This window comes from Actinomadura meyerae, assembly GCF_900188445.1.
Classification (GTDB): Bacteria; Actinomycetota; Actinomycetes; order Streptosporangiales; family Streptosporangiaceae; genus Spirillospora; species Spirillospora meyerae.
Window position 1 is genome coordinate 230687 of record NZ_FZOR01000004.1, and the last position, 57671, is coordinate 288357.

The 57671-nt window shown below is 75.8% G+C and carries 42 protein-coding genes (2 of these 42 running past the window's edge); 19 read left to right on the forward strand and 23 right to left on the reverse strand.

Annotation, left to right across the window (positions count from 1 at the left end; genetic code table 11):
• A protein-coding gene (locus tag CHF16_RS06800; protein WP_089325102.1) for an aldo/keto reductase crosses the window boundary here: on the forward strand, nucleotides 1-369 show its 3' end. Its footprint begins 423 nt before the window's first position; only the last 369 of its 792 coding nucleotides appear in the window; its start codon lies beyond the left edge, outside the window; the stop codon is at nucleotides 367-369.
• A gap of 53 nt (nucleotides 370-422) precedes the next feature.
• Here CHF16_RS06800 and CHF16_RS06805 read toward each other — a convergent pair whose 3' ends face one another.
• Complete coding sequence (locus tag CHF16_RS06805; RefSeq protein ID WP_218826551.1) at nucleotides 423-1226, reverse strand: SAM-dependent methyltransferase; 804 nt, start codon at nucleotides 1224-1226, stop codon at nucleotides 423-425.
• A gap of 93 nt (nucleotides 1227-1319) precedes the next feature.
• Between CHF16_RS06805 and CHF16_RS06810 the strand changes: the two genes are divergently transcribed.
• A complete protein-coding gene (locus CHF16_RS06810; protein ID WP_089325043.1) occupies nucleotides 1320-1538 on the forward strand; it encodes a hypothetical protein in 219 nt (72 codons plus the stop codon).
• Between the two features lie 45 nt (nucleotides 1539-1583).
• Nucleotides 1584-2489 carry a ribokinase gene (locus CHF16_RS06815; RefSeq protein WP_089325044.1) on the forward strand — a complete coding sequence of 302 codons (906 nt, stop codon included), beginning with the start codon at nucleotides 1584-1586 and terminating at the stop codon, nucleotides 2487-2489.
• Between the two features lie 10 nt (nucleotides 2490-2499).
• Here CHF16_RS06815 and CHF16_RS06820 read toward each other — a convergent pair whose 3' ends face one another.
• On the reverse strand, nucleotides 2500-2928 hold the full coding sequence (locus CHF16_RS06820; protein ID WP_089325045.1) for a PH domain-containing protein: 429 nt from the start codon (nucleotides 2926-2928) through the stop codon (nucleotides 2500-2502).
• A gap of 63 nt (nucleotides 2929-2991) precedes the next feature.
• Between CHF16_RS06820 and CHF16_RS06825 the strand changes: the two genes are divergently transcribed.
• Nucleotides 2992-3921, forward strand: coding sequence for a Ppx/GppA family phosphatase (locus CHF16_RS06825; RefSeq protein ID WP_089325046.1), 930 nt, complete (start codon nucleotides 2992-2994; stop codon nucleotides 3919-3921).
• A gap of 9 nt (nucleotides 3922-3930) precedes the next feature.
• Here the strand turns inward: CHF16_RS06825 and CHF16_RS06830 are convergent, their stop codons facing one another.
• From CHF16_RS06830 to CHF16_RS06845, 4 genes are all read right to left on the reverse strand, one after another.
• On the reverse strand, nucleotides 3931-6006 hold the full coding sequence (locus tag CHF16_RS06830) for a protein kinase domain-containing protein (RefSeq protein ID WP_089325047.1): 2076 nt from the start codon (nucleotides 6004-6006) through the stop codon (nucleotides 3931-3933).
• Between the two features lie 123 nt (nucleotides 6007-6129).
• Nucleotides 6130-9408 carry an error-prone DNA polymerase gene (locus CHF16_RS06835; protein WP_089325048.1) on the reverse strand — a complete coding sequence of 1093 codons (3279 nt, stop codon included), beginning with the start codon at nucleotides 9406-9408 and terminating at the stop codon, nucleotides 6130-6132.
• A gap of 24 nt (nucleotides 9409-9432) precedes the next feature.
• Nucleotides 9433-10944, reverse strand: coding sequence for a DNA polymerase Y family protein (locus CHF16_RS06840; RefSeq protein ID WP_089325049.1), 1512 nt, complete (start codon nucleotides 10942-10944; stop codon nucleotides 9433-9435).
• Nucleotides 10941-11795, reverse strand: coding sequence for a hypothetical protein (locus CHF16_RS06845; RefSeq protein ID WP_245868266.1), 855 nt, complete (start codon nucleotides 11793-11795; stop codon nucleotides 10941-10943). Before CHF16_RS06845 ends, CHF16_RS06840 begins: the two co-directional genes overlap by 4 nt.
• A gap of 148 nt (nucleotides 11796-11943) precedes the next feature.
• Here CHF16_RS06845 and mtnA point away from each other — a divergent pair, with 148 nt between their 5' ends.
• Both mtnA and recD2 read left to right on the forward strand, forming a co-directional pair.
• Nucleotides 11944-12972 carry an S-methyl-5-thioribose-1-phosphate isomerase gene (gene mtnA, locus CHF16_RS06850; protein WP_089325050.1) on the forward strand — a complete coding sequence of 343 codons (1029 nt, stop codon included), beginning with the start codon at nucleotides 11944-11946 and terminating at the stop codon, nucleotides 12970-12972.
• Between the two features lie 95 nt (nucleotides 12973-13067).
• The gene (gene recD2, locus CHF16_RS06855; RefSeq protein WP_245868267.1) at nucleotides 13068-15305 is read left to right on the forward strand and encodes an SF1B family DNA helicase RecD2; all 2238 of its coding nucleotides are present in this window, start codon (nucleotides 13068-13070) and stop codon (nucleotides 15303-15305) included.
• A 21-nt stretch (nucleotides 15306-15326) separates the two neighbouring features.
• On the opposite strand, the gene CHF16_RS06860 is transcribed toward recD2, so the two are convergent.
• Both CHF16_RS06860 and CHF16_RS06865 read right to left on the reverse strand, forming a co-directional pair.
• Nucleotides 15327-16112, reverse strand: a complete 786-nt coding sequence (locus CHF16_RS06860; RefSeq protein ID WP_089325052.1) for an MBL fold metallo-hydrolase — start codon at nucleotides 16110-16112, stop codon at nucleotides 15327-15329.
• 8 nt (nucleotides 16113-16120) lie between these two features.
• Complete coding sequence (locus CHF16_RS06865; protein ID WP_089325104.1) at nucleotides 16121-16684, reverse strand: TetR/AcrR family transcriptional regulator; 564 nt, start codon at nucleotides 16682-16684, stop codon at nucleotides 16121-16123.
• Nucleotides 16685-16885: 201 nt separating this feature from the next.
• Between CHF16_RS06865 and CHF16_RS06870 the strand changes: the two genes are divergently transcribed.
• A complete protein-coding gene (locus CHF16_RS06870) occupies nucleotides 16886-17944 on the forward strand; it encodes a polysaccharide deacetylase family protein (protein ID WP_089325053.1) in 1059 nt (352 codons plus the stop codon).
• Between the two features lie 64 nt (nucleotides 17945-18008).
• On the opposite strand, the gene CHF16_RS06875 is transcribed toward CHF16_RS06870, so the two are convergent.
• Both CHF16_RS06875 and CHF16_RS06880 read right to left on the reverse strand, forming a co-directional pair.
• The gene (locus CHF16_RS06875; protein ID WP_089325054.1) at nucleotides 18009-19034 is read right to left on the reverse strand and encodes a LacI family DNA-binding transcriptional regulator; all 1026 of its coding nucleotides are present in this window, start codon (nucleotides 19032-19034) and stop codon (nucleotides 18009-18011) included.
• A gap of 61 nt (nucleotides 19035-19095) precedes the next feature.
• Entirely contained in the window at nucleotides 19096-19665 is a 570-nt protein-coding gene (locus CHF16_RS06880; RefSeq protein ID WP_089325055.1) for a TetR/AcrR family transcriptional regulator, read from the reverse strand.
• A gap of 66 nt (nucleotides 19666-19731) precedes the next feature.
• Here CHF16_RS06880 and CHF16_RS06885 point away from each other — a divergent pair, with 66 nt between their 5' ends.
• Nucleotides 19732-21138 (forward strand): MFS transporter, encoded by a 1407-nt coding sequence (locus CHF16_RS06885; protein WP_089325056.1) that lies wholly within the window; start codon nucleotides 19732-19734, stop codon nucleotides 21136-21138.
• Here CHF16_RS06885 and CHF16_RS06890 read toward each other — a convergent pair.
• Nucleotides 21054-22580 carry a peptide ABC transporter substrate-binding protein gene (locus tag CHF16_RS06890; RefSeq protein WP_089325057.1) on the reverse strand — a complete coding sequence of 509 codons (1527 nt, stop codon included), beginning with the start codon at nucleotides 22578-22580 and terminating at the stop codon, nucleotides 21054-21056. The genes CHF16_RS06885 and CHF16_RS06890 overlap by 85 nt on opposite strands.
• A gap of 167 nt (nucleotides 22581-22747) precedes the next feature.
• On the opposite strand from CHF16_RS06890, the gene CHF16_RS06895 reads away from it, so the two are divergent.
• Entirely contained in the window at nucleotides 22748-24190 is a 1443-nt protein-coding gene (locus tag CHF16_RS06895; RefSeq protein WP_143227898.1) for an LVIVD repeat-containing protein, read from the forward strand.
• 93 nt (nucleotides 24191-24283) lie between these two features.
• On the opposite strand, the gene CHF16_RS06900 is transcribed toward CHF16_RS06895, so the two are convergent.
• Both CHF16_RS06900 and CHF16_RS06905 read right to left on the reverse strand, forming a co-directional pair.
• Nucleotides 24284-25681: an FUSC family protein gene (locus tag CHF16_RS06900; RefSeq protein ID WP_089325059.1), complete on the reverse strand. Its 1398-nt coding sequence runs from the start codon at nucleotides 25679-25681 to the stop codon at nucleotides 24284-24286.
• A 60-nt stretch (nucleotides 25682-25741) separates the two neighbouring features.
• Nucleotides 25742-26275: a CGNR zinc finger domain-containing protein gene (locus CHF16_RS06905; protein ID WP_089325060.1), complete on the reverse strand. Its 534-nt coding sequence runs from the start codon at nucleotides 26273-26275 to the stop codon at nucleotides 25742-25744.
• A gap of 125 nt (nucleotides 26276-26400) precedes the next feature.
• On the opposite strand from CHF16_RS06905, the gene CHF16_RS06910 reads away from it, so the two are divergent.
• The gene (locus tag CHF16_RS06910; protein ID WP_179271417.1) at nucleotides 26401-26547 is read left to right on the forward strand and encodes a hypothetical protein; all 147 of its coding nucleotides are present in this window, start codon (nucleotides 26401-26403) and stop codon (nucleotides 26545-26547) included.
• Nucleotides 26548-26596: 49 nt separating this feature from the next.
• Here the strand turns inward: CHF16_RS06910 and CHF16_RS06915 are convergent, their stop codons facing one another.
• Nucleotides 26597-28042 (reverse strand): type I glutamate--ammonia ligase, encoded by a 1446-nt coding sequence (locus tag CHF16_RS06915; RefSeq protein ID WP_218826552.1) that lies wholly within the window; start codon nucleotides 28040-28042, stop codon nucleotides 26597-26599.
• A 101-nt stretch (nucleotides 28043-28143) separates the two neighbouring features.
• On the opposite strand from CHF16_RS06915, the gene CHF16_RS06920 reads away from it, so the two are divergent.
• The 4 genes from CHF16_RS06920 to CHF16_RS06935 all read left to right on the forward strand — a co-directional run bounded on the left by CHF16_RS06920 (nucleotide 28144) and on the right by CHF16_RS06935 (nucleotide 36366).
• Nucleotides 28144-29274 (forward strand): amidohydrolase family protein, encoded by a 1131-nt coding sequence (locus CHF16_RS06920; protein WP_089325062.1) that lies wholly within the window; start codon nucleotides 28144-28146, stop codon nucleotides 29272-29274.
• A gap of 28 nt (nucleotides 29275-29302) precedes the next feature.
• On the forward strand, nucleotides 29303-30691 hold the full coding sequence (locus CHF16_RS06925) for an FAD-dependent oxidoreductase (protein ID WP_089325063.1): 1389 nt from the start codon (nucleotides 29303-29305) through the stop codon (nucleotides 30689-30691).
• Between the two features lie 48 nt (nucleotides 30692-30739).
• On the forward strand, nucleotides 30740-34144 hold the full coding sequence (locus CHF16_RS06930; protein ID WP_089325064.1) for a DUF4132 domain-containing protein: 3405 nt from the start codon (nucleotides 30740-30742) through the stop codon (nucleotides 34142-34144).
• Between the two features lie 62 nt (nucleotides 34145-34206).
• Nucleotides 34207-36366 carry a DUF4132 domain-containing protein gene (locus CHF16_RS06935; protein ID WP_089325065.1) on the forward strand — a complete coding sequence of 720 codons (2160 nt, stop codon included), beginning with the start codon at nucleotides 34207-34209 and terminating at the stop codon, nucleotides 36364-36366.
• 25 nt (nucleotides 36367-36391) lie between these two features.
• Here CHF16_RS06935 and CHF16_RS06940 read toward each other — a convergent pair whose 3' ends face one another.
• The 4 genes from CHF16_RS06940 to CHF16_RS06955 all read right to left on the reverse strand — a co-directional run bounded on the left by CHF16_RS06940 (nucleotide 36392) and on the right by CHF16_RS06955 (nucleotide 43269).
• On the reverse strand, nucleotides 36392-37657 hold the full coding sequence (locus CHF16_RS06940) for a tetratricopeptide repeat protein (protein ID WP_089325066.1): 1266 nt from the start codon (nucleotides 37655-37657) through the stop codon (nucleotides 36392-36394).
• Nucleotides 37658-37691: 34 nt separating this feature from the next.
• Nucleotides 37692-38795 carry a cystathionine gamma-lyase gene (locus tag CHF16_RS06945; RefSeq protein ID WP_089325106.1) on the reverse strand — a complete coding sequence of 368 codons (1104 nt, stop codon included), beginning with the start codon at nucleotides 38793-38795 and terminating at the stop codon, nucleotides 37692-37694.
• 104 nt (nucleotides 38796-38899) lie between these two features.
• Nucleotides 38900-39799, reverse strand: coding sequence for a tetratricopeptide repeat protein (locus CHF16_RS06950; RefSeq protein ID WP_089325067.1), 900 nt, complete (start codon nucleotides 39797-39799; stop codon nucleotides 38900-38902).
• Nucleotides 39796-43269 carry a WD40 domain-containing protein gene (locus CHF16_RS06955; RefSeq protein WP_179271418.1) on the reverse strand — a complete coding sequence of 1158 codons (3474 nt, stop codon included), beginning with the start codon at nucleotides 43267-43269 and terminating at the stop codon, nucleotides 39796-39798. Before CHF16_RS06955 ends, CHF16_RS06950 begins: the two co-directional genes overlap by 4 nt.
• A gap of 49 nt (nucleotides 43270-43318) precedes the next feature.
• Here CHF16_RS06955 and CHF16_RS06960 point away from each other — a divergent pair, with 49 nt between their 5' ends.
• From CHF16_RS06960 to CHF16_RS06980, 5 genes are read left to right on the forward strand one after another with little or no spacing between them, the layout of a single operon-like run.
• Entirely contained in the window at nucleotides 43319-46675 is a 3357-nt protein-coding gene (locus tag CHF16_RS06960) for a DUF4132 domain-containing protein (protein WP_089325069.1), read from the forward strand.
• Complete coding sequence (locus tag CHF16_RS06965; protein ID WP_089325070.1) at nucleotides 46672-47766, forward strand: ATP-binding protein; 1095 nt, start codon at nucleotides 46672-46674, stop codon at nucleotides 47764-47766. The genes CHF16_RS06960 and CHF16_RS06965 overlap by 4 nt, the downstream gene beginning before the upstream one ends.
• Nucleotides 47766-50093 (forward strand): DUF5682 family protein, encoded by a 2328-nt coding sequence (locus CHF16_RS06970; RefSeq protein ID WP_089325071.1) that lies wholly within the window; start codon nucleotides 47766-47768, stop codon nucleotides 50091-50093. Before CHF16_RS06965 ends, CHF16_RS06970 begins: the two co-directional genes overlap by 1 nt.
• Entirely contained in the window at nucleotides 50090-51244 is a 1155-nt protein-coding gene (locus CHF16_RS06975; RefSeq protein ID WP_089325072.1) for a VWA domain-containing protein, read from the forward strand. The genes CHF16_RS06970 and CHF16_RS06975 overlap by 4 nt, the downstream gene beginning before the upstream one ends.
• Nucleotides 51241-53292, forward strand: coding sequence for a hypothetical protein (locus tag CHF16_RS06980; protein ID WP_218826553.1), 2052 nt, complete (start codon nucleotides 51241-51243; stop codon nucleotides 53290-53292). The genes CHF16_RS06975 and CHF16_RS06980 overlap by 4 nt, the downstream gene beginning before the upstream one ends.
• A gap of 33 nt (nucleotides 53293-53325) precedes the next feature.
• Here CHF16_RS06980 and CHF16_RS06985 read toward each other — a convergent pair whose 3' ends face one another.
• The 5 genes from CHF16_RS06985 to CHF16_RS07005 all read right to left on the reverse strand — a co-directional run.
• Nucleotides 53326-54264, reverse strand: a complete 939-nt coding sequence (locus tag CHF16_RS06985) for an MBL fold metallo-hydrolase (RefSeq protein ID WP_089325074.1) — start codon at nucleotides 54262-54264, stop codon at nucleotides 53326-53328.
• Between the two features lie 70 nt (nucleotides 54265-54334).
• Nucleotides 54335-55393 (reverse strand): rod shape-determining protein, encoded by a 1059-nt coding sequence (locus tag CHF16_RS06990; protein WP_089325075.1) that lies wholly within the window; start codon nucleotides 55391-55393, stop codon nucleotides 54335-54337.
• 197 nt (nucleotides 55394-55590) lie between these two features.
• Nucleotides 55591-56484, reverse strand: coding sequence for a metal ABC transporter permease (locus tag CHF16_RS06995; RefSeq protein ID WP_089325076.1), 894 nt, complete (start codon nucleotides 56482-56484; stop codon nucleotides 55591-55593).
• Nucleotides 56481-57107, reverse strand: a complete 627-nt coding sequence (locus CHF16_RS07000) for a metal ABC transporter ATP-binding protein (RefSeq protein ID WP_089325107.1) — start codon at nucleotides 57105-57107, stop codon at nucleotides 56481-56483. Before CHF16_RS07000 ends, CHF16_RS06995 begins: the two co-directional genes overlap by 4 nt.
• A 5-nt stretch (nucleotides 57108-57112) precedes the next feature.
• Nucleotides 57113-57671 carry the 3' portion of a metal ABC transporter solute-binding protein, Zn/Mn family gene (locus CHF16_RS07005; protein WP_089325077.1) on the reverse strand. The gene runs 365 nt beyond the window's last position, so the window shows 559 of its 924 coding nt (coding positions 366-924); the start codon falls outside the window, past its right edge; its stop codon occupies nucleotides 57113-57115.

Genomic DNA, 57671 nt, shown 5'->3' on the forward strand with positions numbered 1-57671 from the left:
GTGGTCCCGGTGGTCAACCAGATCGAGCTGCACCCCTACTTCCAGCAGGACGGGCTGCGCGCGTTCCACCGCGACCACGGCATCCACACCGAGGCGTGGGCGCCGCTCGGGCAGGGACACGGCCTGCTGGACGACCCGGCCCTCGCCCGGATCGCCGAGGCCCACGGCCGCACCCCGGCGCAGGTCGTCCTCCGCTGGCACCTGGACATCGGCAACATCGTTATCCCGAAGTCGGTGACGCCGTCCAGGATCGCCGAGAACATCGACGTGTTCGGTTTCCAGCTCACTCCGGACGACCTGCGGACGATCGGGGAGATGGACAAGGGCATCCGCGTCGGCCCCGACCCCGCCGTCTTCGAGTCGGACTAGCAGCCGTGTCGGACTGACAGAGCGAGCCGGACCGGTAGGGCAGGTCCGGCGGGTCAGCCGCGCAGCTCGCCCGTGCCGACCAGGCCGGCGAAGCGCTCGCCCTCCGGGTCGGTGTCGCCGAGCCACTCGCGGGGGCCGGTGAGGCCCGGCGGCAGCAGCGCGAACCCGTCGAAGAACCGCCGGATCTCGGCGCTCGGGCGGGCGCCGAGCCGCGCGCTGGCCCCCTCGTACACCTGCTCGGCCTGCGCCATCCGCTCCGGGAATGCGTCGCTCGCCAGGTGCGACAGGATCAGCCGGCTGCCGGGCGCCAGCGCGTCCCGGTAGCGGGCGACCAGCGCGTGCGGGTCGTCCTCGTCGGCCACGAAGTGCAGTACCGACACCAGCAGCAGCGCGACCGGCTCGGACGGGTCGAGCAGGTCGCGGACGGCGGGATGGCCGAGCACCTCGTCCGGGCGGCGCAGGTCCGCCTCGGCGAAGCCCACGTTCGACGTCCCGGCGAGGAGCGCCCGGCCGTGCGCGCAGACCACCGGGTCGTAGTCGACGTAGACGGTCCGCGCGTCCGGGACGGCGGCCGCCGCGGCCTCGTGCACGTTCTCCCGCGTCGGCAGCCCCGACCCGAGATCGAGGAACTGGCGGACGCCCGCCTCCGCCGCGGCCCGCACCGCGCCGCGCAGGAAGGCCCGGTTGAGGCGGACGCCGCGCACCACCCGGCCCTCCGAGATGTCCACGACGCGCTGGGCGGCCTCCCGGTCGGCGGCGAAGTTGTCCTTGCCGCCGAGCCAGTAGTCGTACATCCGCGCCACGTTGGGGGAGCCGGTGTCCAGGCCGGCGGCGGTCCCGTCCGAGAAGTCGGTCACCGGGTCATGATCGTCCCATCGGGGACCGGGCGGCAACACGAACCCCGAACCCCGCTTGCGTCACGGAACGTCACCGAGCGTAACGTTCCGTGCATGGGGGACGATCGGGGGAGCTGGACGGGTCCCGGCGGGCTGCGCGTCACGGCGGTGCCGCTGACGGGCGCGCACCGGGTGCTGGCGGAGTACGCGGGCGTGCGCGGGGACAGCGCGTTCCTGGTGACGCGCGACGGGGCGCTGGTCGGTCGCGGCTACTACCCGTCGGTCGACGAGCTCGCCGAGGTGGTCGACCTGGCCGAGCTGCGCCCCCGGTGACCGCGGGTTGCGCGGGGCGCCGCCGCGCGTGTAGGGCATTGTCCCGTGGATGAGCGCTGGGACGTCGTCGTCGTCGGATCGGTCAACGCGGACCTGGTGGTCGGCGTCGACCGGCGGCCCGCGCCGGGGGAGACCGTCCTCGGCTCCGACCTCGCCGTCCATCCGGGCGGCAAGGGCGCCAACCAGGCGGTGGCGGCGGCTCGGCTCGGCGGACGGGCCGCGCTCGTCGGGCGGGTCGGCGACGACGGGCACGGCGCGCTGCTGCGCGAGGCGCTCGCCGCGGACGGCGTCGGCCTGGACCACCTCGCGACGACGCCCGGGGTGCCGACCGGCGTCGCGCTGATCACCGTCGGGCCGGACGGCGACAACAGCATCATCGTCTCGCCCGGCGCCAACGCCCGGCTGGGCCCGGACGACGTCGCCGCCGCCCGCGGCCTGATCGCCGCGGCGTCCGTCGTGTCGTTCCAGCTGGAGGTGCCGCCGCCCGCCGTGGCGGCCGCCGCCCGCGTCGCCGCCGGCGCCGGCGGGCGCGTCGTGCTCAACCTGTCGCCGCCCGCGCCCGTCCCCGCCGAGCTGCTCGCCCGGTGCGACCCGCTCGTCGTCAACGAGCACGAGGCCGCGTTCCTCCTCGGCGGTGAGCGCGGCGACCCCCGGGACACCGCCGCGGCGCTCGCCCGGTCCGGCCCGCGCTCGGCCGTCGTGACGCTCGGCGCGGACGGCGCCGTGGTCGCCGGCGGCGACCGCGTCACCGCGATCCCGGCGCCGCGAGCCGACGCCGTCGACACCACCGGTGCCGGCGACGCCTTCACCGCCGCGCTCTGCCTGCGCCTCGCGCGCGGCGACACGCTGGAGGACGCCGCGCGGTACGCGGTCCGCGCGGGCGCCGCCGCCGTCCGCCGCCGCGGCGCCCAGAGCTCCTTCCCGACCCCGACGGAGCTGCCCGCGCCCTAGCCGGGCGTGCTCAGCGGCCGGTGCGGGCCCGCACCCGGTACAGCTCGTCGGCTACGTCGTGGACGTCGGCGCCGAGGTCGAAGGCGCTGAGCAGGTGCAGGTCGTCGCCGGTCTCGATCTCCAGCATCCGGGTGCGCAGCGACAGCCGGCGCCGCTCGTCGACCCGGATCGCGGTGACCTCGTCCCACCGGAGGCGGCGGTGCCCGGCGTAGCCCGCCACGACGGTGAGGCCGTCCTCGTCGGCGGCGAGCCGGACCGGCGCGACCAGGTCGCGCAGCGCGAGCGCGTTCAGCCCGATCGCCGCGGCCGCCGCGAGGAACAGGAACTGCGGGTCGTGGCTGTAGAGGACGATGAGCGCCGTGACGGCCGCCGCCGCGGCGCACTTCACCGTCACGTGACCGGGAGGTACCCGCCAGCTGCGCCGAGATCCCGCTTCCATGCCCGCCACCGTAGCCGCTCCCGGCCCCGGACCGGCCGGGGCGCGTCCGGTAGCGTCGCAGGCATGCGACTCGGCGTGCTGGACGTGGGCTCGAACACCGTGCACCTGCTGGTGGTCGACGCCCACCGGGGGGCGCGGCCCCTGCCCGCGTACTCCCACAAGGCCGAACTGCGGCTCGCCGCCCACCTGGACGAGGCGGACCGCCTGTCGGAGGAGGGCGAGGCGCTGCTGCGCGACTTCGTCGACGAGGCGCTGCGCGTCGCCGAGGACAAGGGCGTCGAGGACCTGGTCGCCTTCGCCACCTCCGCCGTCCGCGACGCCGCCAACGGCGAGGAGGTGCTGGCCCGCGTCCGGGCCGGCCGGGAGATCGACATCCGCGCGCTGTCCGGCGAGGAGGAGGCGCGGCTGACGTTCCTCGCCGTCCGGCGCTGGTTCGGCTGGTCGTCCGGGCGGCTGCTGGTGGTCGACATCGGCGGCGGCTCGCTGGAGATCGCCTCCGGCATCGACGAGGAGCCGGACGTGGCGATCTCGCTGCCGCTCGGCGCGGGCCGGCTCACCCGGGACCGGTTCACCGCCGATCCGCCGCCCGCCGAGGAGATCCGCGAGCTGCGCCGGCACGTGCGGGCGGAGATCGCCCGGCGGGTCGGCGACGTCGCCCGCTACGGGCCCGCCGACCACGCGGTGGCCACGTCCAAGACGTTCAAGCAGCTCGCCCGGATCGCCGGGGCCGCGCCGTCCGCCGAGGGGCCCTACCAGCGCCGCGCCCTGTCCGACGCCGACGTGACCGACTGGGCGGAGAAGCTCGCGCCGATGCCGGCCGCCGAGCGCGCCGAGCTGCCCGGCGTGTCGGAGAGCCGCGCCGAGCAGCTGCTCGCGGGCGCCATCGTCGCCGACGCCGCGATGGACCTGTTCGGCCTGGCCGAGCTGGAGATCTGCCCGTGGGCGCTGCGCGAGGGCGTGATCCTGCGCCGGCTCGACATGATCACCGGCTGACCGGGGCCGCTACCAGTTCGGATGGCCGAGGACCCGGCCCGCGGGGGTGAGGACGCGGTCGCCGGTCCCGTCCGCGCGGACCGCGTGGATCACCGGGTCGGTGACGACGCCGCGCACGTAGCAGAGCCAGCTCCCGTCGCGCGACCACACCGGGTCCATGTCGCGCACGGTCCCGGACGTCAGCGCGTGCGCGCCCGACCCGTCGGCGTTCATCACCCAGATGTCGCTCTGCAGCACCGGCCCCCGCACGTAGGCGATCTTGGAGCCGTCCGGGGACCACTCGGGGTCCACGGCGCGCACCCCGTCCGCGGTCAGCCGCGTCCAGCGGCCGCCGGGACGGCCGGCGTCCAGGCTGTAGACCTGCTCGGCGCCGCCGTCGCGCCTGCTCCAGAACACGATCCGGTTCGTGGACGACCACATCGGGTCGTCCTTGGCCGAGTCGTCGCGGGTCAGCTGGCTGACCGCGCCGCCCCGCAGCGCGACCGCGAAGATCTGCCGGACGCCGTCCCGCTCGGCCATGTAGGCGAGGCGGGTGCCGTCGGGCGACCACGTCACCCGGGTGCCGCGCGCGATGGTGGCCACCCGGCGGGCACCGGACCCGTCGGCGTTCATCACCCACGCCTCGCCGCCGCGGGCGTCCATCCTCGTGAACGCCACCTGCTTCCCGTCCGGTGACCGCTCGGGCAGGAGCTCGCAGGCCGGACTCTGGACGAGCGTCCGCACCGACCCGTCGCCGGGCGTGAAGAGCCCGATGTCGCCGTGGCACGTCTTCGGCCAGCCGGGCGCGGTGTCGATGCGCACCAGCATCTGGCCTTTCGGGAAGGCCGCCGCCTCCGGGGCGCCGTCCGTGCCGCCGGACGGCCGGGTCAGGTAGTAGACGCCCGCCACCGCCGCGGCGAGCACGACGCCCGCCGTGGCGGAGGCGATGAGCACGGGCCGCCTGGAGCGCCCGCGGCCGCCGCCCGGCGCCGCGGTCGTGGGCAGTACCGGCGGCGGCACCTCGTACTCTCGCGCGGTGCGCGGCTCCGGAGCGGGCCCCTCCGGAGCGGGCCCCTCCGGGACCGGGCGTTCCGGGACGGGCTGCTCCTGAGCCGGCTGCGGCTGGGACTGCTCCGGGACGGGCTGCCGCGGCACGGGCGGTGGTGCCGGGGGCCCCGGGGCGGGAGCCGGTGCCGGGGAAGGAGCCGGTGCCGGGGAAGGAGCCGGCGCCGGGGGCGTCCACGACTCGCCCAGTTCGGTCGTCACCGCGGCCTCGCCGGCGCCGCCGACCAGCGCGAGCAGCAGGTCGCGGGCCGTCGGCCGGGCGGCCGGGTCCTTGCGCAGCGCGGCCCGGACGAGCCCGGCGAGCGGCGGCGGCAGGTCGCCGACCTCGGGGTCGGCGTGCACGGCGCGGGCCGCGAGGAGCTGGAACGAGCCCTGCCCGAACGGGTTGCGGCCGCTCGCCGCGTAGGCGACGAGGCAGCCCCACGCGAACACGTCCACCGCCGGGGTGACCTGCTGCGTCGTGATCTGCTCGGGCGCGATCCAGCCGGGCGTGCCGACGACCTGCCCGGTGCGGGTGTGCGCGGAGGCCATGTCCAGCGCGCGGGCGATGCCGAAGTCGATCACGCGGGGGCCGGAGATGGACAGCAGCACGTTGCTCGGCTTCAGGTCGCGGTGCACCAGCCCCGCGCTGTGGATCGCGACGAGCGCGGCGGCGACGCCGACCGCGACGCCGTGCAGCATCCCCGGCGACAGCGCGCCCTTGGCGGTGACGTGCTCCAGCAGCGACGGCCCGTCGATGTACTCGGTGACCAGGTAGGCGAGGCCGAGGTCCTCGCCGTGTTCGAGGACCTGGGCGGTGCAGAACGAGGCGACCCGCTGGGCGTTGGCGGCCTCGTCGTGGAAGCGGGCGAGGAACGTCCGGTCGCCGGCCAGCTCCGCGCGCACCACCTTGACCGCGACGGCGCGGCCCGCCTCGTCGCGGCCGAGGTACACGGCGCCCATCCCGCCCTCGCCGATCTTGGCCTCGATGCGGTACCGGCCGATCCGGGTGGGGTCGTCCGGCCGCAGCTCGCGCAGGGAGGGCGCCGTCGGCCCGTCCATGTCGATCACCTTTTCCCCGCGAGCCGCGTCTTGGCGGCCGCCCCACGGCGGCACGCGGCCCCGACGCTTCCTTACGATGACAGAGCACGGCCCCAGGTTCTAGCGTCCGCCGACCGCCGCGGCTCAGTGGAAGTTCCGCGCCTTGACCCGGCCCGGCACCGGCAGCCGCCGCAGCCGCGTCGCGCGGACGTTCACGACCCCGTCGGCGCGCTCCAGCCGCCCGCCGACCAGCAGCGCCTGCGCGTCGACCGCGAGGCCCCGGTACCGCTCGAACACCGGCGGCGGGCACACCACGTTGATGATGCCGGTCTCGTCCTCCAGCGTCATGAACACGATGCCGCCCGCGGTCGGCGGGCGCTGCCGGTGCGTGACGAGCCCGGCCACGACGACGTTGGTCTCGCCGGGCGTCCCCGCCAGCCGCGCCGCCGGGAGCGCGCCGAGCTCGTCCAGGGCCTCGCGGACGTGCGCGACGGGGTGGACGCGGGACACCCCGGTCGCCCACAGGTCGGCGAGGGTCTCCTCGATCGGCGTCATCGCGGGCAGCGCGGGCGCCGCCGCGCCCGGCGTCACGCCCTCCAGCTGCCCGGGTCCGGATCCGGCCAGCGCCCCCGCGGCCCACAGCGCCTCCCGCCGCGACAGGCCGAGCCCGTCGAACGCGCCCGCGGTGGCGAGCGCCTCCAGCGCCCCGGCCGACAGCGGCACCCGCCGGGCGAGGTCCTCCATGCTCGCGTAGGGGCGTCCGGCCGCGATGGCCTCCGCCGCGTCCTCGCCCAGGTTCCGGACCCCGGACAGGCCGAGCCGGATCGCCGGCTGCGGCTCGCTCGGCGCGTGCGGGTGATCGGACTCGACCTCGACGGGCTCCTCCAGCGTCGGGTGCACGGCGCTGGCGTTGACGTCGACGCCCCGGACCACGACCCCGTGGTGCCTGGCGTCGGCGATGAGGCTCTGCGGGCTGTAGAACCCCATCGGCTGGTTGCGCACCAGCGCGGCGGTGAACGCCGCCGGGTGGTGCCGCTTCAGCCAGGCGCTCGCGTACACCAGGTGCGCGAAGCTCTGCGCGTGCGACTCGGGGAACCCGAACCCGGTGAAGCCGAGGATCTTCTCGTAGACGCTCTCGGCGATCTCGGCCGGGATGCCGCGCTCGGCCATCCCGTCCAGGAGCCGGCGCCGCAGCCGCTCCACGCGCTCGGGGGCGCGCTTGGCGCCCATCGCCTGCCGGAGCTGGTCGGACTCGGCCGGGGTGAACCCGGCGCAGTCGACGGCGAGCTGCATCATCTGCTCCTGGAACAGCGGCACGCCGAGCGTCCGGCCGAGGGCCGGCTCCATCAGCGGGTGTGGGCACTCGGCGGGCTCCAGCCCCTTGCGGCGCCGCAGGTACGGGTGGACGGACCCGCCCTGGATCGGCCCCGGCCGGATGAGCGCGACCTCCACGACCAGGTCGTAGAACTTCCGGGGCCGCAGGCGCGGCAGCGTCGCCATCTGCGCCCGCGACTCCACCTGGAACACCCCGACCGTGTCGGCGTCGCACAGCATGTCGTAGACGAGGGGGTCCTCCGGCGGGACGGACTGGAGGTCGTAGCGGCGCCCGTGGTGCTCGGCCACCAGGTCGAAGCAGTCGTGCAGCGCGGCGAGCATCCCGAGGCCGAGCAGGTCGAACTTGACCAGTCCGGCCGCCGCGCAGTCGTCCTTGTCCCACTGCAGGACGCTGCGGCCCTCCATCGCCGCCCACTCGATGGGGCAGATCTCCCCGACCGGCCGGTCCGCGATGACCATGCCGCCGGAGTGGATGCCGAGGTGGCGAGGGAGCGCCAGCATCCGGCCCGCCAGCTCCATGACCGGCGCCGGGACGTCGTTCTCGGAGCCCACCGGGTCGCGCGGGTCGATGCCCTTGGACCACGCGTCCTGCTGGCCGGGGGAGTGGCCGAGCGCGCGCGCCGCGTCCCGCACGGCCATGCGCGGCCGGTAGCTGATGACGTTCGCGACCTGGGCGGTGCATTCGCGGCCGTACTTGCCGTAGACGTACTGGATGGCCTCCTCGCGGCGGCGGTGCTCGATGTCCAGGTCGATGTCGGGCGGGCCGCCGCGCCCGGGGGACAGGAACCGCTCGAACAGCAGGCCGTGCCGGACGGCGTCCACGCCGGTGATGCCGAGCGCGTAGCAGACCGCGGAGTTCGCGGCCGATCCGCGCCCCTGGCACAGGATGCCCCTGCTCCGGCAGAACTCCACGATGTCGTGCACGATCAGGAAGTAACCGGGGAAGCCGAGCTGCTCGATGACGTCCAGCTCCTTGGCGATCTGCGCGTAGGCGCCCGGCTGCCGCTCCCGCTCGGGCGGCCCGTACCGCCGCTGGGCGCCCTCCGCCACCAGGTGCCGCAGCCAGCTCGCCTCGGTGTGCCCGTCCGGGACGGGCCAGTCGGGCAGCCGGGGCGCCATCACCTCGAAGCCGAACCGGCACTCGCGGGCGAGCGCGACCGTCCGCTCCCGCACGCCGGGGAACCGCGCGAGCCGCCGTGCCATCTCCGCGCCGGACCGCAAATGCGCGGTGCCCGCCGCGGGCAGCCACCCGGCCATGTCGTCCAGGCTGCGGCGGGCCCGGACGGCGGCGAGCGCCTGCGCGAGCCGGGCGTCCGCCCCCGGTGCGGCGAAGTGCACGTTGTTGGACGCGACGACGTCCACGCCGACGCGGCCCGCCAGCGCGAGCAGCGCGTCGTTGCGGAGGTCGTCGTCGGGCTGGTCGTGGTCGATCAGCTCGACGAACACGTTCTCGCGGCCGAACATGCCGGTGAGGTTCCGCAGCTCCCGCTCCGCCGCGCCGGGGCCGCCCGCCTCCAGCGCCGCCGGGACCGGCCCCTTGCGGCACCCGGTCAGCACCGCCCAGTGGCCGTCGTGCGCGCCCGCGAGGGCGTCCAGGTCGTACACGGGACGGCCCTTGCGGCCGCCCGCGAGCTGCGCCGACGTGATCGCCGAGCAGAGCCGCGCGTACCCCTCGGCGCCGCGCGCGAGGACGAGGAGGTGCCGGCCGGCCGGGTCGGGCTCGCCGGTCCGCGGCCCCGGCAGGCCGAGGCTCAGTTCCGCGCCGTACACCGTGCCGATCCCCGCGTCCTGCGCGGCCTGCGCGAACTGGACGGCCCCGTACATGCCGTCGTGGTCGGTGACCGCCATCGCCTCCACGCCGAGCCGCGCCGCCTCCGCGACGAGCGAGGCGGGGTCGCTGGCGCCGTCCAGGAAGCTGAACGACGAGTGCACGTGCAGTTCCGCCCACGGCACCTCCGCCTCGGCGCGCCGCGGGACCTCGGGAGCCGGCGCCGGTTCCCCGGCCGGACGCTCCGCCGCGCCGGGACGCCAGGACAGGCGCTCCTCGAACTCCCTCCAGGGGATCGCCGGGTTGTGCCAGCCGGTCATGTGCACCGCCGGGTACTGGACGCCCTAGTCATAGACGGCCTCGATGTGCCATCGCCCGCCCTCGACCGCCAGCAGGTACGCGGCGCCGTCGTCGGTGGTGACCTGGAACCTGGCGCGGCGGCGGGCGGCGGCCGGGTCCCACCAGTGCTCGTCGGCCGGCCACGGGCCCGTCCAGCCGGTCACGGCGGAGCGGCGCCCCCGGAACACCAGTGCCGCCGGAGGCGCGGAGACCTCGCACCGCGCCGACACCACCACCGGGCCGCCGGACGCGTCGAGCAGCTCGACCGCCGGCGGCGCGGCGGGCACGACCGCGGGCGCGGGGCCGGTGACGCGGCCCGGCCACGGGCCGTCAGGCCGGCCCTCCGGGGGCAGGTCGCCGACCGGGACCCGCACGACCCGCTCGCCCGGCCCCCGGCCGCCCGCGAGCACCGGCCGGGTGATCCCCCGGTGGCCGAGCAGCGCCTGGACGCGGTCGGCGGCCCGCGCGATCCGCTCGGTGACGGCCGCCCGGCCCCACAGCGACTCCTGGCGGCCCTCGTCCGGGACGAGCTGGTCGGGCGCCAGCTCCACCCATGCCACGCCGCCCCACACGGCGTCGGCCGAGGCGCCCTGCCAGGCCGAGAGCTGCCACCGCACCCGCTCGGCCACGGCCAGCGCCGACAGCCCCTCGTGCCGCCACAGCCGCCGCTGCACGTTCCCGTCGGCGAACCCGACCGCGACCTCCAGCCGGACGCACGCCAGCCCGGCCGCCGCGAGCCCGGCGTGCAGGTCGCCCGCGAGCCGCTTGGCCGCGAACACCACCTGCTCCGCGCGCTCGGCGGGCGGGTCGAAGCCCGCCCGGACCGACAGGTCGGCCGCCGCGCGGACCGGTGCCACCGGGCGCGGTTCCTCGCCGCGCGCCAGCCGGTGCGCGAGCGCCCCGTCCGCCCCGAACCGGCCCGCGACGTGCCCGGACGGCAGCGCCGCGAAGTCGCCGAGCGTCCGGACGCCGAGCCGGCGCAGCAAGTCGGCCAGCTCGGGCCGGTCGAGCACCGACAGCGGGTACGGGGCGAGGAACGCCGCCGCGCCGCCCTCCGGGACCACGACGCCGCCCTCCCCGGCGCGCGCCGCCAACTCCGCCGCGAACAGCCCGTCCGCGACACCGGACCCGCAGTCGTGTCCGGCCTCGACGACCGCGTCCTGCACGAGGACGCGCAGCGCCTCCTCGCCGCCGTAGAACCGCGCCGGGCCCCGGGCCGCGATCGCGCACAGCCCGGGGCGCACCACCTCCACGCGCGGCGCCAGCTCCGCGACCGCCGCCACGACCTCCTCGAACCGCCGTCCCTCGGCGTCGGTGTCGCGGTCGCGGACGACCAGGTCGGGGCAGCGGCGCTGCGCGTCCCGGAGCCGCTGCCCGCGCCGCACCCCCTCGGCGCGCGCCGCCGCCGAGCACGCGGCCACGCGCCCCTGGACCACGACCGCCCCCGCGGTGGCCGCGTCGATCCCGACCGCGGTGAGCGGCCAGTCGGGGCACCACACCACCAGCACCCGGGTCACGCGGCCCCCTCTCCGGGGCCGGGCGCCGACGCGCTCGCGCGCACGGGCTCCCGCGCGTCGCGGCGGGCCGCCGCCAGCGGCGGGCGCGGTGCCGCCGGCCGCGCCGTGTGGACGGGCGCGCCCGCCGCGACGGCGCCGGGGACGAGTTCGAGCGGCGGCCGGGCGGTCTCGTCCGGCGCCACCGTGCCGTCGGCGGCGGGGAGCCAGAGGCGGGCGCTGCGGCCGGCGCCCGGCGCGTCGCGTCCCTCGGCGGTCACCCGGACGCGGCGGCCCGCCAGCCGGCCGTGGCCGTCGCCGAGCCCCTCCCAGACCGCCTCGTCCAGCCGGAGGCGGAGCCGGACGCCCGCCCACTCGCCGGCGAACGGGCCGGTCAGCGCCAGCACGCAGCCGTGCTTGCGGGCCAGCGCCGACAGCCGCCGCACGGCGGCGGCGCCCGGCCGCTCGGGCGGGCGCAGCAGCACCAGGTCGACGGCCTCGGCCAGCGCCGCGACCACGTCGGGCCACCGCTCGCCCGGGTCGTCGGCGAGCAGCAGCCGCTCGGGTGCGGCGCCCATCCCGGCGGCGGCGAGGACGCCGAAGTCGGGGACGCCGACGACGCCGCACCAGCCGCCGGCGCCGTCCGCACCGCCGTGCCGGGAGACGCCCGCGACGAGCGCGAGGCCGAGCGAGGCGGATCCGGACCCGCCGAGCCCGACGACCGAGCCGGGCCGCAGGCCCCCGCCCGGCAGCACCGGCCGCAGCGCGGGCAGCACGGGCACCGTCGCGCCGCCGTCCCAGGAGGGGCTGTGCCCGGCGGAACCGGGCGCCGCGTCCAGAAGCGCCGACAGGTCCCGCAGTGCGGCCTCCGCCACCGTCGCCCTCCTCTCCGAGTCCCCCCGCACAATTTCGAACACAGGTTCGACTTCTGTCAAGTTGTCGCAGGTCACGCGGTGGAGTAGCGGAGGGTGGAAAGCCCGGTGGCGTCGGGGTTCACGGTATTTTGCAGGCATTATGAGCGGCATGACGAACGACGTGCGAACCCTGGAGTGGACGGGCGACGGGCTGTGCCTGCTGGACCAGACGCTCCTGCCCGGGCGGGTCGAGTACGTCGTGGCCCGCGACGTCGCGACGCTGGTGGACGCGATCCGCCGGCTGGTCGTGCGCGGCGCGCCCGCGCTGGGCGTCGCGGGCGCGTTCGGCGTCGCCGTCGCCGTCCGCCAGGCCGCCCGCGAGGGATGGGACGAGGCCGCCCGCGACGCCGCGATCGCCGAGGTCCGGGAGGCCCGCCCGACGGCGGTCAACCTGGCGGCGGGCGTCGACCGCGTCCTGCCGTTCGTCGCCAAGGGCGCCGACGCGGTGGTGGACGAGGCCCAGGCGCTGCTCGACGAGGACGTGCGCGGCAACCGCGCGATCGGCGCGTTCGGCGCCGACTGGATCCTGCGCCGCGTGGGCGACCGGCCCCTGCGCGTCCTGACGCACTGCAACGCGGGAGCGCTGGCCACCGCGGGGTGGGGGACGGCGCTCGGCGTGATCCGGAACCTGCACGAGCGCGGCCGGGTGGAGCTCGTCTACGCCGACGAGACCCGCCCGCTGCTCCAGGGCGCGCGGCTCACCGCGTGGGAGCTCGCCCAGGCCGGCATCCCCTGCGCCGTCCAGGCGGACGGGGCCGCGCCGAGCACGATCCTGCGCGGCCTGGTCGACGTCGCCGTCATCGGCGCCGACCGGATCGCGGCCAACGGCGACACCGCCAACAAGATCGGCTCGGTGGGGGTGGCGCTGGCCTGCGCGGCGGCGGGGATCCCGCTCGTCGTCGCCGCGCCGTGGAGCACCGTCGACCCGGCCCTGCCGGACGGCGCCGGGATCCCGATCGAGGAGCGCGCGGCCGAGGAGGTGCTGGCCTGGGGCGGCGCCCGCACCGCCCCCGAGGGCGTGGACGCCTTCAACCCCGCGTTCGACGTCACTCCCGCCCGCCTGGTGACCGCGCTGGTCACCGAGACGGGCGTCCTGGAGGTGTCGGCGGGGGAGACCCCCGGCCGGGCGCGGGCCTGATCGCCCGTCCCGATCGCCCGTCCGGGTGGACCGGAGACCCGGCGCACCTGGCGGATCCGGCCATCCCGCCGTCCGGATCGTCCATCATGGTGAGCGTGCCGACCTCCCCCAGCCCCGACCCCGGCGCCGCGCCGCGTCCGGCGCAGCTCGACGCGGTCCTGGAACGGATCACCTACGCCAACGAGGACACCGGGTACACCGTCGCGCGCGTCGCGACGGCCAAGAGCGGAAGCGACCTGCTCACCGTGGTCGGCGCGCTGCTCGGCGCGCAGGTGGGGGAGAGCCTGCGGCTGACCGGCCGGTGGCGCTCGCACCCCAAGTACGGCAGGCAGTTCGAGGTCGACTCGTACACGACCGTGCTGCCCGCGACGATCCAGGGCATCCGCCGCTACCTCGGCTCCGGCATGATCAAGGGGATCGGGCCGGTGATGGCCGACCGGATGGTCGAGCACTTCGGCACCGACATCCTCCGCGTCATCGAGGAGGAGCCGGAGCGGCTCGTCGAGGTCCGCGGGCTCGGCCCGAAGCGCAGCAAGCGGATCGGGGACGCGTGGGAGGAGCAGAAGGCCATCAAGGAGGTGATGGTCTTCCTGCAGGGCGTCGGCGTCTCGACCTCGCTCGCCGTCCGCATCTACAAGCAGTACGGCGACCGGTCGATCGACACCGTCCGCGCGCGGCCGTACCAGCTCGCCTCCGACGTGTGGGGCATCGGGTTCAAGACGGCCGACACGATCGCGCAGGCCGTCGGCATCCCGCACGACAGCCCCGAGCGGATCAAGGCCGGGCTCCAGTACACGCTCTCGGAGGCCGCCGACGACGGGCACTGCTTCCTGCCCGAGCCGAACCTCGTCACCGCGGCGGAGAAGATCCTCGGCGTGCCGAAGGAGCTGATCGTCCCGGCGCTGGACGAGCTGGCCCGCGACGAGGGCGTCGTCCGGGAGCAGATCCCGGGCGAGGGCGAGGACGCCGCCGTCATCCCCGCCGTCTACCTCGTGCCGTTCCACCGCGCCGAACGCTCGCTCGCCCGCGGCCTCCTCGACCTGCTGGACGCCCCCACCGACCGGCTCAAGGCGTTCGCCGACGTCGACTGGGACAGGGCGCTGCCGTGGCTGAAGAAGCGCACCGGCCAGGCGCTCGCCGCCGAGCAGGAGGAGGCGGTCAAGCTCGCGCTGACGTCCAAGGTGTCGGTGCTGACCGGCGGGCCCGGCTGCGGCAAGAGCTTCACCGTCCGCTCGGTGGTGGAGCTGGCCGCCGCCAAGAAGGCCAAGATCGTCCTGGTCGCGCCGACCGGGCGGGCCGCCAAGCGGCTCGCCGAGCTGACCGGGCACGAGGCCGCGACCGTGCACCGGCTGCTCCAGCTCCAGCCGGGCGGCGACCCCAAGTACGACCAGGACGAGCCGCTCGACGCCGACCTCGTGGTGGTCGACGAGAGCTCCATGGTCGACCTGGTCCTCGCGAACAAGCTGGTGAAGGCGATCCCGCGCGGCGCGCACCTGCTGCTCGTCGGGGACGTCGACCAGCTCCCGTCCGTCGGCGCGGGCGAGGTCCTCGCCGACCTGCTCGGCGCCGAGGTGATCCCGCGCGTCCGGCTCACGAAGATCTTCCGGCAGGCGCAGGAGTCCGGCATCGTCGTCAACGCGCACCGCGTCAACGCCGGCGACCACCCGCACACCCGCGGCTACCCCGACTTCTTCCTGTTCCCCTGCGAGGAGCAGGAGGAGGCCGCCGCGCTGACCGTGGACGTCGTCGCCAACCGCATCCCGCGCAGGTTCGGGCTCGACCCGCGCCGCGACGTCCAGGTGCTGGCGCCGATGCACCGGGGCGCGGCCGGCGCGGGCGGGCTGAACGCGCTGCTGCAGGAGGCGCTGACCCCGCACGACGACGCCCGCCCCGAACGCCGCTACGGCGGCCGCGTCTTCCGCGTCGGCGACAAGGTCACCCAGCTCCGCAACAACTACGACAAGGGCGAGGCGGGCGTCTTCAACGGCACCGTCGGCGTCGTCACGAAGGTCGACCCGGAGGAGCAGTCGCTCACCGTCCTCACCGACGAGGACGAGAGCATCGGCTACGCCTTCGACGAGCTGGACGAACTGGCCCACGCCTACGCGATCACGATCCACCGCTCGCAGGGCAGCGAGTACCCGGCCGTCGTCATCCCGCTCACCACCGGCGCGTGGATGATGCTGCGCCGCAACCTGCTCTACACCGGCATCACCCGCGCGAAGAAGCTGGTCGTGCTGGTCGGGTCGCGGCGGGCGCTCGCCGCCGCCGTCCGCACCGCCGGCGCGGGCCGCCGCCACACGGCCCTCGCGCACCGGCTGTCCCAGCGGTAGGGCCCCGAAGGCAGGCGGGGCTCAGCGGTAGCGGGCCAGCTCCCACGGGTCGTGCGCGCAGAACACCTCGACGTCGCCGCCGCGCGCGAGCTCCCGCAGCCGCGCGACGTTCGCGAGCCGCAGTTCACGGTCCACCTCGCCGCCCGCCTGGACGAGCTCCATCAGCGGGTGCGTCACCGGCTCGGGGCGGTCGACCTCGCCGTGGTACATGTACGCGTCCCCGGCGTGCAGGAGCCAGCGGTCCCCGTCGCGAACCGCGACCCCCGCGTGCCCCGGCGTGTGCCCGCCGATCGGGACGAGCAGGATCTCCTCGGCCACACCCTCCAGGGCCCGGACGCCTTCGAACCCGTGCCAGGTCTCGCCACCGCCGTCCGGGTAGACCACCCAGCGCGGGCCGTGGGCGAGCTGCGCGGGGGTCTTGCCGCCGTCCTCCCGCTCAGCCGCGAAGACGTGCACCGCGGCGTCCGGGAAGTCGCTCAGCCCGCCCGCGTGGTCGCGGTGCAGGTGCGTCGGGACGATGTGCCGGACGTCGGCGGGGGAGTACCCGAGCGCCTCGACCTGCCGGACGGCGGTCGCGGCCGGGTCCAGGGTCGGCCCGGCCATCTCCACCCAGTCGTCGAGCAGCCGCTCGGACGGGCGCTCGATGTCGCCGAGGCCGATCCCGGCGTCCACGAGGAGCAGCCCGGACGAATCCGTCTCGACCAGCAGGACGTGGCCGGTGGCCCGCGCCGGCCGCAGCGGGCTCTCCGGGCCGTCGGCGGGTTCGATCTCCCGCATGGGGGCGCAGTCGAGGTGGTGGACGCGCATATGACTCCTCACAGATGGTCGGCGAGCTGGTGGGTGACCTGGTGGATGACGGCCACGTCCCGCTGGACGCGGGCGAGCATGACGGCGCCCTGCAGGGACGACAGGACCAGCGCGGCCAGCGGCCCGACGCGCTCCTCGGGCACGCCCCAGCCGCGCAGCGCGGCGCGGAGGCCGTCCAGCCACTCCGCGTAGGCGGCGTCGCAGGCGGCGCGGAGGGCCTCGCTCGCGCCCGCCGTCTCCAGGGCCACGGTCGCGATGGGGCAGCCCTTGGCGAAGTCCGACTCCAGGAGGCTCCGGGCGAAGTGCTCGCCGAGGGCAGTGAGCCCGGCCCGCCCGTCCGGCGCGGCGAGCACGGCCCCGGCGAGCGCCTCGGCGACCGTCCGGCCGGCCAGCGCCACCGACTCGGCCGCGAGCTGCTCCTTGCCCTCGGGGAAGTGGAAGTACAGCGAGCCCTTCGGCGCGCCGCTCTCCGCGAGCACCTGGTTCACCCCGGTGCCGTGGTAACCCTGCCGCTGGAACAGGTCCGCGGCCGTCCGCAGGACCCGCTCTCTCGTCTCTCCGCGCGGTGCCATGCCCACAGACTAGACAGACCGGTCTACAAATTCCAAGCCATGATCCATGGCTATCGAAATGTTTCGGCAGGAAAGGCCCATGTCATCGGCACTGATAAGAGCTGAGAATGAAAGATGCCAGCGAAAAGAGTTTTCGATCTATTGACACCTTTCGAGGGCGTTCCCACAATGAGGTTCCCCCGCCCCCTGGAGGAACACGGAATGACTCAGCACGCTCCCCCGCCCGGCGCGTCCGGGCCGAGCCCCTTAGGCGCCCGCCGCCCGCTGCTCCTCGCCGCCGTCCTGACGCTGGCGGCGGCCTTGCTGGTAGGCCTGCCGGCCGCCGCCGGCCTCGCGGCCCAGCGCGCCCGCGCCGCCGCGACGCCCGCCGCGGCCGACTGCAGCGCGGGCTACGTCGGCCTCACCTACGACGACGGGCCCTCCGGATTCACGTCGGCTCTGCTGACCACCCTGCAGCAGAACGGCGTCCGCGCCACCCTGTTCAACATCGGGCAGAACGCCCAGAACAACCCGTCGCTGGTCAGCGCGGAGAAGAACGCCGGCATGTGGATCGCCAACCACAGCTGGACGCATCCCCACCTCACCCAGATGTCCCAGTCGCAGATGCTCTCGGAGCTCCAGCGGACGCAGCAGGTGATCCAGCAGCAGACCGGCACCGCGCCCCGGCTGTTCCGGCCTCCCTACGGGGAGACGAACTCCACGTTGCGGGCGGTCGAGCAGCAGCTCGGCCTGACCGAGGTCATCTGGGACGTCGACTCGCAGGACTGGAACGGCGCGTCCACCGCCCAGATCGTGCAGCGCGCGAGCCAGCTCCAGAACGGCCAGGTCATCCTCATGCACGACGGGTACAGCACGACGATCCAGGCCATTCCGCAGATCGTCGCGAACCTGAAGAGCCGCAACCTGTGCCCCGGCATCATCTCGCCGTCCACCGGCCGGGCCGTCGCGCCCGACGGCGGCGGAGGCACCCCTCCGCCCGGCGAAGGCGGCGGCACCTGCACCGCACAGATCTCTCAGGGGCAGGTGTGGGGCGACCGGTTCAACCTCTCGGTCACCGTCTCCGGGGCGAGCGACTGGATCGCGACCGTGACCGTGCACAGCCCGCAGCGGATCATCGCGACCTGGAACGGCTCGCCGACCTGGGACGCGAGCGGGAACGTCATGACCATGCGGCCGAACGGCAGCGGTGACACCTTCGGCTTCACCGTCCAGCACAACGGCAACTGGACCTGGCCCGACGTCTCCTGCCGGACCGGCTGAACCGGCCCCGCCGCGTGCGCCTTCCCGCGGACCCCGCCCCAGGCCGCGGGAAGGCGCTCCGCCGTCAGCCGCCTTCGGGAGGCGGGGGCGCGGTGCTCTTGCGGACCACGAGGCTGGTGGACAGCTCCAGCCGCGTCGCGACCGCCTCCCCGTTGCGGATGCCGAGGATGATCTGCGCGGCCGACTCGGCCATCTGCCGCAGCGGCTGGTGCACGGTCGTGAGCGCGGGGCTGGCCCAGGGCGCCACCGCGACGTCGTCGTACCCGACCACCGACAGGTCGTCCGGGACGCGCAGCCCGTGCACCCGTGCCGCCTCCAGCACCCCGAGCGCCTGCAGGTCGCTCCCGGCGAAGATCGCGGTCGGCCGGTCGGGGCGGCCGAGCAGCTCCATCGCCCGCTCGAAGCCGCCGTCCACGTGGAAGTCGCCGTAGGACACATACGACGGATCGACGTCCAGGCCGGCCATGCTCATCGCGGAGCGGAAGCCGTCGAGCCGCGCGACGGAGCACAGCATGTCCGCCGGGCCGGTGATGATCGCGATGCGCCGGTGCCCCTGGTCGATGAGGTGCCGGGTCGCCGCGAGGCCGCCGGACCAGTTGGCCGAGCCCACCGACGGGACGTCGGGCTCGGGGTCCCCGGCGGGGTCGATGATGACGAACGGGATCGAGCGGGACCGCAGCCGCTTCTTGTACTCCGGCGGCATGCTGGAGAACAGCAGCACGACGCCGAGCGGGCGGCGGCGCAGCACGCCGCTGATCCACTCGGGGCCGGGGGAGTGCCGGGTGCCGCTCTCGGTCAGCACCAGGCTCGCGCCGTTGGCCTTGGCGACGCTCTCCACCCCCCGGATCAGCTCCATGGTCCAGAGGCTCTCGATCTCGTGGAGGACGATCTCGATGAGCGGCGCGTCCGGGCCCGACCGGGAGCCGCGCCGGTAGCCGTGGTGCTCCAGGAGGCGCTCCACGCGGAGGCGGGTCTTGCGGGCGACGTCCTCGCGGCCGTTCAGCACCTTCGAAACTGTCGAAATGGACACTCCGGCCTGATCCGCCACCTGGGCCAGGGTCACCCGGCCGGGTTCGTCCTCCTGCTGCATTCTGGAAGCATAAGGATCTCGGCGGCGACTCCGAAACCCGGTAGGCGCGCGGAGACGCGGATCACTCCCGCGCGTAGCGCTCGACGGCCGCGAGCAGCAGCTCCTCCGCGAGGTCGTAGACGCGGTCGACGTCCTCGGGAGTGCCGGTGAACCGCCCGCCGGCCTCGGACGCGGCGAGCCCGAGCCCGATGGTGTCCAGCAGCCGCTGCAGCGGCGGGACGATGTCCTCCGGAACCCCGGCGCTCCGCAGGATCGCCTGCACCGCGTGGCGCGCCCGCCGCGCCTCCTCGGTGACGGTCGGCCGCGTGAACAGCAGCAGGAACACCGCCGGGTGGCGCCGGGCGACCTCCCGCACCCCGGCGCCGATCGCGCGCAGCCGGTCCTGCCAGGGCAGCGCGGGGTCGTCGTCGGGCAGTTCCCGGATGAGGCGCTCGACCAGGCCGTCCAGCAGGCCCTGCTTGTCGCCGACGTACCGGTAGAGCGCCATCGGCGTCACGCCGAGCCGGTCGGCGACGCCGCGCATGCTCACCGCGTCGAGGCCGCGCTCCTCGGCGAGGTCGAGGGTCGCGTCCAGCACCTCCTCGCGGGTGAGCCCGCGGGTTCCGCGACCGCGCTGCGCCGGGGTCTTCATGGACGCCAGTCTAGTGGTTAATATACGGCGTATATCTACACCGTATATTTCCGGGAGGCCGGAGCCATGCCCCCTCGCCGCCGTCCCGCCTGGACCCTCGCGGTCGCCTCGGCCGCCGGGTACCTGCTCGTCCTCGACCTCGTCGGGGTGAACATCGCGCTCCCCGACATGCGGCGCGGCCTCGGCGCGGGCCTGGCGGAGGTGCAGTGGGCCGTCGACGCCTACGCGCTCGCCCTCGCCGGGCTGCTGCTCACCGCGGGCGCGCTCGCCGACCGGCTGGGCCGCCGCCGCATGCTGCTCGGCGGGCTCGCCGCCTTCACGGGCGCGTCCCTGGCCTGCGGCCTCGCGCCGTCGGCGCCCGTGCTGGACGTGTTCCGCGCCGTCCAGGGGTGCGGCGCGGCCGTCCTCTACGGGACGGCGTCGCCGCTGCTCGCGGCGGCGTACCCGGCGGGACGGTCCCGCAACCGGGCGCTCGGGGTGTACGCCGCCGCGTCCGGCGCCGCCATCGCCACCGGCCCGCTGGTCGGCGGCGCGCTCACCGGGCTGCTCGGCTGGCGGGCGATCTTCTTCCTCAACGTGCCGGTCGGCCTCGCCGCGCTCGCCGTCGCCGCCGCGGCCGTGCCGGAGTCGCGGGACCCGCGGCCGCGCCCGCTCGACCCGGCCGCCGCCCTGCTCCTGACGGCGGGGCTCGCGGGGCCGCTGTGGGCGCTCATCGAGATCCCCCGGCTGGGGTGGGCGGCGCCGGGCGTCCTGCTCCCGGCGCTGGCGGGCGCCTCCGCGATCGCCTGGCTGGTGCGCCGCCGCGTCCCCGAACCCATGCTCGACCTGTCGCTGCTGCGGGGCCGACTGTACGCGGCGAACGCGTCCGCCGCGCTGTTCTCGCACGCCGCCGGCGCCGGGTCGCTGGCGTACTTCTCCCTCTACGTGCAGGGGCCGATGGGCACCCCGCCTGCGCAGGCCGGCCTCTGGTTCCTCACCTACAGCGCCCCGGCGCTGGCGGCGCCGCTGCTCCTCGCGCGGGTCGCGCACCGCGCGCCGCCCGCCGCGCTCGTGGCGGCCGGGCCGCTGCTGACCGTGCTGTCCACGCTGCTGCTCGCCGCGACGTACCGGACGGGCTCCTGGCCCGCGATGGTGCCGGGGTTCGCCCTCGGCGGGCTCGCGGCGATCGGCAACCTCGTGTCCAGCCAGGTCGCCCTGGAGGCGGCCCCGGCCGAGCGCGCGGGCGTCGCCGCCGGGATCACCAACACCGCCAAGCAGCTGGGCATCGCGGTGGGCGTCGCCGTCCTCGGCGTCCCCTACGGCCTCACCGGAGTCGGCGGGATGCTCCTCACCGCCGCGGCCCTGGCCCTGGCCGGTGCGCTACCCGCGCTCTGCCTCTGCGGCGGGCGCTACTCGAGCTTCAGGCGGTCGAGGCGCAGTCCGGTGAAGGCGCCGGCGGTCACCCCGCGCACCCGCTCCGACCAGACCAGGTGATCGTGCGCGGACCACAGCGGCATCGCGGGCATGTCCCGCAGCATCGCGCTCTCGGCGAGGCGCGCGGGGATCACCCCGTCGCCGGGCGTCGCGGCCTTCTCGGCGTCGGCGACCAGACCGGTCGCGTACGCGTCGTCGAACCCGGTCCCGGCTTCGAGCAGCGGGGTGAGCGCCGCGACGGGCGCGGGGTAGGCGGCCGTGGTGTGAACGACGAACGGCCCGTCCACCACGCGGTCGGCCAGTGCCTTCCGCAGTCCGGTGACCGGTCGGGGCCGCGCATCGAGCTTCAGTTCCCCGCGGAGCTGCTCGGCGACCGCCTTCACCCACGCGTCGTCGCCCCGGCCCGCCTCGTACCAGAGGTTCAACGGCCCGGTCAGCCCGCCCGCGTCGGACAGCGCGGCCACGGCCGCCTTCGAGTCGTGCACGCACAGCCGGCACTGCCCCTCGCGGTGGCCGAAGCGGATGCCCGGCGCCACGAGCGAGTCGGCGGGGGAGTACTGGTGGCCGAGCGCCCCCTCGGTCACCGCGGACCGGTCGATCGCCATCGACAGCGCCGACCGGACGGTCGGGGACGCCAGCCGATCCACCCATGCCGGGAACGCCAGATACGTCACGTCCCGGCCGGGGACGGCGCGGTGCCGGTCCCCGAAGTCGGCCTCCATCGACTCGTGCCGACCGGGCGGAACCCGCGTCGCGACGTCCAGCTCGCCCTTGGCCGCGGCGCTGTACTGCGCCTTCGCGTCCGGCATCACCTTGACGGCCACCGAGCGGCCCTTGCCCGACCTCGGGCGCAGGACGATCTCCCGGGCGCTCCGCGACGCCACCTCGAACGGGCCGTTCCCGACCGGTCTCCGCGCGTAGGACGACCAGTCCCGCGAGGTGAGGACGCCGTCCGGGAGCGGGAAGAACGCCGGGTCGCCGAGCAGGGCGGGGAACCCGCCCAGCGGGCGGTCGAGCGTCACCTCGAAGGTCAGGTCGTCCTTCACCTTGAGCCCGGCCATGCCCGGCGCGCCCTGCCGGGCGCCCTTGACGCGGGCGACGCCGGTGAACAGGTGCGCTCCCGCCCAGCCCTCGCGCACGGTGGCCGTCCAGGCGCCGGTGAACGAGGTGGAGGTGACGGGGGAGCCGTCCTGGAACGTCGCGCCGGGCCGCAACCGGACCGTCCACACCCGCCGGTCCGGGCTGGTGACCGACGCGGCGGCGGCGTTCACGGTCGCGCCGGTCGCCGGGTCGTGGGAGACCAGGCCGGTCCACACCGCGTTGGCGATCACGCGCCCGGCCTGGTCGCGGACGTCGCCGGGCAGCAGCGCCGCCGGGGCGGCCGCGCCCACCGTGATCCGCGGATCGGCGGGCTCGCTCCAGGCCCGCAGGGCCGCGACGGGCGCCAGCAGCACCACCACCGCCCCGGTGACCAGGGCCGCGGTGCGCGTGGAACTCTTCATGCCTCTCCTGGGAGCCGGAGGCGGCCGACGCCGCGAGCGTAGAGCAGCCGGTCAGGTCCCACCAGTCCTTACGGTGCTGAGTCCATTTCGTGACCGCCGCCCTGTTGATCAAGTATGCGGCCGGGGTCACACTGGCGCTTGCGATGATCCTCTTCCGTGGAGGCGCGATGCTCCCCCGCACATCCATCCCCGCCGGACGCCTGATCCAGGGCGGCGTGGCGGTCGCGGCGTCCGTGGCGCTGCTGGCCGGCAGCGCCTGGGCGTGCCCGCCCGAACCGGAGAACCAGACGAAACAGGCCGCGGACCAGGCCGCCGGGACCGAGGGCACCGGCGGGCACGCCGGGCACGCCCACCGGGCGGACGCCGCGGCGACCGCGAAGTCCGAGGCGGTCAAGGGCGTGCGGCGCGTCGGCGGCGTGACCGACGCCAAGGGCGCCATCTCCCTGATGTTCCTGGACTACGGCCACGGCCGGCACAAGCGCACGATCATGTACGTGACCGGCGACTTCGGGCTGAAGGCCTACGACATCACCGCCGACCCCAAGGTCCCCAGACTGGTCGGGCAGCTGAACATGCCCGGCATGTGGGAGACCGAGGACACCGACGTCGACCCCAAGCGCAAGATCATCTACCTGTCCCGGGACCCGCGCGCCTTCGGCGGCAGCACCGCGACGGGCGAGTCGGGCATCTACGTCGTGGACGCGTCCAAGCCGGAGAGCCTGCGCCAGATCACCTACGTGAAGGTCCCGGCCGGACACACCACGACCTGCGTGAACGACTGCAAGTACCTGTGGACGGGCGGACCCGCCAAGGCCGACTGGATGCCCGCCGACTGGGGCGGCCGGCCGGTCTGGGTGACCGACGTCCGGAACCCGGCCAAGCCGAAGGTCCACAGGGACCCGATCGACACCGGCCGCAACGACGGCAAGACCGACTACACCCACGACATCCAGGTCGACTCCGACGGGGTCGCGTGGGCGTCCGGGCGCGGCGGCGTGCGCGGCTACTACACGACCGGCCGCCACTACGACCCGGTCGCGAAGAAGTGGCGGAAGGCCACCGCCGTCGACCCCGTCCCGTACGCGGGCGGCGGCCTCGACGAGGCGACGACCAACTCCACCTTCATGCACAACAGCTACCGGGCGGTCGGCGGGACGCGGAACCAGGCCGCGGACCCGCGCAGGTGGGGCGACGGCAAGCTGCTGTACGTCACCGAGGAGACGTTCAACGACGGCTGCGCCAACGACGGCCTGCTCGTCATCGCGTCGCTGGAGGGCTCCTACGGCGGTGAGGGCTGGCGGTCCACGCCGGAGAACAAGTTCCGCCTGCACACGGTCGGGACGTGGGGCGTCGCCGGCAAGGAGGGCAGCGACCCGAACAGCACCGACTGCTCCGCGCACTACTTCGACGTCCGCGACGGCGTGATCGTCCAGTCGTTCTACTCGCAGGGCACGCGGTTCCTGGACGTCCGCGACCCGACGAACCCGCGGCAGCTCGCCTACTACCGGCCGGCGGACGCCGCGTCTTGGCAGCCCTACTGGCACGGCAAGTACGTCTACGTCGCCGACAACACGCGCGGCGTCGACGTCCTGGAGCCGACCTTCCGCTGACACCGGCGGCACAGAGAGGCCCGCCCCGTCCGAGGGGCGGGCCTCTCCGTTTCAGCGCGGCCGTTTCAGCGCGGCCGTTTCAGCGCGGCCGTTTCAGCGCCGGTCACCGTTCGAGCGACGGTCGTCCGGACGGTGGTCGTCGGAGCGCCGGTCGCCGTTCGAGCGCCGGTCGCCGGGGTGGCGGGCGGTGCGCTCGGCGGCCTGGACGGCCGACCCGGCGGCCCGGCGCAGCTGGTGCCCGGCCTGCTGGACGACCTGGACCGGGCGCTCCGGCAGGTGCCGGGCCGCGCCGCGGTGCCGCCGCCAGTGCTCGCGGGCGCGGGCCCGGTGCTCGACCCGCAGGTTCTCGATGAGCCGGTCGACGTCCATGGACACCTCCCCGTACAGCGGCCACAGGTCCCCGGCCGCGGCCCGGCCGTGCAGCTCCCGGCGGAGCCGGGCGCGGCGCTCGCGGGCCACGTCCACCCGCACCTCCAGATCCTGCTCGGCGTGGAACGGGCGGGCGTCCCGGGCGAGGTCGGAGCGGGCGAGGCGGCCGTAGGCGGCGATGCTCGCGGCGATCCCGGCGAGGGCGTCACCGAGCTCGCGGCGCAGCTTCGGGTCGGTCATCAGCCGGCCGCGCTCGCCGAACCGCTCGTCGTCGGCGAGCGACCGGGTCAGGCCGCGCAGCGAGAGCATGCAGTGCTCCATGGTCTCCATCGCGTTGCGCAGCGCGACGCCGGCGTCCACGATCCGGCGCGCGCGGGGGTTGAGCCGGACGCTCTCCTCGGCGGCGACGAGGTCCCGGTCGGTCTGGCCGATCTCGCGGGCGAGCCGCTCGGCTTCCTCCTGCCAGCGCGCGGCCTCGCCCGGGGTGCGCTCGCCGCGCAGCCCTTCGGCGATCTCCTCGATGAGCGTCCGCAGCTTCTCGGCGATGTCCTGGACGGCCTCCTCCGCGGGCCGGACCCGCACCGAGGGGAACAGCAGCGTCGCGGCCAGGCCGGTGGCGGCGCCGATCAGCGTCTCCAGTACCCGCTCGGCCGCGCCGGCCTCGCTGGCCGCCCCCAGCGCGAAGATCAGCATCGCGGAGATCGGCACCTCCAGGACGTGCTCGCCCAGCCGCAGGACGTGCCCGATGACCAGCGCGGCGAGGATGGTGAGGCCGAGCGTCCACCAGGAGAACCCGACGGTGACCGAGGCCATCACCGCGACGAGCACCCCGGAGGTGACCGCGGCGACCCGCAGGATGCTCGCCCTGATCGTCCCGACGACGGAGAACTGCACGACGAGCAGCGCGGTCAGCGGGGACAGCAGCGGCTGCGGCCCGCCTCGCGGCAGCAGGGCCGTCGCCAGCACGAACGCCAGCACGGCCGTGAGCGTCAGCCGGGCGATCTTGTAGACGGTGGACTGCACCTCCGTGGTCACGCGGAGCGGCGGGCGGCGGCCGCGGCGGCCGCCGCCGGACGCGCGGCCGCCCGCGCGGGAGCGGCGGCGCAGGAACGGAAGCGACATGCGTGGAGTCCTTCCCGCGCCCCGGCAATATTGCGGCAAAGCCGCGGAATGCGGGTCAGATCACGTCCGCCGGCGGGCGCGGAACGCGGCGACGTTCGTCCGGTTCGCGCACGCCTCCGAGCAGAACCGGCGCCGCCCGGCCCGGGAGGTGTCGGCGTACACCCGGTCGCAGCCCCCGGCGGCGCAGACCCCGGTGCGGCCGAGCCCGTGCTCGACGATCAGCTCGGCGAGGTTCATCAGCGTGGTCGCCCGGAACCGGTGGGGGAGCCGGGACGAGGGCGGCGCGTAGTGCATGTGCAGGCCGTGCGGCTCGTGGTCGGACAGGTGCGGATGCATCGGGACCTCCAGCATCAGCCGGTTGAGCAGCGCCATCGCGTCCTCCAGCCGCTCGGCCTCGAAGAACGGCCGCAGGATGCGGCCCCAGGCGCGGAAGTCCTCGGCGTCGGCGTCCTCGAACTCCTGCCAGAAGAACTCGTTCTCGCGCAGGATGCGGCGCAGCGCGTCCGCCGAGGCGTCCCCGCCGGCACTGGTCACGGCGTTGACCAGCGCGGCGGCCGCCGATACCCCGTGGCTCTTGTAGCCCGTGATGCGCATTACCCCTGCCTCCGGTCCACCCCGACACCTGTAAATGATATCTTGAATACAACCCTTACAGACGTCCCTGGGGATGCGCCGTGGAATGCCCGCGCTGTGGCTGGCCCGAGTCCGATGTGTACGAGGTGCTGTCGCGGCACCTGACCTCCGAGGGCGTGGTGACCTACACCCGCTGCGCGTGCGGCAGGCTCCAGATGCGCGTGCAGCGCTTCGAGGCGGGCGCCGTCGTGGCCGCCGGGCGGCGCGACGCCGCCGCACCCGACCGCCCCTGACCCGACCGCCGCCGACCCGACCCGACGCGCCGATCGCACCGCGGCCCCCTCAGTGGCGCCAGCGGGTGGCGGCCGCGATCTCCTCCGGGGTCGCGCCGTCCAGCAGCTCGATCTCCCCGCGCCGCACGGTCGCGACCGTGTCGACGACCGCCTCGCCGAGCGCGTCCCGCAGCGCGGCGTCCGCCTCGAACGCGGCGACCGCCGCGGCGAGCGAGGCCGGCAGCGGCACGATGCCCCGGGCCGCGCGCTCGCTCTCCGGCAGGCCCGCCGGGTCGGTCCCGACCGGTTCCGGCAGCCGCCGGTCGGCGCCGAGGCCGTCCCGGCCCGCCGCGAGCAGCGCCGCCATCAGCAGGTACGGGTTCGCGGCGGCGTCCACGCACTTGACCTCCAGGTTCGCCGCGGCCGCCCGCTCGCCGTCGGCGCCGGTGACGAACCGCAGCGCCGCCTCCCGGTTCTCCAGCCCCCAGCACGCGAACGCGCCCGCCCAGTGCGACGGGATCAGCCGCAGGTAGCTCGCCACCGTCGGCGCGCCGATCGCGAGCAGCGCCGGGAGCCGGTGCAGGATCCCCGCCGCGAACGACTCCCCGGCGCCCGTCATCCCGTACGGGCCGGAGCCGCCCGCCATCGCGTTCGCGGGCTCGCCGGCCCCGTCCCGCCGCCACAGGCTGAGGTGGACGTGGCAGCCGCTGCCGACCGAGTCGGCGTCGACCTTCGGGGAGAACGACGCGGCCAGGCCGTGCTCCACCGTGACGGCCCGGATCGTCTCCCGGACGAGCACGGCGGTGTCGGCCGCGCCGAGCGGGTCCTCCGGCATCACCGACACCTCGTACTGCCCGCCCGCGTACTCGGGGTGGAGCTGCACGACGGAGACGCCGGTCTCCTTCAGCGCGTGCAGGACGTCCCGCAGGTACCCGGCCAGCTCGGTGACCCGCGCCATGCCGTAGGCGGGGCCCGCCGAGGCGGGGACGAAGGCGTGCCCCCCGCCCTTCGACACGGCCCATTCGATCTCGAACGCCGCCCTGACCGACCAGCCCCGCGCGGCGAGCCGGTCGGTCTCGCGGCGCAGCAGGGCCCGCGCGTCCAGCGGGTGCGGGGTGCCGTCCTGGGCGTACCGGAGCGCGGGGGCGTGCGCCCAGCCGGGCAGCGCCGCCATCGGCACGAGCCGCTCCAGGACGGGGTGCAGCCGCAGGTCGCCGGCGGGCCCGCCGATGTACCGGCCGGAGACGATCGAGTCGTCCAGCAGGAACACGTCGAAGACCGGCGACATCCCGACGCCCCACGCGGCGGCCTGCTCCAGCCGGTCCACCGGGACGGTCTTGGCGCGGGTGATGCCGGCGACGTCCACCCAGGTCAGCGCGACCGCCGCGATGCCCTGCCCGGACAGGCGGCGGGCGGCCTCGGCGGCCCGCCCGCCGAGCCGCGCCCGTTCCCGCCCGTCGAGCGCGTAGGCGCCTGGGCGCGGTTCGCCGGACGCGGTCTCGGAGGTCTGTTCCACGGTGCTGGCTCCCGGTCGGAGTGGCGGCGGAGGAGGCGGGCACGGCCAGTAACGGCCCGTAAGGGCATCGTAGGGAGAACGACGGCCTGTTTCAGGGAGGCGTGCGCGTGCTGGAGTACCTGGAGTCGCTGCCGCTGGTGGACCACCACTGCCACGGCGTCCTCGGCCGCGACCTCGACCGGACGGAGTTCGAGGAGTCGCTCACCGAGGCGGAGACGTCCGGCCCGCCCGGCGTGAGCATGTTCGACACGCAGGTGGGGTTCGCGCTGCGGCGCTGGTGCCCGCCCGTCCTGGACCTGGACCCGCACGCCGAGCCGGGCGAGTACCTCGCCCGCCGGGCCGAGCTGGGCGCCGCCGAGGTCAACCGGCGGTTCCTCGCCGCGGCCGGCCTGGACGCGCTGTACGTCGACACCGGCTACAGCCCGGAGGCGATCCTCGACCCGCCGGAGCTCGGCCGGCTCGCCGGGGCGCCCGCGCACGAGATCGTCCGGCTGGAGGCCATCGCGGAGGGGGTCGCGGCGGACGGGGTGGAGGCCGCGCGCTTCGCCGACGAGGTGCGGGCCCGGCTCGACGACCGCATCGACGCCGGCGGCGCCGCCGGCGCGAAGTCGATCGCCGCCTACCGGGCCGGGCTGGAGCTGGCGGGGGAGCGGCCGCCGGACGCGGAGGCGGCGCGGGCGGCCGGGCGGCTGATGCGCGCGGCGGAGGAGTCCGGGACGGCGCCGCGCGTGTGCGACGAGGTCCTGCACCGGTTCCTCGTCTGGTGCGCGGTCGACGCCGGGCTGCCCGTCCAGTTCCATGTCGGGTACGGGGACGCGGACGCCGACCTGCGCCGCGGCGACCCGCTGCTGCTGACCGGGCTGCTGCGCGCCATGGACCCCGTCCCCGCGATGCTGCTGCACAACTACCCGTTCCACCGGCACGCCGGGTACCTCGCCCAGGTGCTCCCGAACGTGTACGTCGACGCGGGGCTCGCGACCAACGGCCTCGGGCACCGCTCGCCGGCGCTGATCGCCGAGCTGCTGGAGCTGGCGCCGTTCGGGAAGGTGCTGTACTCCTCGGACGCCTACGGGCTCGCCGAGCTGTACCACCTGGGCGCGCTGCTGTTCCGGCGCGGCCTCGCCGGGTTCCTCGCGGGCGGGGTGGAGGACGGCGCGTGGACGGCCGCGGACGCCGAGCGCGTCGCGGGGCTCGTCGCGTCGGGCAACGCCCGCCGCGTCTATGGTCGGTGAGGAACGCGATCTTCTGGGAGGAACCGGTATGGCCGCACGTGACCGCCTGCTCGTGATCGGGGGCGACGCCGCCGGGATGAGCGCCGCGTCCCAGGCCCGCCGGCGGCGCGGCCCGGACGAGCTGGAGATCGTCGCCGTCGAGCGGGGGCACCACGCGTCCTACTCGGCGTGCGGGATCCCGTACTTCGTCGGCGGCGTGGTCGGCGACCTGGACGCGCTCATCGCCCGCACCCCGGCGGAGTTCGCCGACCGCGGCATCGACCTGCGGATCCGCACCGAGGCGGTCGAGATCGACCTGGACGGCGGCCGGGTCAGGCTCCGCGAGGCCGACCGCGGCGGCGAGCGCTGGGAGCACTACGACGACCTGGTCATCGCCACGGGGGCCGCGCCCATCCGGCCGCCGCTGCCGGGCGTGGACGCGGAGGGCGTGCACGGCGTCCAGATCCTCGACGACGGGGTGGCGATCGTCCGCGCCCTCGAAGAGCGCGAGGCCCGCCGCGCCGTCGTGGTCGGCGGCGGCTACGTCGGCCTGGAGATGGCCGAGGCGATGGTGATGCGCGGCCTGGAGGTGTCCCTGGTGGACGCCTCGGAGCAGCCGATGCGGACGCTCGACCCGGACATGGGGGCGACCGTCGCGGACGCGATGCGCGGCCTCGGCGTGCGGCTGTACCTGGGCGAGCCGGTCGAGGGCTTCGACACCGGCCCGGACGGGCACGTCACCGCCGTGCGGACCGGGAGCCGCACGCTCCCGGCGGACCTGGTCGTCCTCGGCCTCGGCGTGCGGCCGGAGACGCGGCTCGCGCGGGCGGCGGGGATCGAGACCGGCCCGACCGGCGGCATCGTCACCGACCGGCGGATGCGGACCCGGACCGAGCGGGTGTGGGCGGCGGGCGACTGCGTCGAGAGCCGCCACCTGGTGTCCGGCGGCCCGGCCGCGATCCCGCTCGGCACGCACGCCAACAAGCAGGGGCGGGTGGCCGGCATCAACCTCGGCGGCGGCTACGCCACCTTCCCCGGGGTCCTCGGCACCGCCGTGTCCAAGATCTGCGACTGGGAGGTGGCGCGGACCGGGCTGAACGAGCGGGAGGCGGCCGCCGCCGGGTTCGCGGCGGTGACCGCGGCCGTCGACTCGACCACCCGCGCCGGCTACCACCCGGGCGCCACCGAGATGAAGACGAAGCTGATCGCCGAGCGCCGCTCCGGACGGCTGCTCGGCGCGCAGATCGTCGGCCGGGAGAACGCCGCCAAGCGCATCGACGGCCTCGCCATCGCGCTGTGGAACCGGATGACGGTCGAGGAGATGACCGGGCTCGACCTCGGCTACGCGCCGCCGTTCGCGCCCGTCTGGGACCCGGTGCTGGTCGCCGCCCGCAAGGCCGCCGAGGCCGTGGAGGCCGACATGCGCGCCGGTTCTTGATCGATTCACCGGCCCCTTTGTCGGTGATCTCCCTTACCGTGTGGCGGCATGGACATGACGGGGCCGGAAACGACGGCCGCTGACGACACCGTGGGGAACGATCGCGCGGGGGAGGGCGAGAGCGCGTGGGAGGTGCCGGCCGCGTGGCGGGCACTGATCCATCCGCGCCGCGACCGGTCCGCGCGCCCGGCGGTCCGGACCGACGCCGACGCGCCGCACCGGATGCGGGCACTGCTGGACGGCGTGCGCGGCCGCGTCGAGGAGGTGCTGGCCCTGCCCGGCACGACGCCCGCGCCGGCCGAGCACGCCCGCGCCTACCTCGGCGGCGCGCCCGACCCGCTCGGCGCGGCGGTGGTCGCCGACGTCGCCGTCGCCGTGGGCGGGCTGGCCCAGATCGGCGGCGAGCCTCCGTTCCTCGACGCGTGGGCCGCCGAGCACGGCCTGCCGTTCGCGGCCTGCGCCTACGCGGAGGAGCCGACGATCAGGGTCGACTACCTCCAGGCCGGACGGCAGCGGACGTGGAAGGGCGTCCGAGAGTGGGATCCCATCGACGCCATCGGGGGCTGGTGGACGAACGAGAAGGAGGCCCGTCACCTGCGCGCGCTGCTCGCCACCGCCGCCGACGACGTCTACGCCGAGGCGGTCGAGCGGCTGGCGTCCCACCGGCGGACGCCCCCGCAGCGGCTCGTCGCCTCCTACCTGGCGCCGACCCGGCGGGACTGGGTGGACGAGCTGTGCGCCGACCCCGAGATCGAGGCCATGCCCCCCGAGGCCGAGCCGCGCTGGATGCTGTTCTGCTCACTCGGCGACCCGGGCCAGGTCGACGCCGGCCGCTTCCCTCTCGGCTACCGCGACCGTGCGCAGAGCGTCCTCGCGACCCTCGTCGAGGGCGTCGGGCCCGCGGGTGCGGCGCCGCTGATCGCCGGGGCGCTCGACGGGCGGTACCTCTCGGCCGATGCCAAGCGGACCATCCTGCGGGTCCTCGCCGCGCTGCCCGCCGATGGGGCGTTCCAGGCGCTCATCGACCGGATCGGCGACCGCCTCGTCCCGCCCGTCCTGCAGACCGCCGCCCAGTCCTTCCCCGCGCGCGCGTTGCGGCTGCTGGCCGCGTCGGCCGCCGAGCCGGGGGTCGAGCCGGTCCTGCGGCGGCTCGTCCTCACCCATCCCGAGCTGCTGGAGGAGATGCTGCCGGGGTTGCCGGAGGAGTCCCGAGCGGTGATCGAGCAACTCCGCGGCACCGGCTCCCGCGTCCCGGAGGCTCCGCCGGAGGCGCTGCCTCCGCTGCTCACCGCCCCGCCGTGGACCCGGCCCCGGTCGAAGTCCAAGCCCGCCGTCGTCAAGGACGTGCCCGCGCCCGGCATCCGCTCGATCGCCTGGGAGCCGGGGGAGCGCGATGCCTGGCGGTCCGGCGGGCGGCGGACCGACCGGAGGTACTGGGAGGCCGAGGCCGAGAAGTTCCGCACGCAGCAACTGGCGCCCTATCAGCAGATCGCGCTCTTCGTGGAGGCGCCCGAGGAACTGGTGCGCCCGCTGCTCGCCGGCTGGAAGCCGCAGGTGTCGTGGGGGATGGAGAGGGTCGGCCCCGCCATCGCGGCCCGGTTCGAGCTCGACGCGCTCGGGGTCGTCACCGAGCTGGCGCGGCTGGATCCCACGAACTGCGGCCGGGTCCTGCTGCCCTACCTGAGCGACGAGGTCGCGCTGCTCATGGCCGACTGGCTGGCCCGTCTCAAGCAGGCGGGGAAGACGGCGCGCGCCTGGTTCGGCCGGCACGGTCTCGCCGCCGTCCCGGCCCTGCTGCCGGACGCGCTCGGCAAGGCCGGCGCGGCCCGCCGCGCCGCCGAGAACGCGCTGCGCCTCATCGCCGAGCGGCACGGGGCCGAGGCCGTCGCGGCGGCGGCCCGCGCCCACGACGAGCGGGCCGCCGCGCCGGTCGAGGCGCTGCTGTCCGCCGACCAGCTCGACGTCCTGCCCGCGAAGATCCCGGCCACCGCGGGCTGGGCCGACGCGCGCCTGCTCCCGCAGCTCCTGCTCCGCGACCGCGCGCACGCCCTCCCGGCCGCCGCCGCGCAGCACGTGGTCACGATCCTCGCGATGTCCAAGCCCGGCGAGGAGTACGCGGGGACGGGCGTCGTCCGCGAGCTGTGCGACCCCGGCTCGCTCGCCCGGTTCGGCTGGGCGCTGTTCCGCGCGTGGGAGGAGCAGGGCGCGCCGTCCAAGGAGGGGTGGGCGCTGACGCAGCTCGGCCTGACCGGCGACGACGGCACGGTCCGCGACCTGACCCCGCTGATCCGGGCCTGGCCCGGCGCCGGCGGCCACGCCAAGGCCGTCACCGGCCTCGACGTGCTCGCCGCCATCGGCACCGACGTCGCTCTCATGCACCTGCACGGCATCGCGCAGCGCGTGAAGTTCAAGGGGCTGAAGGGCAGGGCGCAGGAGAAGATCGAGGAGGTCGCCGCCGGGCTCGGCCTGACGTCCGAGCAGCTCGCCGACCGCCTCGTCCCCGACTTCGGGCTGGACGCCGACGGCGGCATGGTGCTCGACTACGGGCCGCGCCGCTTCAGGGTCGGTTTCGACGAGCAGCTCAAGCCGTTCGTGATGGACGAGGACGGCAAGCGCCGCAAGGCCCTCCCCAAACCGGGCGCCAAGGACGATCCCGAGCTCGCGCCCGCCGCCTACAAGGCGTTCGCCGGCCTCAAGAAGGACGTGCGGACCGCCGCCGCCGACCAGATCCGCCGCCTGGAGGCGTGCATGGTGGCGCGCCGCCGCTGGCCGGCGGGCGAGTTCACCGAGCTGCTGGCCGGGCATCCGCTCGTCCGGCACATCGTCCGGCGCCTGGTCTGGCTCGCCATCGATGGTGAGACCGACGGTGAGAGCGACGGCGAGCCCGGCGGCGGCAAGGTGACCGCGTTCCGCGTCGCCGAGGACGGCACGTTCGCCGACGTGGACGACGACGTCCTCACCATCCCCGACTCGGCGGCCGTCGGCATCGCGCATCCCATCGACCTCGGTTCCGCCGTCGGCGACTGGGCGGGCGTCTTCGCCGACTACGAGATCCTGCAGCCGTTCCCGCAGCTCGGCCGGCCCGTCCACCGCCTGACCGGCGAGCAGCGCGCGTCCGGCCGGCTGGCCGAGCTCGAGGGGCGGACGGTTCCGTTCGGCAAGCTCCTCGGGCTCACGTCGCGCGGCTGGCGGCGCGGCGAGCCGATGGACGCCGGGGTCGAGTGCTGGATCTCCCGGAGCCTGCCCGGCGGCCGGTACCTCGTGATCTCCCTCGACCCCGGCATCCCGGTGGGGATCCCCAGCGACTTCTCCGACCAGACGCTGGAGAAGGTCGGCCTGGCCTCGCGTCCCGACCAGTTCTGGATGGGCCGCGGGGAGCCGACCGGGACGTTCGCCGACCTCGACCCGGTGACCGCGTCGGAGATCCTCGCCGACCTCGCGACCCTGACCTGAGGGCGACCCCGACCTGAGGAAGGCCCCGACCTGAGGAAGACCACGAGTTGAGAGAGAGCAGCATGGAAGTGCCGAAGGCGCTGCTGGAACCGCCGTGGGCGCGCAAGCCCGCCGCGCCCCGGTCCGGCGGCGAGCCGGTCCTCGTACCGGGCCTCGAAGCGCCGGGCGGCCGCGAGCTCCGCTGGGCTCCGGGTGAGCGCGAGGAATGGGCCGCGGGACGGGTCTACGAATCCTGGCCGGACGACGGATGGGACGAGGCCGCCGCGGAGTTCCGGGACGGCCGGATGAGCTACGAGCCCACCCGCGCCGGGTTTCTCGCGCGGGCGCCCGAGCACCTCGCCCGTCCGCTGCTGGCCGGGTGGCAGCCGAAGGTGACGTGGGACTTCGCCCACTCGCTGCGGCCGATCGTCGCCCGCTTCGAGACCGATGCCTGGGACGTGGCGTTCCGGCTCGCCAAGCAGAACCCGCACGGGACGGGCCCGGTGCTGATGCCGTTCCTGTCCGCCGACGTCGCCCGGCTGGTGGCGGACTGGCTGTACCGGCTCAAGTCGGCGCAGCGCCTCGCCGCGGCCTGGTTCGACCGGCACGGCCTCGCGGCCGTCCCGTACCTGGTGCCGGACGCGCTCGGCAAGCGCGTCGGCCCCCGCCGCAACGCGGTCAAGGCGCTGCTGACCATCGAGGGCGACGTCGCCGGGGCCGCCCGCGTCCACGGGGACGAGGCCGCCGCCGCGGTCGCCGCCCTGCTCGCCGAAGCTCCGGCCTCGGCCGCGCCCGCCCAGCCCCCGTACAAGCCGCCGCCCCTCCCCGCGTGGCTGGACGTGGGCGCGCTGCCCCCGCCGAAGCTGAAGGGCGGCGGGGAACTGCCGCCCGAGGCGATCCGGACGCTGCTGCTCGCGCTGACGGTGCCGGACGGCCGCGGCATCGACGTCGCCTCGATCGTGGACGCCGCCGCCGGCGCGTGCGAGCCGGAGTCGCTCACCGCGCTGTCGTGGGCGCTGTTCGAGGCGTGGGAGGCGGCGCGCCTCCCCGGCCGCAGCGGGTTCGTGCTGTCCATGCTCGGACGGTTCGGCGACGACGAGACCGCGCGCCGCCTCACCCCGCACATCAAGAGCTGGCCCGGCATGCCCGGCGGGCACGGCCGCGCCGTGCACGGGCTCGGCGTCCTCGTCCAGATCGGCGGCGACACCGCCCTCGCGCAGCTCGACGGCATCGCGCGGAAGGCGAAGTACAAGGGGCTGAAGGCCGAGGCGGCCCGCAGGCTGGCGTTCGCGGCGAAGCGCCGCGGCCTCACCACCGAGCAGCTCGCCGACCGCCTCGTCCCGGACTTCGGCCTGGACTCCGCCGGCGCGCTCGTCCTCGACTACGGTCCGCGCCGGTTCACCGTCGGCTTCGACGAGCAGCTCAAGCCGACCGTCGCGGACGAGAGCGGCAAGGCCCGCACGTCGCTCCCCAAGCCGGGCGCGAAGGACGACCCCGAGCTGGCGCCCGCCGCCCACCGGCGGTTCGCGGAGCTGAAGAAGGAACTGCGCGCCGTGGCGTCCGTGCAGGTCGCCCGGCTGGAGTCGGCCATGGTCACGGGCCGGGAGTGGACCGCCGCCGAGTTCGCCGACTTCGTCGTCGGCCATCCGCTGATGAGACATCTCGCGCGGCGCCTGGTCTGGCTGAGCGGCGACCGGTCCTTCCGCGTCGCCGAGGACCTGACGTTCGCCGGCGTGGACGACGAAGCGGTGAAGCCCCCCGAGGCGGCGGTACGGGTCGCCCACCCGCTGCACCTCGGCGCAACCGTGGACGCGTGGGTCGAGGTGTTCGCCGACTACGAGATCCTGCAGCCGTTCCCGCAGCTCGGGCGGCCCGTCCACACCCTCGCCGGGGGCGAGGGCGCGAACGGCAGGCTGGCCCGCTTCGAGGGCCTGACCGTCCCGACAGGGAGGCTCCTCGGCCTCACCCGGTCGGGCTGGAGGCGGGGCGCGCCGCAGGACAACGGGATCGAGCGCTGGATGTCCTGGACGCTCGCCCCGGGCGCGACCGTCGTGCTCGACCTGAACCCCGGGATCGCCGTCGGGTACACCGACCTGCATCCCGAGCAGACGATCGAGCACGTCTGGATCGGCACGTCGGCGGGCGACTACGCGCCGTCCCTCGTCGTCGAGAACGGCTTCGCGGACCTCGACCCGGTCCTCGTCTCCGAACTCCTCGCCGACCTGACGTCCCTGAGCCCCTAGACCCCGATCGTCCGGACCCGACCGGCTAGACGAAGCGGCTGCTCGGCACCGGGCCGGGGGAGTGCACCGCGTCCCTCGGCCCGGTCCGCCAGTGATCGCGCACGCGGCTCACCATCCCCGCGAGCACCTCGTCGGGGTCCGGCGGCGCGCCCTCGTCCTCGGCCGCCTCGGGCGCCGCCCGGACGATCTCGGCGGCCAGCTCCTCCACGGGGCGGTCGTCCGGCGGCACGGTCTCCGTCCCGCCCTCGGGCGCCATCCGCAGCCGCTCGCCCCACGGCGACTTCACGACCTGGTGCAGGAACCCGGTCACGTCGGCGCTCGCCACCGGCGGGTCGGTCCAGCAGGACGCGTGCTCGAACAGCACCTGGCCCTCGGCCCGCTCCCACAGGCCCCGGGCACGGGCCTCGTCCAGCTCGGTCTCGTTCAGGTCGTAGGCGACGACGAGCACATCGGGGCGGCCGGGCGCGAACGGCTCGGCGGTCAGCCCGAACAGCCGCGCCGCCGCCAGCCCGAGGATCGTGCTCGACCGGTCGGGGAGCAGCCCGACCGACGCCGGCCGCAGCCCGGCGGCGTCCAGGACGAGGCGCAGCCGGTCGAGGCTCCGCCGGCACATCCCGAAATCATCGGACATGTAGGCGAACCGCCCTGTCATGCCGTCCTCGAACCCGTACGGCGAGATCGTGGCGAGGAAGCCCCCGGTGAGCGCGAAGTGCCAGCCGCGCAGGTCCCGCGCGTCCAGCGGGGAGACGGCCCGCACCGCCCCGGCCCGCGCGATCATCCGGGCGAGCCGGTCGCGGGCGGGCAGCCACCGCTCGTCCTCGGGTGCCGGGAGCTCCGCCGCCTCCCGTTCCGCCCGCTCGGCGTCCCCGGAGAACAGCGCGTTGTAGGCGAGCAGGTACCGCGCGGGCCACGGATCGAGCGCGCCGGCCCGCGGTTCGAGGACGGCGACCGCCTCGGCGTGCCGGTTCTCCCGCTCCAGCGCGGAGACGAACTCCATGACGAGCACGGGCTCGTCCGGCATCAGTTCCACTGCCCGCCGCAGCGCGGGGATGGCGAGGAACGGGATGCCGCGCTCGATGCACGCGTAGCCGAAGTCGTAGAGCTGCTGCGGTCCCTGCTCGCGGGCCATCGCCTTCGCCGCGTCCCGCATGTCGTCGAATCCGGACAGCTCGGCCGCGCCCTCCATGAGCCGCGCGATCTCGCGCAGTTCCATGCCGTCGGCGTTGAACCGCAGATGCCGGATCAGCCCGGCGATGTCGCCGCTTTCCAGAAGTGCCCGCGCGTCGCTCATGGCGGGACACGCTACAGCGGCGGGCCCCGCTCGTTCACACCGTTTTCTCCAGGGCTTGCAGAACGTCCGCCACGAGATCCCCGGTGTTCTCGACGCCGACCGAGAAACGGATGAAACCTGGCTCCACGGCGTCGCCGCCCCAGCGGCCCCGCCGTTCCGCGGAACTGTGCACGCTGCCGAAACTCGTGGCCTGCATGACGAGCCGCAACGCGCCGAGGAACCGCTCGGCCTCGGCCTCGCCCGGCAGCGTGAACGACACCACGCAGCCGAACCGGCGCATCTGCCGGGCCCCTATCTCGTGCGACGGGTCGTCCGGCAGCCCCGGATACCTGAGCCCGGAGACCCGTCCCCGCAGCGCCTCGGCCAGCGCCATCGCGTTGGCGGCCTGCCGCTCCAGCCGCAGTTCCAGCGTGGCGAGCGACCGATGCGCCAACCATGCCTCCATCGGACCGGGAACGGCGCCCACCGTCTTACGCCAGAACCGCACCTCGTCGGCCAGCCGCGGATCCCGGGTCGCGACGTGCCCGAGAAGCAGGTCCCCGTGCCCGCTCAACGCCTTGGTATCGCTCGCGACGGAGAAATCGGCGCCCAGATCCAGGGGCCGCTGCCCCAGGGGAGTGGCAAGGGTGTTGTCCACCGCCACCAGGGCGCCCGCGGCATGCGCGGCCTCGGCGATCCGCGCGATATCGCACACGTCAAGGCGCGGATTGGACGGCGTTTCCAGCCACACCAGGCGCGCCCCGTCCACGAGGGCGAGCTGCGCGTCCCCGCCGGTGGGCGCCATTCGCACTTCCGCCCCGTAGGACTCCAGCCGCTCTTTCAGCTGCCGCGTCGCCATGTAGCAGTCGTCGGGCAGGACGACCACATCGCCCGCCCGCACCTGCGACAGGACGACGGCCGCGACGGCCGCCATTCCCGACGAGAACGAAACGACCTCGGCGCCGCCTTCGAGTTCGCCGATCGCCCGTTCCAGCAGCGTCCACGTCGGATTGGAATCGCGCCCGTAGGCGTAGGGCCCGCTCGGCTCGCCGGCCAGATGGTAATGCGCCGCGAAGACCGGCCCCGGCAGCCCCGGCGCGAAATTCTCCGCCTCCGGCCGCCCGGCCCCCACCGCCAGCGTCCCGTCCCCGATCGTCACTCGCCCCTCCCGGAAGATCTCTGTCGCGCCCGCCCCGCGGATCACGCTACGCCGTGCCACCCGCACGCCCCGGCGGCGGCCCCACGCCGGCGGGCGGGGACCCGTCAGGCGTCGCGGAGGGAGTCGGCGATGCTCCGGGCGACCTCGGACTCCTCGATGCGGCCGAGGGCTTCGAGGGCGACCGACTTGTTGTAGTGGTCGTTCCAGGAGTCGGGGCCGTTGTCGATGGCGTAGTCGATGACGGGCAGGGCCTCCTCGTAGCGGCCGAGCTTGACCAGGGCCGCGCCCTTCACGCTGTGGGCGCTCGCCAGGTGGTACTGGCCGGCGCCGACGGCGGTACCGGAGGTGAGGAGGGCGATCGCCTGGTCGATGGCCGCGAGCGCCTCGGCGTCGCGGCCGGAGTCCATGAGGAGGACCGCCCGGTTGACCTGCGGCGCGGGGTAGCGGGGCTGGACGGCGATGGTCTCCTCGTATGCGGCGAGCGCCTCCGCCACGCGCTCCATCATGGACAGCGCGCGGGCCTTCTCGAAGCGGGACGGCACGTCGGACGGGTTGAGCCGGATCGCCTCGTCGAAGGCGGCGAGCGCCTCGGCGGGGCGGCCGGAGTCGAGGAGGGCGACGCCGCGCCAGTGGTGGGCGGTGGCGTACCCGGGGCGGAGCCGGACGGCCTCGTCCAGCTCCCGCAGCGCGTCCGCGAACCGGCCGGACTCGATCGCGCTGACCGCCCGGTCGTGGTGCTCGACCTCGGCGGGCCGGGGGCGGCCGCTGAGCTGCTCCAGCCTGCGGCCCGGGACGAGCTTCCCGCCGCAGTGGGCGCAGCGGGGCGCGCGGAACACCGAGCCCGGGGCGTGGCAGCGGTCGCAGAAGTTCTTCCCGCAGTCGCCGCAGATCATGAACTCGATCGCGAAGCCCTCGGGGTCGTTGCGGGCGACCGGGTTGCCGCCCGGCACCTTGGACACCGAGATGAGGCGCGTGCAGGCCCAGCCGGAGCAGCTGAGGATCATGGGGGTGCCTTTCCGTTCTCGAACGTGTGGTCCCAGTCGAGTTCCCAGGCCCGCATCACGTGGTCCCGGTCGCGGGACACCGCGAGGTGGGCGTCGGCGCTGAGGCCGACCCAGGTGACGGCGGCCGTGTGGGCCTTGAGGGTGTGCAGGCAGCGTCCAGACGGGACGTCCCAGACGCGCAGGTTCCCGTCGGGGCCGCCGGAGACCGCGAACCGGTCGCCGGTGCTCCACGCCAGGCAGGTGACGGGCTCCCGCGGGTGGTGCAGGAGGCGTTCGGCGCGCAGGTCCCAGACGCGCAGGGCGCCGCCGGGGCCGACGGTGGCGGCGAGGTCGCCGGAGGCGTCCACGTGGATGGACGCGAGTTCCTCCGACGTGCCCCGGACGTAGCCGGTGCCCTCGCCGGTCGTCCCGTCCGAGATCCAGAGGGTGCCCACCGTGTGTCCGCACGTCACGACCGTGCGGCCGTCGGCGCTCATCGCGGCCGGCGACTGGCCCGGCAGGACACGGGACTGCCGCTCTCGCAGCCGCCAGAGCGTCACCACACGGCGCATGTCCCACACCAGGAGGGTGTCGGCGCCGGGACCGAAGTGGAGGGAGAGAACGACCCCGCTGTGGCCCTTGAGCACCTGCTTGCGCCTGCCCTTGGCGAGGTCCCAGACGCGGACGGTGCCGTTCTCGTCGCCGGATGCGGCGAGCCGCCCGTCCGGGCTCACCGCCAGCGAGCGGACGTCGGCCTTGTGGCCGCCGAGGACGCGCAGGCACTCGCCGGACGCCACGTCCCACACGCGGACCTTCCCGTCGCTGGCCCCGGTCAGCAGCCGGTGCCCGTCCGGGGTGAAGGCGACGCACCCGACGGACACGCCGCCCACCTGGAGCGTGTGCAGGAGGTCCCCGGACTCGGCGTCCACGAGCCACACGATCGACCAGCCGCCGAACGCCACCGCGAGGACGCCGCCCGCGCTCAGCACGCCGTCGCTCACCGATCTGCGCTCGGTACCGGGCAGCTCGGATCCCTGCCAGGCGCCCAGCAGGTCCGTCCGGCGGCCGTGGCGCCCGGCCGCGCGCCACAGCCGGAGCAGGTCGCGGCTCCGCTCGTGGCCGGGGACGCTCCGCGCGGCGCGCAGTTCCGCCCCGGCCCGCGCCCAGTCCCCGGCGTCGGCGAGCCTGCGGGCGCGGGAGAGCGCGAGGCCCGCCGCGTCGGCCTCGCGGGCCAGTTCCGCCGCCGTGCGCGGGCGCGCGTGGCTCCACGGGGCGTGCGGTCCCGGCCCGGCGAGCCGCCACGCGTGGACGGCCGGGCCGCCCGCCGCGGTGAGCGCGGACCGGCCGTCGTCGCTCAGCGCCACCGTCCCCATGACGGCGCCCTCGCCCGGCAGCGTGCGGACGACCCGGCCTTCGCCCAGGTCCCACAGCTGTAAGCCGTCCGGGCCGGTCGACAGGGCGCGGGTGCCCTCGCCGCAGACGGCGAACCGGGTGTCGGGGCTGATCGGGCCTTCCACGGTGCGGACCGGACGCCCCGCCACGGTGTCCCAGACGCGCAGTTCCGCGCCTGTCGAGGCCAGAGCGACGCGGCCTCCCGCGCTGAGCGCGACACGGGCCCGGGGGATCGACGTCGTCCGGACGAGCATGCCCTTCGCCGCGTCCCACACGCGCAGGCGCATGGTGGTGGGCTCCCACCTGACGACGTGCCCGTCCCCAGTCATCGCGACGGCCCCGCCGATGGCGCGCGGGAGGTCCTGCTCGCGTTGCAGGGTGCGGACGCATCGTCCGTCGCCGGTGTCCCAGAGCCGCACGGCCCCGCCCTCGGTGGCGGTCGCCAGCAGCGAGCCGTCGAAGGCGAACGCGAGCGAGTCGACCTGGCCGGCATGGCCTTCGAGCCGGTGCAGCAGGGCCCCGGTCCGGACGTCCCAGACGAGCACGGCGCCGTCCGCGCCGCCGGAGGCCGCGAACCGGCCGCACGGGCTCAGCGCGACCGCGGACACCCCGCCCGCGAGACCGGCCGAGTGCGCGCGCAGCACGTGGAGGCAGCGCCCGGACGCCAGGTCCCAGATCCGCACGGTGCCGCCCTCCGCGCCGGGCGGCGGCGGGTTCGAGGCGTCCCGGCCGCCGCTCACCGCGAGCCCGGCGCCCAGCGCGACCGCGCTGACGGGGTTGGCGTGCCCCTCCAGGACGGCGGGCGGCGGCGCGGCGGGCAGCCGCCGTGCCCGCGCGAGCGCGGCGGCCGGCTCGGCGGCGTCCGGCGCCTTTCCGGCGGCCGCCCTCAGCAGCGCCACCGCCTCGTCCGCGGCGCCGCGCTCCAGGTGGACGAGGCCGAGCAGGTGGTCGCCGGTCCAGCCGTCCCGGTGCGTCGCGCGGACCTGCTCCAGCTCCCCGACGAGCTGCGCGTCCGTCATCCGGCCGGAGCGCCACAGGTGCAGGCCCCGGTTGAAGACGGCGTGCGGGTGGTGGGGGTCGGCCCGCACGGCCCGGTCCCACAGGGCTTCGGCCTCCTCGGGGTGGCCGAGGTCGAGCATGGACAGCGCCTGGTTCGACAGCCCGTCGGCGAGCAGCGTCGCGGGCGCGGGCCGCTCCCGGGGATAGGGGGTGCCGGTGACCTGCGCGTACACGGTGGCGAGCGCCTCGGCCAGCTCGTCCATCCGGTCGGGGCGCGCCGCCGGGTCGGGCCGGAAGCACGCGCGCAGCACGTGCGCGAGGCCGGGCGGCAGCACCCCGGCCGCCCGCACGGCGAACTCCTCGAACGCGCGCCCGCCGGCCGCGCCCGCCCGCACCGGCGGGCCGCCGGTGAACATCGCGAGCACGCTGAGCGCCCACGACCACACGTCCGTCGCGCGGGTCAGCGGCGTCCGGTCGCCCGCCGCGGCCCGCGCCTGCTCGGGGGAGCAGTACGCCGGGGTCAGGCCCGCGAAGCTGACCAGCGGGTCGGCGTCCGGGCGCGGGACGCCGTCCTCGCCCGCCCGGACCCGCGCCTTCGCCAGCCCGAAGTCGGTGACCTTGACCGTCCCGTCCGGGGTGAGCATCACGTTCGCGGGCTTCACGTCCTGGTGGACGAGCCCGTTGCGGTGCGCGTGGTCCAGCCCCCAGGCGAACTGGATGGCGACGTCGACGATCCGGCCCGTGGTGCCGCGCGGGTCCGGGCCGGCCAGCCGGCCCTCCTGGATCGCGTCGGCGAGGCTGCCGCCGCCGACCCACTCGGCGAACACCCCCGGCAGCGGGCCGAGCCGGCGCACGTAGGCGCAGTTCACGATGTGCGGGTGGAGGCCGAGCCCGACCCAGGTCTCCGCCTCGTCCTCGAAGCCGCGCAGCGCGCCCTCGGACCCGACCAGCTCGGGACGGGGCACCTTCATCGCGAGCTCGGTGTCCCAGCCGCGGTGCCGCACCCGGTAGACCAGCCCCATGCCGCCGGTGGCGACCACGTCGCGCACCTCGTACAGATCGAGGACGACGTCGCCGGGCCGCCAGGTCGCCTCGATCATGGTGGGAATCCTACGGATCTGTCGGTCCACTCCTCTACCGTTGGGCGCCATGGAAGATCAGCCCCCCGGTGAGGACGTCCTGACCCTGCCCGAGCCGTGGCGGCGCGCGGTGCACGCGCGGCGCGGCGGCACCCCCGGCCCGAAGATCAAGACCGATCCGGCCGCGCCGGCCGCGGTGCGCGATCTCGTTGAGCGGACCGGCGGGGCGGTCGAGGCGCTGCGCGCGGGCGGGGCCGGCGACCCGGCGCTCGCCGAGGCCGCGCGGCGGCACCTGGACGGCGCGCCCGACCCGGTGGGAGCGGCGGCGGTCGCGGCCGTCACCGTGCTGGGCGCCGGCGGCGCGAACGCCCGCGACGCGATCCACCGCGCGTACGTCGACGCGTGGCTCGCCGAGCACGGCATCGCGTTCACGGCCTGCGCGCTGGTCGAGCTGAGCCGCACGGAGGCGGTCCGCCAGGGCGGCGGCCCGTGGAAGGGCACCTGGGTCGGCGCCGCCCGCGTCCAGCACGAGGCCACCGTCGCGGTGCCGGCGGACGAGGCGCGGCGCGTCCGGGGGCTGCTGGCCGTGGCGTCCGACGCCGACTACGCCGCCGCGGTCGACCGGCTCGCCGCGCACCGGACGGGTTTCGGCGCGCGGTGGCTGGTGTCGTACCTGGTCCCCACCCGGCAGGACTGGGTGGACGAGTGCTGCGCCGCGCCGGTGCCCCCGCGCACCGGCCTCGACCTCATCCTGCTCGCGCTGTCCGCCCTCGGCTCGGCCGACCAGCTCGCGGCTCCGCTGCTGATGCGCGGCCTGCCCCTCTACCGGACGAACCGGGCGCTGGTGGCCACGCTGGTCGACGGGATCGGTTCCGACGTCCTCCCGCTGCTCCTCCGCGCGGTCGACGGCGGGTCCATGCCCTCCGACGACCGCAGGACCGTCATGGAGACGATCGCCTTCCTGCCGACCGACGAGGCGTTCTGGGCGCTGCTCGACCGGCTCGGCCTGAAGCACGCGCGGGCGGCGCTCGGCGAGGCCGCCCGGCGGTTCCCGGTGCGGGCGCTGCGCCTGCTGGCCGCGGCGGGCGCCGACGAGTTGCTCGCGGGGCACGTCGCCGCCCACCCCGAGGTGGTCGCCGCCGCGCTGCCCGGCCTGCCGGACGACGTCGCCGCGGCCGTCGAACGCGTCGCCGTGGCATCGGAGCGCGTCGCCGACGCGGCGCCGGACGAGGTCCCCGCCGTCCTCGCCGCCCCGCCGTGGCGCGCCCCGCGGCGGCCCGTCCTGAAGGGCCTGACCCCGCCCGCGCCGCGGCTGGCCTGGCACGAGGGCGAGCGGCGCGAATGGCTCGGCACCGAGCTGGACAAGCATGTCGGCAAGCCCGGCGACGACGTCGACTGGGAAGCCGCCGCCGAGGGCTACCGGTCGGGCGAGCACAAGCTCGCCGCGCTGCAGCTGATGTGCTACGGCCCCGAGGAGGTGGTCCGCCCGCTGCTTCCCGGCTACGAAGGGCTGGTCCGCCGGTTCGCCCACGTGTGGATGCGCCCTCTCGTGGCCCGCTACGAGCTGGACGCGCTGCCCGTCGCGCTCCGCACGGCCCGGCCGCACCTGGAGACCTGCGGCGACCCCCTGCTGCCGTACCTGGACGCGGAGGTCGCGCTGCTGATGGCCGACGGCCTGGTCAAGCGCGGCAACCGCCTGGAGCCCGCCCGCCGCTGGTTCGACCGGCACGGGCTCGCCGCCGTCCCGCTGCTGGTCCCCGCGGCGCTCGGCACCAAGGCCAAGGACCGGCGCGGCGCCGAGACCGCCCTGCGGTACCTGCACGCCGCGCACGGCCTCCCCGGCGTCGCGGACGCCGCCCGCGCGGCCCACGGCGACGACGCGGGGGCCGCGATCGGGGAGCTGCTGTCCCTGCCGCCCACGCACACCGGCCTCGCCCAGCCGGTGAAGACCGGCACCTGGATCGACCCGGCCCTGCTCCCACAGGTCCTGCTGCGCAAGCGCGACCGCGCCCTGCCTCTGGACGCCGTCAACGCGCTCATCGAGCTGCTCACCCTCGACAGCCCGCACGAGATGGACGATCTGGCGGAGGCGTGCGAGCCGGGCTCGCTCGCCGAGTTCGGGTGGGGGCTGTTCCGGCAGTGGCTCGACGCGGGCAAGCCGGCCAAGGACGGGTGGGCGCTGCGGCAGCTCGGCCGCACCGGCGACGACGGGACCGTCCGGCGGCTGACGCCGGTCATCCGCGCCTGGCCGGGCGAGGGCGGGCACCGCAACGCCGTCACCGGCCTCGGCGTCCTCGCGGAGATCGGGACGGACGTCGCGCTGATGCACCTGCACGGCATCGCGCAGAAGGTGAAGTTCAAGGGCCTCCAGGTGGAGGCGCAGGCGCGGATCCGCGAGGTCGCCGACCGGCTCGGCCTCACCACCGAGGAACTCGGCGACCGGCTCGTCCCCGGCTTCGGTCTCGACGCGGACGGCGGCATGGTGCTCGACTACGGGCCGCGCCGCTTCAGGGTCGGGTTCGACGAGCAGCTCAAGCCGTTCGTGACGGACGAGGACGGCAAGCGCCGCAAGGCCCTCCCCAAACCGGGCGCCAAGGACGACCCCGAGCTCGCGCCCGCCGCCTACACGGCGTTCGCCGGCCTCAAGAAGGACGTGCGGACCGCCGCCGCCGACCAGATCCGCCGCCTGGAGCGGGCGATGGTGACGCAGCGCCGCTGGGCGCCGGACGACTTCGGCGAGTTCATCGTCCGGCACCCGCTCGTCCGGCACATCGCCCGCCGCCTGCTCTGGGTCGCCGAGCACGACGGCGCGGAGAAGGAAGGCGCCGGGAACGGAGGCGCGGCAAACGCGCCGCTGGAGACCGCGTTCCGCATTGCGGAGGACGGCACGTTCGCCGACGTGGACGACGACGTCTTCGACCTCCCCGCCGCGGCGCGCGTCCGGCTCATGCATCCGGCGCTCCCCGGCACGGATGTCAAGGCGTGGGCGGAGGTGTTCGCCGACTACGAGATCCTCCAGCCGTTCCCGCAGCTCGGCCGGCCCGTCCACGTCCTGGCCGAGGACGACCGGGACAGCGGCCGGCTGGCCCGGTTCGAGGGGCTGAAGGTCCCGTTCGGGAAGGTTCTCGGCCTGGTCAAGCTCGGCTGGGAGCGCGGCGAGCCGCAGGACGCGGGCGGCGAGCGGTGGATCTCCCGCCGCGTCGCCGCCGACCGGTACGTGGTGATCGACCTCGACCCGGGCATCTCGGTCGGCGCCGTCGACGCCGCCGGCGACCACCAGTTCCTCGACTACGTGTGGCTGGCGACCGAGCCCGGCGACTTCTGGCCCAGCAGGGGCACCCCTCACACGTTCGGCGAGCTGGACGCCGTCACCGCGTCCGAGGTCCTCGCCGACCTGACCACTCTCGCGGAGGCCGCGCAGGCATGAGCGACGACACCACCGACTACCAGCGGCCCCCGGCCGAGGTCCGGTTCGCCGCGGAGCTCGACCGGCTCCGCGAGGACGACACCGGCCCCCGCCCGCCCGGCTGGGCGCTGAGCCTGACGGCGGCGCGGCGGTTCATCGTCGGGGACGAGGCGCTCGGCATCCGCCGCAAGTTCGTCGGCGACACCGCGCTCATCGACCGCGCGCTCGTCACCCTCGCCACGAGCCGCGGGCTGATGCTGGTCGGGGAGCCCGGCACCGCGAAGTCGCTGCTGTCGGAGCTGATCGCGGCGGCGGTCAGCGGGACGTCCACACTGACGATCCAGGGCGGCGCGGCCACCACCGAGGACCAGATCAAGTACTCCTGGAACTACGCGCTGCTCGTCGCCGAGGGGCCGTCGACCCGGTCGCTGGTCCCGGCGCCGCTGCTCACCGGCATGGCCGAGGGGAAGGTCGTCCGGTTCGAGGAGATCACCCGCTGCCCGCTGGAGGTGCAGGACGCGCTGCTGTCCCCGCTGTCGGACCGGGTCCTCGCCATCCCCGAGCTGGCCGGCCCCGACGCGATGGTGTTCGCCCGGGACGGGTTCAACGTCATCGCGACCGCCAACACCCGCGACCGCGGCGTCAACGAGATGAGCGCGGCGCTCAAGCGGCGGTTCAACTTCGAGACCGTGTTCCCGATCGCCGACTTCGGCACCGAGCTGGACCTGGTCGAGCAGGAGGCGCGGCGGCTGCTGGAGCACAGCGGCGTCGAGGCGCCGCCGCGCCGCGACGTCCTGGAGGTCCTCGTCACCGCGTTCCGGGAGCTGCGCGGCGCCGCCACCGAGGACGGCCGGGGCATGGACCGGCTGTCGGCGGTGATGAGCACCGCCGAGGCCGTCTCCGTCGCGCACCAGATCGGCGTGCGGGGCTGGTTCCTGCGCGGCGAGCCGGGCACCGCCGCCGACATCGTCGAGTGCCTCGCCGGCACCGCCGCCAAGGACAGCCCCGACGACCTCGCCCGGCTGCGCCGCTACCTGGAGCAGCAGGCCGCCCGGCGCGGCGGCGAGCAGTGGAGGGCGCTGCACGCCGCCCGGCACCTGCTGCCCGGCTGATGGCCGCCACGTTCCTCGGGGTCCGGCACCACAGCCCCGCGTGCGCGCGCCTCGTCCGGGACACGATCCGGCGGCTGCGGCCCGCGTACGTGCTGGTCGAGGGCCCCGCCGACTTCGGCCCGCGGATGGACGAGCTGCTGCTCGGCCACACCCCGCCCGTCGCGGTGTTCAGCTACTACCGCGACGACGAGCGCGTGCACGCGTCCTGGTCGCCGTTCTGCGACTACTCGCCGGAATGGGTCGCGCTGAACGAGGGCCGCGCGGCGGGCGCCGAGCTGCGGTTCATCGACCTGCCGGCGTGGCATCCCGCGTTCGCCGAGCGCAGCAACCGGTACGCCGACGCCGAGCGCCGCTACGCCGAGGTCACCGAGCGGCTCTGCCGGGAGTTCGCCGTCGACAACACCGACATCCTCTGGGACCACCTCTTCGAGATCGACGCCGACGCCGACGCCGACGCCGACACTGACGGCGACGGGCGGGGCGAGGGCGAGGGGCGGGGGCTCGCGGAGCGGCTCGACGCGTACTTCGCGCTGCTGCGCGGCGAGGCGGAGGCCGGCCCGGACGACACGGCCCGCGAGGAGTACATGGCGGCGTGGGTGCGGGCGGCCGTCGCCGACGCCGGAGACCGCCCCGTCGTCGTGGTCACCGGCGGGTTCCACAAGCCCGCCCTGGAGACGCTCACCGCGTCCGGCTCCACCGCGTGGCCGGACGTGCCGGAGCCGCCGGAGGGCGCGATCGGCGGCGGCTTCCTCGTCCCGTACTCGTTCAAGCGCCTGGACGCCTTCACCGGCTACCAGTCGGGGATGCCGTCGCCGGAGTACTACCAGCGGCTCTGGGAGGACGGCCCCGAAGCGGCGGCGGGCGCGCTCATCGAGCGCGTCGCGACGCGGCTGCGCGCGCGCCGGCAGGTCGTGTCGACCGCCGACCTGATCGCCGCGCGGACCCTCACCGACGGCCTCACCCGGCTGCGCGGCCACCGCGCCCCCGCCAGGGCCGACCTCCTGGACGGTCTGGTGTCCGCCCTGGTGAACGACGACCTCGACCAGCGGCTGCCGTGGACGTCGCGCGGCCCGCTCGCCCCCGGCGCCCACCCGACCGTCGTGGAGATGGTCGCCGCGCTCAGCGGGGACCGCACCGGGCGGCTGCACCCCGGGACGCCCGCGCCGCCGCTCGTCCACGACGCCGGGGCCGAACTGGAGCGGCTCGGCCTCGACCGGGACGGGCGGGTCGTCCTCAAGCTGGCGTCGCCGCGCGGCCTGGAGCGCAGCCGCGCCCTGCACCGCCTGCGGGTGCTGGGCGTCCCCGGCGCGTGGCGGGTGTCGGGCCCCGAGACGGGCGCCGACCCGGTGCTGGAGGAGCGCTGGGAGCTGACCGCCGCCGACCCCGGCGGGCGCCGCCGCGCCGCGCTCATCGAGGCCGGCGCCTACGGGCCGACGCTCGCCGACGCCGCGGGCGCCGTCCTGGACGAGCGCGTGCACGCCGCCGGCACCGACATGGGGCCGCTCGCCGGCGTGCTGTTCGACGCGGCGCTGTGTGGCTGCGCCGACCGCTCCGACGGCATCGCCGGGGCGATCGCGGCCGGGATCGCGGGCTCGCCCGACCTCGCCGGGCTCGGCGCCGCGCTCGGCACCGTCCTCGGGCTGTGGCGGCACGACCGGGTCCTCGGCACGGCCCGCAGCCCGCTGTTCGGAACGGTCATCGAGGAGTGCACGGCCCGGATCCTGTGGCTCGCCGAGGGGATCCGCGGCGGGCCCGCGCCCGCCGACCTGCCCCGGCTGGGCGCCGTCGCCGCGGTCCGCGACGCGCTGCTGCACGCCGGTGACGCGCTCGCCCTCGACCGCGGCGCCGCGCTCGGCGTCGCCCGCCGCGTCGCCGCCGGGCCCGACGTCCCGCCCGACCTGCGCGGCGCCGCGTTCGGGCTCGGCCGGGCGCTCGGCGACACCGCCGACCCGGCCCGCGCGGTCCGCGGCGCCGCCGGCCCGGACACGCTCGGCGACTGGCTCGCCGGGCTGTTCGCCCTGGCCCGGCAGGAGGTGCTCGACCCGGACGGGACCGTCCTCGGCGTCCTCGACGAGCTGCTCGGCGACCTGACCGACGGCGACTTCCAGGTGGCGCTGCCCGCCCTGCGGCAGGCGTTCGGGTTCTTCCCGCCGCGCGAGCGCGAGGCCATCGCCCAGGGGCTGCTGGAGCGGCGCGGCCTGAACGCCCCGGCCCGCACGCTGCTCCGCGCGGCCGGCGCCCCGCTGCTCATCGCCGAGGCCCGCGCCCTGGAGGAGCGCGTCGACCGGGCCCTGGCGGCCGCCGGCCTGCTCGAAGGAGGATCGTGATACCGCCCGACCTGGAACGCTGGCGGCTCGTGCTCGGCGCCCCCGCCGAGGGGTGCACGGGCGCGCTGTCCGGCGACGCCGCCGAACGGGACGCCGCCCTCGAGTGGCTCTACGGCCGCGACCCCGACCTCGGCAGGCGCGGCGTGCGGCGCGGGTCCGGCGGCGCGAAGGCCGAGCCCGGCGGGGACCGCACCGGCGGCGACGGGCCGTCCCAGCTCACGACCGTCGACTGGCTGGACGCCGTGCACCGGCTCTTCCCCAAGGAGACGATCGAGCGGCTCGAACGCGACGCCGTCGAGCGGTACGAGATCCACGAGATCGTCACGGACCCCGCCGTGCTGGAGCGCATCGAGCCGGACGAGACGCTGCTGCGCGCCGTCCTGCGCACCAAGCACCTGATGAACCCCGAGGTGCTGGCGCTGGCCCGGCGGATCGTGGAGGCCGTCGTCCGACAGCTGATGGACCGGCTCGCCACCGAGGTCCGGCAGGCGTTCCACGGCACCCGGTCGCGGCGCCCCAGCCGCATCAAGAACTCCCGCAACTTCGACTTCCACGGGACGATCCGCGCGAACCTCGCGCACTACCGGCCGGACGAGCGCCGCCTCTACATCGAGAACCCGCGGTTCACGTCCCGGACGCGGCGGCACGTCGAGCAGTGGCAGCTGATCCTGCTCGTCGACCAGTCCGGGTCGATGGCCGGGTCGGTCGTCCACTCGGCCGTCACCGCGGCGTGCCTGTGGGGGCTGCCCGGCCTGAAGACGCACCTGGTCGCGTTCGACACCTCCGTCGTCGACCTCACCTCCGACGTCACCGACCCGGTCGAGCTGCTGATGAAGGTGCAGCTCGGCGGCGGCACCGACATCGCGCGGGCCGTCGGCTACGGCGCGGGGCTGGTGGAGAACCCGCGCCGGACGATCGTCGCGCTCGTCACCGACTTCTACGAGGGCGGCGACGCGTACCGGCTCGTCCGGGAGGTCCGCGGGCTCGTCCAGCAGGGGACGCACGTGCTCGGGCTGGCCGCGCTCGACGAGGACGCCGACCCCGACTACGACCGCGCGATGGCGGGGCGGCTCGCCGCCGAGGGCGCGCACGTCGGCGCCATGACGCCCGGCCGGCTCGCCGAGTTCGTCGCCGAGCGGATCGGCCGGTGAGCCGCCCCGTGGTCCGCGCCGACCTGCTCTCGCTCACCCCGGACGCGCTCGCCGCCCTCGCCAACCGCGGGCTGGTCAAGCGCGCGGCGAAGGACCTGGACGCCGGGAACGGCCCCGAGGTCGCCGTGTCCCCGGACGGCGGCGTCGACGGCGCCTTCCCGGACGGCACGCGGACGTCCCTGCCGGCCGGGGCCGGGCTGGACGCCGCGACCTGCTCGTGCGCCGCCACCGGGACGTGCCGCCACCGGATCTGCCTCGTCCTCGCCTACCAGCGGACGGCGGAGGCCGGACCGCCCGGCGCACCCGAATCCGGTGCGGCGTCCGGCGCCGAAGCCGGAGCCGAGACCGAATCCGCGCCCGAGGCCGGGCCGGCCGCCGGTTCCGCGGACGCGTCCGGGCCGCCGTGGTCGCCCGGCGCGTTCGACGACGACGCGCTCGCCCGCGTCCTCGGGCAGCGCGCCCTCACCGCCGCGCGCCGCGCCTTCCGCGCCGGGTACTCGGCGAAGCTCCGCCGCCCCACCGCGGAGGACCCGGTGGCCCACGCGGAGCTGCCGTCCTGCACCGTCCGGTTCCTCGTGCCGGGCGAGCTCGGCTACGTCCACACCGACGCCGTCGCCGCGATGCGCGGCGAGGTCACCGTGCTCGCGGCCTGGGCGTTCCGCGCCGCCGACGAGCGCGGCCTCACCGGCACCGAGGTCCGCCTCGACGTGGGCGGCGCGCCGGGGGCGGCCCGCGGCGACGGCGGCGCCGCGCTCGACACAGCGCTCGACCTGGCCGGCGGGCTCCTGCTGGAGGGCGCCGCGAACGCGGGCCCGGTGCCGGCCGCCGCGCTCGGCCGCACCGCCGCCGACCTGGCCGGACGCGGCATGCACTGGCCGGCCGCCGCGCTGGAGGACCTGGCCGCCCAGCTCACCGCCCACCACGAGCGCCGCGCCGACCACGACCCCGCGCTGGTCGCCGAGCTGCTCGCCGAGATCCACGCCCGGCACCGCGCCGCCGCCGGGCCGGACCGCACCCAGGCGCTCGGCACCGACGAGCGCGCCGAGACCCCGCTGCGCCGCGTCCGGCTGGTCGGGCTCGGCTGCCGCGTCGCGGGCACCGACGACTCCCGCACCGCCGACATCTACCTCGCGGACGCCGGTACCGGCGTGGTGCTGGTCCTGCGGCGCCGCTGGGACGTCCCCGACGGCGAGCGGCTCACCGGCGCCGACCTCGCCGGGCGCCGCGTCCTTGGGGTGCCGCTGCGGTCGCTCGCCGCCTCGAACGTGGTGTCGGAGAGCGCGTCGCGCAGCGCCGGCCGGGTCGTCCGCGTCACCGCCGGCCGGATCGCGAAGACCACGGTCACGCCGCTCGGCGACGCCTGGCACAGCCTGCCCGCTGCGCTGCTCGTGCGCGACCTCGCGGCCGAGGCCCGCGCGCTGGACGCGCTGCCGCCCCGCCTCGTCCGCCCCCGCGTCGCGGCGGAACTGGTCCGCGCCGTGGAGATCGCCGAGGTCCGCGGCATCGGCTACCATCCCGGCGCGCAGCGCCTGGAGGCCGTGGTCGCGGACGCGGCCGGGACCGCCGCCGTCGTGTCCGCCGACTACAGCCCGCACCGGCCCGCCGCGCTCGACGCGCTCGCCGCCGCGCTGGAGGACGGCCCCCGGCTGGTGGCCGGCACCGTCCGCAGGGACCGCGGCGGCATCGTCATCGACCCGTTCGCCGTCATGACCGGGAGCGGCGCCGTCGTCCCCGACCTGACGCCCGGCGACGGCACCGCCGCGCTCGACGCCCCGCCGCCCGCCGCCGGCGACCCGCTCACCCGCGCGCTGGCGGAGGCCCTCGCCGCCGGTGCCGAGGCCGCGCACCGCGGGCTCCTGTACGCAACGCCCGGCCTGCGGGAGCGGATCGCCCGCACCGGGCGCGACCTGGAGCGCGCCGGGCTGCGCGCCGCCGCGGCGGCCGTCGCCGACCTCGCCGCGGCGCTCGCCGCCGACGACCCGCACCGCACGGTCCGCGCGTGGGCCACCGCCCACATCAGGCTGCTGACGACCGCCGAGCTCCGCTGATCCCGGCGCCCGGCCGGGCGGATCGCCGCCGGGTCAGGCGCGGCAGGTGAGGGGCCGGCCGCCGTTGTAGGCGACCATGTCGCCGAGGGCGGCGGCCTGGTCGATGTCGCCGCCCGGTTCGAGGCCGTCCAGCTCGGCGTAGGCGCGGTACAGGTTGCCGACGAGCCGCTCGGAGTCGGGCCACTCCGCGAACGGGCCGAGGTCGGCCTCCCGCGCGGCCTCCAGCGGCGCCAGCCCGGCCTCCTTCGCCGCGGCGGCCGTCTCCTGCACGAACCGCGCGTAGGCGATGACGCCGCCGACCAGCTCGGGGCCGCCGACGGGGCCGTGCCCGGGGACGATCGTCTCCGCGCCGAGCGGGGCGACGACCTCCTCCAGCACCCGGATCGCCCCCGCGACCGACCCCTGCATCAGGAACGGGGTGACGCCGTTGAACAGCAGGTCGCCGCTGAACAGGACGCGCCGCTCCGGGATCCAGACGATGGAGTCGTTCGTGGTGTGCGCGGGCGTCCCCACGTGCCGGACCTCGCAGCGCAGGTCGTCCGCCCACACCGTCACGCCCTCGGTGTAGGTGAGGAACGGCGGCTCGATCTCGACGTGGCCCCAGTCCACCTTCGTCCAGAACGGCTCGTCGAACGGCCTGCCCCAGGCGAGCACGCCCTCCCGCGTCCGCTCGTGCCCGACCACGGTGGCGCCCGGGAACAGGTGGTTGCCGAACGTGTGGTCGCCGTGGTGGTGGGTGTTGACCAGCGTCCGGACGGGCCGGTCCGACACCGACCGGATCGCCTCCAGGTAGGCGCGGGTGCGGCGCTCGGTCGAGCACGAGTCCACGCTGACGACCCCGCGCACCCCGGTGAGGAAGCCGGTGTTGTTGATCCACCACGTGCCGTCGGGCTGGACGTAGGCGAAGACCCCGTCCGAGACCTCCTGCAGGCGTGGGCTTCCGGGGCCGTCGAGGCCGGGCGCGTCGCTCATGCCGGCGTAGTCTAACCGGGCGGCGCGGGACCGGCCGGGCGGCGCGTCTCGCCGGGGCGTGCGGCGCCGGTCAGTATTCGGGCAGCGTGGTCAGCACGTGCGGGCGCGGCGAGGACTTGCGCGCCGACGGCTCGCCGCTGCCGGCCGAGCGGAGCACCTCCCCGGCGCCGAGCACGGCCGCGTCGCCGGTGTCGTCGCCGAGCCGCGCCTCCAGTCCGGTCCGCTCCCGGATCATCCGCTCCAGGCCGGGCAGCCGGGCGCAGCCGCCGGTGAGCGTGATGCCGACGCTCACCAGGTCGCCGGAGATCTCGGGGGAGCAGCCGGTGAGCCCGGCCCGGATCGCGTCCACGATCTCGGTCACCGGCCCGCTGATCGCGCGGCCGATGTCCAGCGTGGTGAGCACGACCTCGCGCGGCATCCCGGTGGCGATGTCGCGGCCGGTCACCACGGTCTGCCGGACCGGCCGCCGGCCGAGCGGCGGCACCTCCCCGACCTCCAGCTTCGCCCGCTCGGCGGCGGACCGCGACAGCGCGACGCCGTGCTCGCGCCGGACCATCGCGACGATCGCGCGGTCCAGCGCGGAGCCGCCGATCCGGGCGGTGTGCGAGGTGACGAGCCCGCCGAAGGCGATGACGCCGGTGTCGGTGACGTCGGCGCCGACGCAGGCGATGACGGCGATCTCGGGCCGGGAGGCCGAGGTCATCCCCATCCCGATCGCGGCGGCGATGGGCGTCGGCACGAGCGTGAGGCGCCGCGCGCCGGCCTGGTAGGCGGAGAACTGCAGGGCCCGGTAGTGCACGGACGTCATCCCGCTCGGCACCGTGACGACGAGCCGGGGGCGGGCGGTGTAGTGGCGGCGGTGGTGCCGGCGGACGAGGTGGCGCATGAGGTACTCGGCCTCGTCGGTCTCGGTCGGCGCGCCGGCCCGGATCGGCCGGACGAGCGTGACGTCGGGGTTGCGCCCGGCCATCTCCCGGGCGGGCCGCCCCAGCGCGAGGATGTGCCCGGTGTCCCGGGACCGGGCGAGCACGGACGGCTCGCGGCACACCACGCCGCGGTCCCGCACGTGCATGCGCACGGTGTCGCTGCCCAGGTCGATAGCGGTGTCACGGCCCGCGAAGTCCCACATCGCGTCCCTCCCAATCGCCCCGAAAGTCGCAAGAGTCTTGTTGATGCCCTTGCGACCTGCGGCGATGCCCACGGGCGGGTAAGCGAATCGCAACGACCCGGTGATCACCGATCCGGCATGTCCGGAACGTCCGAGGCGTTGGAATGCCCGCCCGGCGCGCGGCACCGGGCGGGCACCAAGAGTTCATGTGGGAACGATCAGGCGGGCACCGCGTCCGGCCGGGACGCGCCGCGCCGCGCCGTCCAGCCGCGCCGGGCGCGGACCGCCCCGGCCGCGCGGCACCCCGCGTACAGGACGAACGAGATGGTCGTCACGTACGGGCTGATGGGGACGCTGGAGCCGAGCGACAGCAGGATCCCGCCCACCACCGACACGGTCGCGAACACCGCGCTCAGCACCGGCACGAGCACCGGCGACGCGGTGACCCGCACCGCCGCGGCGGCCGGCGTGCAGAGCAGCGCGAGCACCAGCAGAGCCCCCACCACCTGCACGGACACCGCGACCGCGAGCCCGAGCACGAGCGTGAACGCCAGTGCGAGCGCCCGCACCGGGACGCCCCGCGCTGCCGCCACGTCCGGGTCGAGGCTGGCGAACGCCAGCGGCCGCCACATGAGCGCGAGGCACACCAGCACCACCGCCGAGGTGCCGAGCAGCCACGACAGCCGCGGCGTGTCGATCGCGGCGATCTGCCCGGTGAGCAGCCCGAACTTGTTGGCCGACCGGCCCTTGTACAGGGACAGGAACAGCACGCCGAGCCCGAGCCCGAACGGCATCAGCACGCCGATGGCCGAGCCGCGGTCGCGCGCCCGCGCGCCGAGCAGCCCGATCAGCGCGGCCGCGGCCAGCGCGCCCGCGACCGAGCCGCCCGCCACGCTCGCCCCGAGCAGCAGCGCGCCCGCCGCACCCGCGAACGACAGCTCGCTGATGCCGTGCACGGCGAACGGGAGGTCGCGCATGACGACGAACGTCCCGGCGAGCCCGCCCACGAGCCCGAGCACGGCGCCCGCGACCAGCGAGTTGCGGACGAGCCCGAGCAGCGCGCCGTAGTCCTGGAAGTCGAAGACCTCGTGCAAGATCGCGGTCCAGCTCATGCCGCCCCGCCCAGCTCCAGCACCCGGTCGGCGAACGGCGCGACGGGCTCCACCTCGTGCGTGACGAACACGACCGCCGTGCCGTGCTCGCGCCTGCGCCGCTCGACCAGCCCGGCCGTGATCCGCCGGTGCTCGGCGTCCAGCGAGGCGAGTGGCTCGTCGCACAGCAGGACCCGGGGGCCGGACGCGAGTGCCTGCGCGATCCGCACCCGCTGGAGCTCGCCGCCCGACAGCAGGTCGAGCGGGACGTCCGCGTACGGTGCGGCGCCCACGTCGCGCAGGACGTCCTCGACCCGCCGGCGCGCGTCCCGGGACCGCCGCGGCCCCCACCGGTGCCCGTCGACGCCGAGCCGCACCAGGTCGCGGGCGCGCAGCGGGGTGTGCGGCGGGACGGCCCGGTGCTGCGGGACATAGCCGACGAGGTCGCTGCCCCGGCGCGGCGGGCGGCCCAGCACGGTGACCGTCCCGGCCGTCAGCCGCTGCAGGCCGAGCAGCACCCGCAGCAGGCTCGTCTTGCCCGACCCGTTGTGCCCGAGGACGACGAGGAACTCGCCCGCCCCCACGTCGAGGTCGAGCCCCCTCCACACCGTCCGCTCCCCGTAGGAGAGGGCGGCGCCGCGCATGGCGATCACGACAGCGCCCTCCCCAGCGCGGCGATGGTGCCGTCCATCCAGGCGAGGTAGCCGGTGCCCGCGGGCAGCGTCTCGGTGACCGGCACGACGGGCACGCCGCTCTCCCTGGCCGCCCTCTCGACGCGCTCGGTCTGCGGCCCGCCGGTCTGGGAGTTGTGCACGAGCGCCTTCACCTTCTTGCCGGTGAGCAGCGCGAGGACATCGCGCATGGCGCGGGGCGGGACCTCGCCCTCCTCCTCGACCGCCTCGCTGAACTCCTCGGGCGTCCGGTTCTCCAGCCCGGCCGCCTCCAGCAGGTAGACGGGGACGGGCTCGGTGATGGCGACGCCCTCGCCCGCGTGCGCGGCCTTGAGCGCGGCGACCTTTCCCTCCAGCGTCTCCAGCCCGGCCTTGAAGGCCCCGGCGTTCGCCGCGTAGGCCTTCGCGCCGTCCGGGTCGGCCTGGGCGAGCGCGGCGGAGATCCGGTCGGCCAGCCGCCCGACGGACGGCAGGTCGTACCAGACGTGCTCGTTCAGCTCCTCGCCGGCCGGCGCGGTCCGCCCGGACACCTCGACG

What these genes read in the sequence shown, in the direction of transcription:
- CHF16_RS06835 (WP_089325048.1), bottom strand. Translation starts at nt 9,408, where the DNA reads ATGACCGGCTGGCACAACCCGGCGATCCCCTGGAGGGAGTTCGAGGAG.
- CHF16_RS06990 (WP_089325075.1), bottom strand. Translation starts at nt 55,393, where the DNA reads ATGTGGGACTTCGCGGGCCGTGACACCGCTATCGACCTGGGCAGCGAC.
- CHF16_RS07000 (WP_089325107.1), bottom strand. Translation starts at nt 57,107, where the DNA reads ATGCGCGGCGCCGCCCTCTCCTACGGGGAGCGGACGGTGTGGAGGGGG.
- CHF16_RS06950 (WP_089325067.1), bottom strand. Translation starts at nt 39,799, where the DNA reads ATGATCCTCAGCTGCTCCGGCTGGGCCTGCACGCGCCTCATCTCGGTG.
- CHF16_RS06895 (WP_143227898.1), top strand. Translation starts at nt 22,748, where the DNA reads ATGCTCCCCCGCACATCCATCCCCGCCGGACGCCTGATCCAGGGCGGC.
- CHF16_RS06930 (WP_089325064.1), top strand. Translation starts at nt 30,740, where the DNA reads ATGGACATGACGGGGCCGGAAACGACGGCCGCTGACGACACCGTGGGG.
- CHF16_RS06875 (WP_089325054.1), bottom strand. Translation starts at nt 19,034, where the DNA reads ATGCAGCAGGAGGACGAACCCGGCCGGGTGACCCTGGCCCAGGTGGCG.
- CHF16_RS06890 (WP_089325057.1), bottom strand. Translation starts at nt 22,580, where the DNA reads ATGAAGAGTTCCACGCGCACCGCGGCCCTGGTCACCGGGGCGGTGGTG.
- CHF16_RS06900 (WP_089325059.1), bottom strand. Translation starts at nt 25,681, where the DNA reads ATGTCGCTTCCGTTCCTGCGCCGCCGCTCCCGCGCGGGCGGCCGCGCG.
- CHF16_RS06955 (WP_179271418.1), bottom strand. Translation starts at nt 43,269, where the DNA reads ATGATCGAGGCGACCTGGCGGCCCGGCGACGTCGTCCTCGATCTGTAC.
- CHF16_RS06865 (WP_089325104.1), bottom strand. Translation starts at nt 16,684, where the DNA reads ATGGCACCGCGCGGAGAGACGAGAGAGCGGGTCCTGCGGACGGCCGCG.
- CHF16_RS06825 (WP_089325046.1), top strand. Translation starts at nt 2,992, where the DNA reads ATGCGACTCGGCGTGCTGGACGTGGGCTCGAACACCGTGCACCTGCTG.
- mtnA (WP_089325050.1), top strand. Translation starts at nt 11,944, where the DNA reads ATGACGAACGACGTGCGAACCCTGGAGTGGACGGGCGACGGGCTGTGC.
- CHF16_RS06885 (WP_089325056.1), top strand. Translation starts at nt 19,732, where the DNA reads ATGCCCCCTCGCCGCCGTCCCGCCTGGACCCTCGCGGTCGCCTCGGCC.
- CHF16_RS06820 (WP_089325045.1), bottom strand. Translation starts at nt 2,928, where the DNA reads ATGGAAGCGGGATCTCGGCGCAGCTGGCGGGTACCTCCCGGTCACGTG.
- CHF16_RS06880 (WP_089325055.1), bottom strand. Translation starts at nt 19,665, where the DNA reads ATGAAGACCCCGGCGCAGCGCGGTCGCGGAACCCGCGGGCTCACCCGC.
- CHF16_RS06970 (WP_089325071.1), top strand. Translation starts at nt 47,766, where the DNA reads ATGGCCGCCACGTTCCTCGGGGTCCGGCACCACAGCCCCGCGTGCGCG.
- CHF16_RS06985 (WP_089325074.1), bottom strand. Translation starts at nt 54,264, where the DNA reads ATGAGCGACGCGCCCGGCCTCGACGGCCCCGGAAGCCCACGCCTGCAG.
- CHF16_RS06935 (WP_089325065.1), top strand. Translation starts at nt 34,207, where the DNA reads ATGGAAGTGCCGAAGGCGCTGCTGGAACCGCCGTGGGCGCGCAAGCCC.
- CHF16_RS06940 (WP_089325066.1), bottom strand. Translation starts at nt 37,657, where the DNA reads ATGAGCGACGCGCGGGCACTTCTGGAAAGCGGCGACATCGCCGGGCTG.
- CHF16_RS06925 (WP_089325063.1), top strand. Translation starts at nt 29,303, where the DNA reads ATGGCCGCACGTGACCGCCTGCTCGTGATCGGGGGCGACGCCGCCGGG.
- CHF16_RS06870 (WP_089325053.1), top strand. Translation starts at nt 16,886, where the DNA reads ATGACTCAGCACGCTCCCCCGCCCGGCGCGTCCGGGCCGAGCCCCTTA.
- CHF16_RS06965 (WP_089325070.1), top strand. Translation starts at nt 46,672, where the DNA reads ATGAGCGACGACACCACCGACTACCAGCGGCCCCCGGCCGAGGTCCGG.
- CHF16_RS06830 (WP_089325047.1), bottom strand. Translation starts at nt 6,006, where the DNA reads ATGGACGGGCCGACGGCGCCCTCCCTGCGCGAGCTGCGGCCGGACGAC.
- CHF16_RS06995 (WP_089325076.1), bottom strand. Translation starts at nt 56,484, where the DNA reads ATGAGCTGGACCGCGATCTTGCACGAGGTCTTCGACTTCCAGGACTAC.
- CHF16_RS06860 (WP_089325052.1), bottom strand. Translation starts at nt 16,112, where the DNA reads ATGCGCGTCCACCACCTCGACTGCGCCCCCATGCGGGAGATCGAACCC.
- CHF16_RS06960 (WP_089325069.1), top strand. Translation starts at nt 43,319, where the DNA reads ATGGAAGATCAGCCCCCCGGTGAGGACGTCCTGACCCTGCCCGAGCCG.
- CHF16_RS06905 (WP_089325060.1), bottom strand. Translation starts at nt 26,275, where the DNA reads ATGCGCATCACGGGCTACAAGAGCCACGGGGTATCGGCGGCCGCCGCG.
- CHF16_RS06810 (WP_089325043.1), top strand. Translation starts at nt 1,320, where the DNA reads ATGGGGGACGATCGGGGGAGCTGGACGGGTCCCGGCGGGCTGCGCGTC.